Genomic DNA, 56,024 nt, shown 5'->3' on the forward strand with positions numbered 1-56,024 from the left:
GCAGACCCCGGAAGAGGCCATGGCCCAGGAAATGGCCGATTACGCAAAACGTGTTGCTCTTGATTCTTGAGACCGCTCTGTGTCACCCACATAGGAACTCCCGTTGTTGTGATGCCCAACGCCAATTAGGCGCCGTCAGTACCTTTGCAATCGCTTTTGATCTTGCTTTTCAATTCATCAATTTTTGAGTTCAAATCAGCCATGTGCCGCCGATCCTTAGCAGGATCATATTTGAACTCAGCCCCGATTACAGAAGTATCTGCACCTGAAGAAATCAAGTAATTTGCCAATTCGGTGTAACCAAATTCTAATGCCACATTTAATGGTGTGAAACCGCCCTCACCTTTTTGGTCTATATTGATCCCGCTACCAACCAACAATTTGGCTGCATTAAGATCACCCCAAACACATACACAATGGAGAGCATTATCTCCAAAAGCGTTGGTATCATTAATCGTCGTGAAATTCACCCCACTGAAATCAGGAGCGCTTTTCACACCTTGGAGTAGATCTTTCAGATTTGCGTACATATTTAGCCTAACGCCAATTAGGCGGAAATGAAATTCCGCATAACACTGCGGCACTTCCGCCTAAGTTCCGCGCGGAGTCGGACAAAACACTGATAACGTGCATTTTTCCTAAATCCCCCCGGATTTATGCGGATTCAAAGGCGGGCAGCCGGTAGCGTTCCCTGTGACGGCAGTATGTCCATAACCCGTCGTGACGTGCAGGCGCAAAGTGTGAACTGCGTCACAGATTGAAGCCGTCGCGCGCAGCACCGGCCGGGGCGTGCTTGCCTACCCTGGTTTACTCGTCGTCGAAGCTGCCACCGCTGGCGGCGGCGGTGGCGAAGCGGCGTTGCGGGATGGGGGCGACGTAGCGTTTGTATTGCAGGCGCACGGCTTCGGCGCCGAGCCATTCCTGCAGGGCGAGGACGGTGTCGTCGTCGAGGCGCAGTTTCCAGTCGCTGCCGAATTCGAGTTCGCAGGCAGCACGCTTGCCGCGATAGTGGACGGTGACGGGGGTCTGGCCGCCGCGCAGCAGTTGTACGCGCTTGCGCAGGGCGAGCACGTCAGTGGGGCCGCCGCGCCAGTCGAGCGTGAGCTGAGCGGTGTAGTCGCGCAGCACGTCGTCGAGCGAGATGAATTCCGGCGAGTACATGCGCGGTTCGGCTTCGCGGTTTTCGCGCGCTTGCGACAGGCCGATTTCGGCGATGGCGAAGACGATCTTTTCCGGTTTGACGAAGCTGGCGTAGGCCGACCATTTGTCGGCGTCGATCCAGGTGGACAACTGCGACGAGCGGTCCTCCAGGGTCAGCTTGTAGCTGGCGCCACCGCGGCCGTCGCCCTTGAAGAAACGGATGTCGCGGACCCAGGCGGCGAACATGACCTTGGTTCGCGGCTGCCAGATCGGCTTGCCCTTGGAATCAACGGGCTGCGGCACGGCGTATTGCTGGATCAGCTCGTGCATGCGACCGCTGCAGATTTGCCCGGTGATGTCGCCGTAGGCTTCGATCGGGTGGCCGGACAGGTAGAAGCCGAGCGTGGCGTACTCACGCGCCAGCAGCTCGCGCTGCGTCCAGTCGGTTTCGATGTCGGCTTCGACGGCCGGTTCGTCGTGCTTGCTGCCGCTGTCACCGCCGCCGAGACCGAACAGGTCGTTCTGGCCGGAATCGGCGCTGGCCGCCGCCGCTTCGGCCAACTGTAGCGCCTTGGGCAAGGTCTTCATCAGCGACGGGCGGTTGAGGCCGAAGCCGTCCATCGCGCCGGAGCAGATCAGCGCTTCGAGTACGCGCTTGTTGGCTTTCTTGGTGTCGATGCGTTTGCAGAAATCGAACAAATCCTTGAACGGGCCGTTCTGCTCGCGCTCGACGATGATGCCCTCGATGGCTGCTTCGCCCGCGCCCTTGATCGCACCCATGCCGTAGCGGATGGCGTTCGGCTTGGGCACGGTGAAACGGTACTGGCTGTGGTTGACGTCCGGCGGCAGCATCTCCAAGCCCATGCGCAGGCATTCTTCGCGCATGATGACGATGGCGTCGGTGTGCTGCATTTCACAGGACAGCACGGCGGCCATGAACTCGGCCGGGTAATGCGTCTTCAGCCACGCCGTGTGGTACGACACCAGCGCGTACGCGGCGGCGTGCGATTTGTTGAAGCCGTAGTTGGCGAACTTCTCCATCAGGTCGAAGACCTGGGTCGCGATGTCCGCGTCGATGCCGCGCTGCGTCGAGCCTTCGGTGAAGATCACGCGCTGCTTGGCCATTTCCGCGGCGATCTTCTTGCCCATCGCGCGGCGCAGCAGGTCGGCGCCGCCGAGCGTGTAGCCGGCCAGGCGCTGCGACATCTGCATGACCTGCTCCTGGTACACGAAGATGCCGTAGGTGGGATGCAGCACGCCTTCCATTTCCGGGTGCAGATAGACCACCGGCGCATCGCCGCGCTTGCGCGCGCAGTACTCGGGAATCAGGTCCATCGGGCCGGGGCGGTACAACGAGACGAGCGCGATGATGTCCTCGAAGGTATCCGGCCGCAGATCCTGAGAGGCACGCTGCATGCCCGGAGATTCCATCTGGAACACCGCGGTGGTCTTGCCGCTGGCGTACAGCTCATAGGTCTGCGCGTCGGTGATCGGCAGCTTGAGCATGTCGATCTGTCGGCCGGTGGTCTTGGCGACGTTGTCGACCGCTTCCTGGATCACGGTCAGCGTCTTCAGGCCGAGGAAGTCGAACTTCACGAGGCCGACGGACTCAAGATCCTTCATGTCGAACTGCGTGCGCATGCCGGCGCCGCCAGCTTCGCAGTACATCGGCGCGTAATCGGTCAGCGGCTGCGGCGCGATGACGACGCCGCCGGCATGCACGCCGACGCCGCGCGTGGTGCCTTCCAGCGCCAGGCCCATGTCGATGACGGCGCGCGTGTCTTCCTCGTTGTCGTAGCGCTGCTTGAGTTCGGGCACGGACTCGATGGCATCGGCCAACGTCGCGCCCGGGGTGCCGGGCACGAGCTTGGCGATCGAGTCGGCGAAGCCGTAGCCGTGGCCCATGACGCGCGCCACGTCGCGAATCACGCCGCGCGCGGCCATCGTCGCGTAGGTGATGATCTGGCTGACGCGGTCGCGACCGTATTTGTGCGTGACGTATTCGATCACGCGGTCGCGGTTGTCCATGCAGAAGTCGATGTCGAAGTCCGGCATCGACACGCGTTCCGGGTTGAGGAAGCGCTCGAACAGCAGGTTGTACGGCAGCGGATCAAGGTCGGTGATCTTGATCGCGTAGGCGACGAGGCTGCCGGCGCCCGAACCGCGGCCGGGCCCGACCGGACAGCCGTTGTTCTTGGCCCACTCGATGAAGTCCGACACCACCAGGAAGTAGCCGGCGAAACCCATCTTCTCGATGATGCCGAGCTCGTAGTCGAGCCGCTTCCAGTAATCCTCTTCCGGCGCCGCCAGCTCGATCATCTTGAAGCGCTCGCGCAAGCCTTCGGCGGAGCGCTCGCGCAGCCAGGAGTTGGTGTCGTAGCCGTCCGGCACCGGGAAGTTCGGCAAGTGATACGGCGGCGCGAACTTCAGCGTCAGCGTGCAACGGCGCGCAATCTCGACGGAGTTGGCCAGCGCCTCGGGAATGTCGGCGAACAGCTCGGCCATTTCCTCCGGCGACTTGAGGTATTGCTCGTCGGTGTAGTCGCGCGGCCGCTTGGCGTCGGACAGCACCCGGCCCTGCGCGATGCAGACGCGCGCCTCGTGGGTTTCGAAATCCTCGCGCGCCAGAAAGCGCACGTCGTTGGTGGCGACCAGCGGAATCTGCTCGTGGCGCGACAAGGCGGCCGCGGCGTCGACCCATTCGTCGTCGCCCGGACGTTCACAGCGCGAGATTTCCAGATACAGACGGCCGTCGAACCAGCGGCGCAGTTCGGTCAGCGCGTCGCGCGCGGCCGTCACGTTCTCCGACTGCGCGGCACGGAATACGGCGCCGTCGCGGCCCGTGAGCGCGATCAGGCCGCCCGACCACTCGGTCAGCCAGTCACGCGACACCAGCGGCTGACCGCGCGCCTGGCCCTGCGTGTAGGCGGCCGAGATCAGCTTGGCCAGGTTGCGATAGCCGCTGTCATCCTGCACCAGCAGCGTCAAACGCTCCGGCGCGTCGCCCGGCTCGCGCGCGTCGAGCCAGACGTCGGCGCCGATGATCGGCTTGACGCCCGCACCTTCCGCGGACTTGTAGAACTTCACCATCGCGAACAGGTTGTTGCGATCGGTGATCGCCACCGCCGGCATCTTCAGCTCGACGCTGCGCGACACCAGCGTGGCGCCGACGCCGCCGCCCTTGCGCTTGGGCGGCTCGACGCGCACCACACCGTCGGTCAGCGAAAACTCGGTATGCAGCCGCAGGTGAACGAAGTCGCTCATGCGCGCGCTCCGTTCGCCATCTGCGGCGCGGGCCGATTCGCCGCGGCGAGCAGATCGTGCTGCCGACATGGTGCGAAGCTCATGCGGTGCAGCGCGCAAACGCCGTGCTGCTTGAGCGCCGCCAGATGGTCGGGCGTGCCGTAGCCCTTGTGCTTGGCGAAACCGTAGCCCGGATAGTCGGCATCGAGGCGCGTCATCTCGCGATCGCGCGCCACCTTGGCGAGGATGGACGCGGCCATGATCGGCGCGTGGATCGCGTCACCGTCGACCACCGCCTCGGCGCTGTACGACCAGACCGGCAGGCGGTTGCCGTCGACCAGGCAATGCCGCGGCGCCGGGTCCAGTGCCTCGACCGCGCGGCGCATCGCCAGCATCGACGCATGCAGGATGTTGAGGCGGTCGATCTCGTCGATCTCGGCACGCGCGATGGCGAATGCGACGGCGCGCTGCTGGATCTCGTCGAACAGCGACTCGCGCGCGCTGGCTTTCAGTTTCTTCGAATCGTCGAGACCGCGGATGCCGTGCTGGGCGTCGAGAATGACGGCCGCCGCATAGACCGGCCCGGCAAGGCACCCACGGCCCGCCTCATCAATTCCGGCGACAAGCGGGGTACGGTAGGAAGCGATCGAGACACGGCGCGGCATGTGATCATTCTAGGCACTGGCGCGCGCGGCGCCAGACTTGACGAAACAGCCGGATGGAGGACGGCTTTCGGGTGACGACCGCCGAGAGCGGAGCCGCGCCTCGATATACCGCCTGCGGCGGCGCTCGGCGTGAACGGGTTGCGCGAACTGGGTGGCGTGTATCGATCACCTCATGTGGGCGCGGCGCGAACCGCGACGCGGGGGCACGCCCGGCAACGGTGTCGCGACTTGCGCCGCTTCGGCAGGGGACGGCCTGAAGCCGGACAGGCTGCGACTGTCCGCGCGTCGATGCGCCGCCTGTGGCGGCGCTCGGCATGACGGTCTCCGCGATTTCGGCGACGCACATCGATCGCCGTTTGCAGAAGCGGCGCCCCGAGGCGGCTGGCGGTTCCCCTGAACCGTTCATGCCGAGTGCCGCGCGCAGCGCGGTGTATCGAGGCACGCGCCGACGTCTACGCGCCCAGCAGCGCCGCAATCGCCTCCGCACCCTGTCGCGCGGCATCGCAGCGCAGGCGATCACGGACGCGGTCGAACTGTTCGATCTGCCGGATGCGCGCGGGGCCACCGGCCAGCAACGCGTCGACGGCGTCGGACAGCGCTTCGGGCGTGGCCTGCTTCTGCAGGATTTCCGGCACCACCGGCTCATCGGCGAGCAGGTTCGGCAGGCTGACGTACTTCGTCTTCAGCAAGCCGGCCGACAGCAGCAGCCACGCGGTGATCGGCGAACCGCGGTAGGAGACGACCATCGGCCGACCCAGCAGCATGCATTCGAGTGTCGCCGTCCCGGACGCGATCAGCACCGCGTCGGCGGCGCGCATGACGTCACGCGAGCGGCCGTCGACCAGCGTCCAGTCCAGGCCAGGGGCGTGCGTGGCGATCGCCGCTTCCATGCCGGCACGCAGCGAGGCCTTGGCAATCGGCGTGACGAAGCGCAGCCCCGGCCGACGCGCGGCCAGCAAGGCGGCGGCGCGTGCGAACGGCTCGGCCAGATATTTGAGCTCGGAGCCGCGGCTGCCCGGCAGTACGGCAACCGTCAGGCCGTCGGCCGGCAGCCCCAGCGCCGCGCGGCCCATCGCCGGCGTCGTCTCCGCGTCGAGCTGATCGGCGAGCGGATGACCGATGTAGACCGCCTTGCCGTGCACACCGTGCTGCTCGTAGAACGCCGGCTCGAACGGAAACAGGCAGAGAATGCGGTCGACCGCCTTGTCGATGGTCTGGGTGCGGCCGGCGCGCCACGCCCAAACCGTCGGGCTGACGACGTGCACGGTGCGGATGCCCTGCCCACGCAAGCGCCGCTCAAGACCGAGGTTGAAGTCCGGCGCGTCGAGACCGATGACGACATCGGGCCGGTCGGCGGAGAAGCGCCGCAGCAGCTCGCGACGCAGGCGCAGGACGCGCGGCAACGCCGGCAGCACTTCGGCCAGCCCCATCACCGACAGCGTGTCGATCGACGCGATCGACGTGCAGCCGGCCGCTTCCATTTGCGGGCCGGTGACGCCGTAGAACTGCGCGTTCGGTAGACGCGCGCGCAGTGCCTCGACGAGCGCGCCGCCAAGCAGGTCGCCGGAGATTTCACCGGCGACCAGGGCGATTTTCAGCATAGCGGTCCGGGTGCGCGGATCAGGACTTGGCACCCTGCTCCTGCTTCCACTTCTTGATCGCTTCGAGCGTGTTGCTGACGTGGTTGCTCGGGTCCATGGCGCTGTATTCGTAGATGATCTTGCCGTTGGGCGCGATCACGTACGAGATGCGGCTGGCGTAATTGACCAGCGGCAGCTTGGCGTCATAGCTGTTCATGATCTTCTGGTCGGGGTCCGATGCGACCGGAAACTTGCCGCCGCACTCGCTCTCCGAGAACTTGTGCAGGGTATCGATATTGTCGGCCGACACGCCGATCACCGACGCGCCCAGCGCCTTGTACTCGTCCATCGCCTTGGCGAACTGATGGGCTTCGATCGTGCAGCCCTTGGTGAAGGCCTTGGGATAGAAATAGACCACCACCGGGCCCTGCTTCAGTGCTGCCGCCAGCGAGAACGCGTAGTCCTTGCCGGCCAGTGCTGCCGGTGCCGAAAAGTCAGGCGCCGTGGCGCCGACCTTCAGCGCCGCCCACGCCGGAATCGCCACCGCCAGCGCCAGAACCGCGGCCACACTCTTGATCATGCGCATCGTCTGTCTCCGAGAATCTGAAAACCCTAGCGCTGCAGTGCGCGCTTCGAGCCGTTGATGAACTCCAGCATGTACGCGACATGCGGCGAACCGGATGCCATCGTCGCCAGCTCCTGCTTGACCGTGTCCATGGTCTTGCCGGACAGGAACACCAGCTTGTAGGCATCCTTGACGGCGCTGACGTCCTCGGCGGTGAAGCCGCGGCGACGCAGGCCCTCGGCGTTGATGCCACGCGCCTCGGCCGGATGGCCCTGGACCATGATGAACGGCGCGACGTCACGGGTGATGACGCTGCCGCCGCCGGTGAACACGTAGTTGCCGATCTGGCAGTACTGGTGGATCAGCGTGTAGCCGCCGCAGCCGACGAAGTCGCCCATCAGCACGTGTCCGGCCAGCGAGGTGTTGTTGGCGAGGATGTTGTGGCTGCCGACGATGCAGTCGTGGCCGACGTGCACGCTGGCCATGATCCAGTTGCGGTCGCCGACCTTGGTCAGCCCCGCCTGTTCCTTCATCGTGCCGCGCTGGATCGTCACGTATTCGCGAATCGTGTTGCCGTCGCCGATCTCGACACGCGTCGGATCGTCGAGCTTGGCCGACATGTCTTGCGAAATCTCGCCGAGCGACGCGAACTGGAAGATCTTGTTGTCGCGGCCGATCGTCATCGGCCCGCGCAGCACCACGTGCGGGCCGATCCAGGTGCCGGCACCGACCGTGACGCCGGGGCCGATGATGCTGTACGGACCGACTTCGACGGTCTCGTGCAGCTCGGCGCCCGGATCGACGATCGCCGTCGGATGGATCCGCGATGTCACTGCGCGCCCTCGTCGGTTTCGTAGGTCGCCTTGCGCAGCACGCAGATCAGGTCCGCTTCGCTGGCCAGCTCACCATCGACCGTGGCGCGCGTCTTGAACTTCCAGATATCGCGCTTGTGCTTTTCCAGCTCGACGTCGAACTTGAGCTGATCGCCGGGCACCACCGGGCGCTTGAAGCGGCAGTTGTCGATGCCGGCGAAGTACAGCACCAGACCGTCCTTGGCACGCAGGCCGGACTTGTGAATCGCCAGCAGGCCGCAGGTCTGGGCCAGCGCTTCGATCTGCAGCACGCCGGGCATGGTCGGCAGGCCGGGAAAATGCCCCGGGAAGAACGGCTCGTTGATCGTCACGTTCTTGATCGCCGTCAGCGTCATCTTTTCCTCGTCGATCGCGATCACGCGGTCGACCAGCAGGAACGGATAGCGGTGCGGCAGGAGTTTGAGGATTTCGCCGATATCAAACGTTTTTGTCATCTTCTTGTGTTCCGACGGGAATGCGGGTGTGCCGTTCCAGTGCCTGCAGCCGTGCCTCCATGCGGCCCAGGCGCCGGACGCGCGCCACGGTCTTGCGCCATTCGCGCGCATCATCGAGCGGCAGGCCGGAGCCGTAAACACCGCGCGTCGTGATCGAGCCCGTCACCATCGCGCGTCCCAGCACGATGACATCGTCGGCGATCTCGATGTGGCCGTTGATGCCGACCGCGCCGCCAATCATACAGCGGCGGCCGATACGCGTACTGCCGGCAATGCCGGTGCACGCGGCAATCGCCGTGTGCTCGCCGATCCGGCAGTTGTGGGCAATCTGGATCAGGTTGTCGAGACGCACACCGTTCTCGATCACGGTGTCGTCGATCGCGCCGCGATCGATGCAGGTGTTGGCGCCAATTTCGACATCGTCACCGACCACCAGCGAACCGAGCTGCGGCACTTCTTCCCAACCCTGCGGCCCGCGGGCATTGCCGAAGCCGCGCGAGCCGAGCACGGCGCCGGCCTGGACCTGGCAGCGCGCTCCGAGGGTTACGCGTGGACCGACCCAGACGCGCGCGACCAGGCGCGTCCCGGCGCCAATCACCGCGTCGCGCGACACCGTGCAGCCGGCGCCGATATACGCCCCCTCGCCGATCTGGGCGCCCGCCTCGACGACCGCGGTGGCGCCGACAAAACTGCCGGTACCGAGCGTCGCCGTGGCGTCGACCACCGCCGACGGGTGCACGCCGGCCTCGAAGTCGCGGTCCGGATCGAACAGCGCGGCAATCCGCGCATACGCCAGATACGGATCGGCCGCGATCAGGCCGGCGCCCTTCAGCGCCGGCGCGTCGCGCGGCGAGACGATGACGATCGACGCGGCGGTGCTCGCCAGCTCGTCACGAAACTTCGGATTCGAAAGAAAGCCGAGGTGACCCGGCTTGCCGGGCTTGAGACCGCAAACGCCATGCACGGCGGTGGCGGGATCGCCGCTGGACTGCAAGCCGAAGCGCTGTGCCAGCTCGTCGAGGGTATACGTAGACATCGAAACATCCGGACAGGACAGGCTCAAGCTTAGAACCTATCCGCAAAGAGGGCACGCCCGCCGCACATTCACAGCCGGGGCGCGATCTTCGTGGCCGCCCAACGACAACGGCCTGCGCGAGGCAGGCCGTTGCGAACATCTCAAGGAGCGGCCGCCAGCGATCGGGTCGCCGGCGTACGACCCGCTTACTTCTTGGCGGAGCCCGCCTTCAGGCGCTTCAGCACTTCGTCGGTGACGTCGTACTGCGGCTTGGCGTAGACCGGGTTCTCGAGAATCATGTCGAGGCCCTGATCCTTGGCAACCGCGTCGATCACGTCCTTGATCGACTGCATGGTCTTGCTGAACTGCTCCTGGCGCGACTTGTTGAAGTCGCTCTGCAGCTGCTGACCCTTGGACTGCAGGTCGATGCGGCGCGTGGTCAGGTCCTTCTCGCGCTTGGCGCGGTCGTCGGCCGACAGCATGTCGGCTTCCTTCTGATAGGCAGCGATGTCGTCCTGCAGCTTCTTGCCTTCGGCTTCGAGGTCGTTCTGGCGGCGCTCGAACTGGGCCTTCAGCTGGTCCTGCATCGCCTTGAACTGCGGCGCCTGCTCGGCCAGGTCCGCGGAGCGGATCACGCCGATCTTCAGTTCGGCAGCCATGGCGGGCATGGCGACGATGGCAAGGAGGACGCCGGTGGCGGCAATGAACTTACGAATCATGGTGGGTTATCTCTCGTGACTGGCTTACAACAGTAAAAATTTAGAAACCGGTGCCGAAGCTGATCTGGAAGCGATCCTGGTTGTCACCCGGCTTCGGATTGAGGGGAACCGCGTAGCTGAGGTCCAGCAGGCCCAGGAACGGCGTGAACCAGGAGAACGCCACGCCCGCCGACTGACGCAGCTCGCTGACGTTGAAGTCGCTCGGCTTGGCGAACACATTACCAATATCCCAGAACGCTTCCAGGCGCGTCGACTTGCCGTCGCTCGGCACCGGCAACGGAATGATCAGGTTGGTCTGTGCCGTGGTCCGCAGGCGGCCGCCGTACGGGTTGTTGAAGTACGACGTCGGATGGTCACGCGGGCCGAGGTAGCCGTCCTTGTAGCCGCGCACCGTTTGCGGGCCGCCGGCGAAGTAGTTCTCCCACGGCGGCGTGTCCTTGCCGCCGTAGCCGTCGACGTAGCCGACCGTGCCGTTGATCTCGGCGGTGAACTTCCAGATCAGCGGCACGTACTGCTGCGCGCGATAGGCAATGTTGTAGTACTCGAGATCGCCGCCCGGCAGCGCGACGTCGGCGGTCAGCGAGTGCAACGCACCCCGCGTGGCGAAGAACGTGCGGTTACGCGAGTCGTAGCTGATACCGGTGCGCAGCTGGTAGCTGAAGAACTGCGTGCCGTTGTTGATGACGTACGCGAGGATTTCATCCGAGCTGCTGTTCGGGAACGTGTCGACCGCAGTGTCCTCGAAGCCGAGACCGGCGCGCAGGGCGACGTATTCGGACAGCGGGATACCGTAGGTCAGGCTCGCGCCCAGCGTGTTGGTATTGAAGCCCGACGAGTAGCGGATGACGCCGTCGGACTTGCGGTAGTACATCGAGATCGTCTGCGCAACACCGTCTTCGGTGAAGTACGGGTTGGTCCACGACAGGCTGATCGCGTGCGAGTAGACGTTGTTCTGCGCCGACAGATCGATGCGATTGCCGGTGCCGAGGAAGTTGGTGTGCGTCACCTGACCGGTGATCAAAAAGCCCGACGAACCGGCATAGCCGACGCCGAACTGCACCGAACCCGGCGCACGTTCCTTGATCTTGTAGTCGACGTCGACGAGGTCGTCGGAGCCCGGCACCGGATTGGTGTTGACCTCCGCCGACTCAACGAACGGCAGACGCGACAGACGCACACGCGAACGCTCGATCGCCGACTTCGAATACGGCGCCGCTTCGAGCTGGCGCATTTCACGACGCAGGGTCTCGTCGTTGGTGCCGGCATTGCCGGTGAACGTGATGTGGCGGATGTAGGCGCGCTTGCCTGGGTCGACGACGTACTTGAGCGTGACTTCCTTCTTGTCCTCGTCGACGTCCGGCACCGGCGAAACCTTGGCGAAGGCATAGCCGATGTCCGACAGCGCCGCTTCGATGCGGTCCGACGTGTCGGTGGCTTCCTTGCGCGAGAAGGTGTCGCCGGCCTTGGTCGACGTCAGCGCCTTGAGGAAGCGTTCGTTGAGGATGGTGTTGCCCGAATACTCGGTGCCCTTGACCTTGTAGACGTCGCCTTCGGTGACGTTGATCGTGATGTAGATCGATTTCTTGTCCGGCGTCAGTGCGACCTGCACCGAGTCGACGCTGAACTTCAGGTAGCCGCGGTCCTGGTAGTAGGACTGCAGCTTTTCCAGATCGCCCGACAGCGACTGCTTGGAATAGCGGTCCGACTTCTGGAACGGCATCCAGTTCGTCGACTTCAGATCGAACTGCTTGAGCAGTTCTTCGGTCGGGAATACATGGTTGCCGATGATGTTGATGTCGGTGATCTTGGTGACCTTGCCTTCCGTCACCTTGATGTTGATCGACACGCGGTTGTTCGGCTCTTCGGTGACCTTGGAGTCGATACCGACGTCGTAGTAACCGTTGGCGTAGTACTGGCGGCGCAGTTCCTGTTCGACCTGGTCGAGCAAGTCGCGGCGGAACAGTTCACCGTCGGCCAGGCCCAGATCCTTCAGCGACTTCTTCAGCTCGTCGCCACCGATCTTGTCATTGCCCTCGATCTTGAACTTGGTGATCGCCGGGCGCTCCTTGAGCTTGACGATCAGCGCATTGCCGTCGCGCTCCAACTGCACGTCCTGGAACAGGCCCGACCCGTACAGCGAGCGGATCGCCTGCTGCGAGGTCGCCGTGTTCAGCGTGTCGCCGCTGGAGATCGGCAGATAAGTCAGCACCGTACCGATTTCGAGGCGCTGCAGGCCCTCGGCACGGATTTCGGAAATCTTGAAAGGCTCGAACGCATGCGCCCGTGCCGTCAGCGCCAACGCGGCCAGTGCCGTAGCAATGGCCGTCTTGGAAGTCTTGAGTCTTTTCACCGGCTCTATTTCTTTAAGATCAGTTCAGCAGGCGTACGATATCGTTGTAAAACGCGAGTCCCATCAGCAGCGCGAGCAACGTGATACCAACCCGCTGCCCCGCTTCTTGCGCACGCTCGGAAAGGGGCGAACCTTTCAGAGCTTCCACGCCGTAGTAAAGCAGGTGCCCCCCGTCCAGCACAGGCACCGGCAGCAGATTGAGCACGCCGAGACTGACACTGACCACTGCCATGAAGCTCAAGAACGCGACCACGCCGATCTGTGCCGAGTAACCGGCGACTTCCGCGATCTGTAACGGCCCGCTCACATTCTTGACCGACACTTCGCCGGTCACCATGCGACCCAGCATACGCAAGGTCAGCGACGACATCCGCCAGGTTTCCTTGACAGCACGTGGGATCGCCGCGAGTGGACCGGACCTGCTGACGGCGCGCAAATCCTGCCACAAGTCCCCCGGGTTCGCCACGCTGGCACCGAAGCGACCCATGGTTTTTCCGCTGTCATCGACCTGTCCGATGATCACCGTACGCTCCAGCTCTGATCCGTCGCGACGCAGGCGGACCTTGGCAACATCGCCCGGATGCGCACGGACCCACAGCGCCCATTGCTGCCACGAATCAATGGGCGTGCCGTTGTACGACAGCAGCACGTCGCCGGGCTTGAAGCCGGCGGATTGCGCGGGCTGGCCGTCAAGAATCTGGTCGAGCTTGGCCGGAATGCGCGGCTCGAACGGCTGCAGGCCGAGATCGTCGAACAGATATTCGGGATCGATGCGAACGTGATCCATCGGCAGGCTGACGGTGCGCAAGCCGCCGTCCGGCGACTTCACGGTCAGCGACATCGAACCCCTGTCGAGCGCATGCTCGATCAGCTCGGTGCGCAGGTCCACCCAGGTCGGCACCGCTTCGCCGCCGACCGACAGCACCTCGTCACCGGATTTCAGATGCGCCTCGGCGGCCACCGAGCCAGCGGCTGGCGCGGCAATGACAGGCTTGAGGCCGGTAATGCCGACCACGAACACCAGCCAGTAGATGGCGACGGCCAGTGCGAAGTTGAAGATCGGACCGGCCGCGACGATCGCCATGCGTTTTGCAACCGACGCCTGCGTAAAGGCGTACGGCAACTCCGCCGGCGGCACGATGCCTTCGCGCTCGTCGAGCATTTTGACGTAGCCGCCCAGCGGCACCATCGCGACGACCCACTCGACCCCGTCTTTGGCGCGGTAGGTCCAGATCGGCTTGCCGAAGCCGATCGAGAAGCGCAACACCTTGACGCCGCAGCGCCGCGCTACCCAGTAGTGGCCGAACTCGTGAAACGACACGAGCACGCCGATCGTGACGATGAACCCGCCCAGCGACCACACGAAATCAAGCACCGACCGCCTCCTGCGCCCGGGCCCGCGCCCAGGCGTCGACCGCCAGAACCGAATCCAGATTGTCTGCCGCGCCCGCCGTTCGCTGCGCTGACGCCGCGAGCGTTGTCTCAATCACTTGTGCAATCCCCGGATATGAAAGCCGACCCGCCAGAAACGCTTCGACAGCGACTTCATTGGCTGCGTTCAATACGTTTGGCAGATCACCGCCACCACGCAAGGCCTGGCGCGCCAGACCGAGGCATGGAAAACGGCCCAAGTCTGCGGTTTCAAAGCGAAAACGTCCAATGGACGCGAGGTCCAGACCGTCCACGCCCGACTCCCAGCGTTCCGGCCAGGCCAGGGCGTGGGCAATGGGCACGCGCATGTCCGGCTGGCCGAGTTGAGCCAGCATCGAGCCATCGACGTATTCGACCAGCGAGTGGATCGCGCTTTCCGGGTGAATCACGACGTCGAGCTGGGCATCCGGCAGGTCGTAGAGCACCGAGGCTTCGATCAGCTCCAGGCCCTTGTTCATCATCGTCGCCGAATCGACCGAGATCTTCGCCCCCATCACCCAGTTCGGATGCTTGACCGCCTGCTGCGGCGTGACGCCGGCCAGCTGATCGAGTGGCGTTTCACGGAACGGACCGCCGGACGCGGTCAGCACCAGACGCTTGACGTACTGCGGCGCCTGACCGCAGCGGCTGGCCGGCGGCAGGCACTGAAAGATGGCGTTGTGCTCGGAATCGATGGGGATCAGCGTCGCCGCCGACGCCTCGGCCGCCTGCATCAGCAGATGGCCGGCCATCACCAACGGTTCCTTGTTGGCGATCAGCACGCGTTTGCCAGCGCGCACCGCGGCCAGCGTCGGCAGCAGGCCGACCGCGCCGACGATCGCCGACATCACCTGATCGGCGTCCGGGTGCGCCGCCAGCTCGGCGATCACCCGGGCACCTTCGAGCACCTCGACGCCGCTGCCGGCCAGGCGCTCGCGCAGCAACCGAGCGGCGGTCGCATCGGCCATCGCCGCATAACGCGGGCGAAATTCCAGGCACAGCTCGGCCAGGCCGTCGACATCACGGTGCGCGGTCAGCGCCAGCGCCTGCAGGCGCTGCGGATGGCGGCGCACGATATCGAGGGTGTTGCGACCGATCGTGCCGGTCGCGCCGAGCACCGTGAGCCGCTGTACGGGAGCCTGCATCAGAGCCGGGACACCGCTAGACGAGGCCGCAAAGCCGCAGCCCGAGCAGCATGGTCGGCGCCGCGGCGACGATGCTGTCGACACGGTCGAGGATGCCACCGTGACCCGGCAGGATGTGGCCGCTGTCCTTGAGGCCGACGGCACGCTTGAGCATGGATTCGGTCAGGTCGCCGATGATCGAGGCCACGGCGACGATCAGCGACAGCACCACCATCAGCGCGATCGCGCCGGGGCTGTGCAGGCCGAACGCAAAGCTGCCGGCCACCCCGCCCCACAGCGCGCACAGCACCAGACCGCCGATCGCCCCCTCGACGGTCTTGCCCGGCGAGATGTTCGGCGCCAGCTTGTGCTTGCCGAAGCGGCGCCCGGCGAAATACGCGCCGGTATCGGCGGCGAACACCAGGAAAAACACGAACAACAGCTTGATCGGTCCGTTCGGCAGCGCATGCAGCGCGGCGATCGACAACAGCGTGCTGGCGATCATCAGCTGCCCGGCGACGACCATCAGCGGCGTCGACACCGCGCCATTGGCCGGGAATCCACGGAAGCGCAGCGGCACGATCAGCCAGATCAGCACGACGGGAATCAGCGCCGTGGTCAGCCCCGGTCCGTTGATCGGGCTGAACCAGACCAGCGCCAGCACCGCGGCGGTCAGCAGCAGATACCCGGCGCGTTGCAGCGGCGCGGTCAGGCGCATGAACGCCGTCCATTCCCAGGCCATCACCAGGCCGACCGCGCTCAGGGCCAGATACAACCACGGCGTCGGCGCGAACCAGACCAGTGCCAGCAGCAGCGGCAGCAGGACCAGCGCGGTGAGGACTCTCTGCATCAGCATGGGCGGATCATCCTGCGTCAGGCGCCGGGGCCGGGACATTGCCGTAGCGACGCTCGCGCCCGGCATACCAGGCCAGCGCATCGCGCAGCAGCTGGATATCCGCGTCCGGCCACAGCAAGTCGGTGAAGTACAGCTCGGTGTACGCAAGCTGCCAGAGCATGAAATTGCTGATGCGGTACTCGCCGCCGGTGCGGATCAGCAGGTCGGGATGCGGCCACTCGTGGGTGACCAACTCACGCTCGATCGCCTCGGCATTCAGGGCCTCGCCGCGCGCCGCCAGTTTCTGTGCAGCCTGTGCGATGTCCCACTGGCCGCCATACCCAACCGCGACGACCAAGGTCAGCGTGGTGTTGGCATCGGTCAGCCGTTGTGCCTCGTCGATGCGGGCACGCAGCGCATCGGACAGGCCGTCGTGCTCGCCGATCACGCGCAGGCGCACGCCGTTCTTGTGCAGATCCGGCAGCTCGCGCTCCAGCGTCGACATCAGCAGTTCCATCAACAGCCGCACTTCCAGCGGCGGCCGCTTCCAGTTCTCCTGCGAGAACGCGAACAGCGTCAGCACTTCGATGCCCAGATCGCGTGACGCCTTGACGATGCGCCGCACCGCCTTGACGCCTTCGATATGGCCGGCCGGCCGCAGCTTGCCGCGCGACTGCGCCCAGCGGCCGTTGCCATCCATGATGATGGCGACGTGTCGAGGTAGCGGCGATTGGCCCATGGTCGGCGGATTACGGCTCATGGCATGGCGCCACGCAAGGCGTGCGCCCGCCTCACATCGACATCAGTTCTTTTTCCTTGGTCGTCGCCATCTCGTCGACCTTGGCGACGAACTGGTCGGTCAGCTTCTGAATGTCGGTCTCGCCGCGCTTTTCATCGTCGGTCGAGATGTCCTTGTTCTTGACCAGCTCCTTGATCGCCTGATTGGCATCGCGGCGCACGTTGCGGATCGCCACCTTGGCCCCTTCGGCCTCGCTCTTGACGACCTTGGCCAGCTCCTTGCGGCGCTGCTCGGTGAGCGGCGGCACATTGATGCGGATGGTCTGGCCGGCGGTGTTCGGCGTCAGGCCCAGATCGGAAGTCATGATCGCCTTCTCGATGGTCGCGATCATGCTCTTGTCCCAGGCCTGGATCTGGATCGTGCGGGCATCCTCGACGGTGACCTGCGCGGCCTGCGACAGCGGCACTTCCGAGCCGTAGTAATCGACCCGAACATGGTCCAGCAGCGCCGCGTTGGCGCGACCGGTGCGCAGCTTCATCAGCTCGTTCTTCAACGCATCGACGCACTTCTGCATGCGTTTGCTCGTGTCGTTCTTGATCTCGTTCAGCATCTGCGGACTCCGGTACAGCTTTATCTCAAATTGGGGGTGCGGCGGCGCTCAGCGATTGACACGTGTGCCGATCGCCGTGTCGCCGGTGACGATCTTCAGCAGCGCGCCGGGCACCGTCATGTCATAGACGCACATCTTCATGCCGTGATCGCGGCACAGCACCATCGCGGTCTGGTCCATGACGCCGAGCCGCTTGGCCAGCGCCTCGTCGTAGGTGACTTCCTCGTAGCGCTTGGCGGTGGGATCCTTCTTCGGATCAGCGGTGTAGATGCCGTCGACCTTGGTCGCCTTCAGCATCAGGTCGGCCTCGACCTCGACGGCGCGCAGCGCCGCGGCCGAATCGGTGGTGAAGAACGGGTTGCCGGTACCGGCGGCGAACACCAGCACGCGGCCCTTTTCCAGGTGGCGCATGGCCTTGCGGCGGATGAAGTCCTCGCAGACTTCGTTGATGCGGATCGCCGACTGCACGCGCGCCTGCATGCCACCGACGCGTTCGATCGCGTCCTGCAGCGCCAGCGCGTTGATGACGGTCGCCAGCATGCCCATCTGATCGCCGGTGACACGGTCCATGCCGGCACGGGCCAGCCCCTCGCCGCGGAAGATGTTGCCGCCGCCGACCACCAGCGCGACCTGCACGCCGATATCGACGACCGCCTTGATCTCCTGCGCCAGAAACGCCGTGACTTCCGGCGAGATACCGAAATCCTGATCACCCATCAGGGCCTCGCCAGACAGCTTGAGGAGGATTCTCTGGTAGGCGGCGGGAGCAGTCATGGTCTTGTTTTGGTTGACGTCAGGGCGGCGCAACGTTGCGCGTCCGAATGGTACTTAAAAAGAAGCCCCGTTTCCGGGGCTTCTTCACATTCAAACGCTTGGCGTCGATCTTACGCGATTTTCAGCTCTTGATACCGGCCTGCGCCATGACTTCAGCCGCGAAGTCGGTTTCCTGCTTCTCGATGCCCTCGCCGACCGCGAAGCGCACGAAACGCGCAACCTTGGCGTTCTTGGACTTGAGCAGCTTTTCGACCGTCTCGTCCGGGCTCTTGACGAACGGCTGGCCGAGCAGCGTGACTTCGTTGACGAACTTGGCCGCACGGCCGTCGATCATCTTGGTGATGATCTCCGCCGGCTTCGGCTTGAAGCCGCCGCCGAGGCGCTTCTTGATCATCGCGTAGTCGTCGTCCCAGCCCTTCTTCTCTTCGTCCGACAGGCCTTCGTAGGTGCCGTTCTGCTTCTCGGCGTCCATTTCCTGGATGGCGGCAGCGAACTTCTCGGCTTCAGCCTTGGCGTCGGCCTGCTCCTGGGCAACGGTCGCCTCGATGATGCGGCGCTCGGTGGCCAGCACGTCAGCCGAAATTTCGCTGGCGTCGAGGAAGCGCGGGTTCATCGCGGCAATGTGCATGGCCAGGTCACGCGCCAGCTCGACGTCGCCCGACTCCATCGCGACGATCACGCCGATCTTGTCACCCGGGTGCAGGTAGCTGACCAGCGGGCCGCCGGCCGACTCGACGATCGCAAAGCGACGGATCGTCATGTTCTCGCCGAGCTTGGCGATCAGGCCGCGGCGGTGATCGTCGAGCGTGCGCTCGCCGGCCTGCAGGCGCACCAGCGCCTCGGTGTCGCCCGGCTTTTCGGCATGCGCCGCCTGGGCGGCCATGAGGGCCAGCGTGCGGAACTCGTCACCCTTGGCGACGAAGTCGGTCTCGCTGTTCAGTTCGACGATGGCGATGGCGCTGTCGTTGCCGGCAACGGCCAGCACGCCTTCGGCCGCGGTACGGCTGGCCTTCTTGTCGGCCTTGGCGGCGCCGTCCATGCGCAGCTTCTCGGCAGCCTTGTCGAGATCGCCGCCGGTGGCTTCGAGCGCCTTCTTGCAATCGCCCATGCCGGCGCCGGTGCGTTCGCGCAGTTCCTTGACGAGGGCGGCAGTAATCGGAGTGCTCATGGGAATTCCTGAATGCTTGATCTGATGGGGCCGTGGCGGCCCGCGAATAACGGGGTCCTGCCGACGAGCAGAAGTCGTCGAGGCAGGTTACGGAAGCAAGACGACGGCGGCGTGACCGCCGTCGTCTTGACGTTTCCGGTGCTTACTCGCCGCGGCGGCCAGCGCCGCGACCGGCGCGGTCACCGCCCGGCTTGCGCGGCGGGCGCGGCTTGCGCGGCGCTTCGCGCTCTTCGGCGGCGGCCACCGATTCCTCGGTGACGCGGAACGGCACCGGGTTGGCGCCACGCGCTTCGATGATGGCGTCGGCCACGCACTGGGCGTAGACCTTGATCGCACGGGTCGCGTCGTCGTTGCCCGGGATGACGCAGTCGATCATGCTCGGGTCATTGTTCGAGTCGACCACGGCAACGACCGGGATGCCCAGCTTGCGCGCTTCGAGCACGGCGTTCTTTTCGTAGCCGGTGTCGATGACGAACAGGCAGTCCGGCAGGCTCGGCATTTCCTTGATGCCGCCCAGCGACTTGCGCAGCTTCTCGATCTCGCGCGTGAAGGTCAGCTGTTCCTTCTTGTTGAGGCGCGCGATCGAACCATCTTCGACCTGCTTCTCCATCTCGACGAGGCGCTTGATCGACGTCTTGACGGTCTTGAAGTTGGTCAGCGTGCCGCCCAGCCAGCGCTGGTTGACATACGGCATGCCGCAGCGCTTGGCCTCTTCCTCGACGGTCTCACGCGCGGCGCGCTTGGTGCCGACGAACAGGATGCGGCCACCGTTGGCGGCCAGCTTGCCGGCGAAGGAGCAGGCGTCCTTCAGCAGCGGCAGCGTCTGCTCGAGGTTGATGATATGAATGCGGTTGCGGCTACCGAAAATGAACTGGTCCATTTTCGGGTTCCAGTAGCGCGTGCGGTGACCGAAATGGGCACCCGCCTCGAGCAGCTGGCGCATGGTAATGTCAGACATGGTGACTCCTACAGGTTATGGCAAATCGCGCCGGAGTCCGACCCGATACGGGTGGGCACCTGGAAGTGGCGCGAGTGGATTTCCGCAGGCGAGGACGAAAAAGACGCTGTCCGATTGCCTTTGGAGGGCGCGCTTTATACCATAGCGCCCCTTTGAAAACAACGAGTTTTGCTGCACTGCGAGCAGCGAAACCCGAGCACCAGGCACGCATGGCCGTTTCGATCAAAACCCCAGAAGAGCAGCAAAAGATGCGCGAGGCCGGCGAAGCCGCCGCGTCGGTCCTGATGATGCTCGAGCCGTATGTAAAGCCGGGCGTCACCACCGACGAGCTGAACCGCATCTGCCACGAATACATCGTCGGCACGCTGGACTGCATCCCGGCGCCGCTGCACTACGGCGGCGGCGGCGGCCGGCCGCCCTTCCCGAAGTCGATCTGCACCTCGGTCAACCACGTGGTCTGCCACGGCATTCCCGGTCCCAAGGTCCTGAAGAAGGGCGATGTACTCAATGTCGACGTCACCGTCATCAAGGACGGCTGGCACGGCGACACCAACCGCATGTATTACGTCGGCGAGCCGAGCATCCTCGCCCGCCGGCTGTCCGAAACCGCGCACGAGTCAATGATCGAGGGCATCCAGCAGGTCCGCCCGGGCGCTCGCCTCGGCGACATCGGCGCCGCCATCCAGAAGTACGCGGAGGCGCGCGGCTTCTCGGTGGTTCGCGAATACTGCGGTCACGGCATCGGCCGCGGCTTCCACGAAGACCCGCAGGTCCTGCATTACGGCCGGGCTGGCACGGGTCTTGAACTCGTGGAGGGCATGACGTTCACGATCGAGCCGATGATCAATGGTGGCCGCGCCGATGTGAAGCTGCTGCCGGACCAGTGGACGGTGGTCACCAAGGATCATTCGCTCTCGGCCCAATGGGAGCACACGGTGCTGGTGACGAAAGACGGTTATGAGGTGCTGACACTGCGCGACGGTCAGATCTGATGGGCGCCGAAATCGATCTGGCCGACGAACAAGCCGCCGGCATCTTCAGTGCCGCGCGCATCCGCTCGCGCCTGACGCAGGGCGGCCATTCGATCGCCGCGTTCCGCGACACCCTGGCCTGGGGTCGCGAGCGCCTGCACAGTCTGTTCTACGAGGGCCTGCCGGCCGACTCGCTGGTCCATGCCCGTTCCCACCTCGTCGACGAGGTGCTGCGCGCGTCCTGGCACAAGTTCCTGCCGGACGCCGCGTCCGGCATCGCGCTGGTCGCGGTTGGCGGTTACGGCCGCGCCGAACTGCTGCCGCATTCCGACATCGACATCCTGCTGCTGCACCAGGACGGCGCACTGGAGGAATACCGCAGCGCGCTGGAGCAGATGACCGCCTTCGGCTGGGACATCGGCCTGGAAGTCGGCCAGAGCGTGCGCACCGTCGCCGAATGCGTCGCCGAGGCGGAAAAGGACATCACCGTCATCACCAACCTGCTCGAAGCGCGCCTGCTGACCGGCGACGCGGCCCTGTTCGAGCAGATGCAGGCGGCGCTGACGCCGGACAAGCTGTGGCCGGTCAAGGACTTCTTCGAAGCGAAGAAGGCCGAGCAGCAGGCCCGCCACCGCAAGTACGACGACACCGGCTACAAGCTGGAGCCGAACGTCAAGGAATCGCCGGGCGGCCTGCGCGACATCCACACCATCGGCTGGGTGACGAAGCGCTACTTCGGTGCGCAGACCCTCGGCGAGCTGCGTGAGCGCGGCTTTCTGACCCAGCAGGAATGCAACGAGCTGTTCGCCGGCCAGGATTTCCTGTGGCGCGTGCGCTTCGCGCTGCACATGCTGACCGGTCGCCACGAAGACCGCCTGCTGTTCGATCACCAGATCCGCGTCGCCGAGCTGTTCGGCTACGAGGACGACGACAAGAACCGCGCGGTCGAGCAGTTCATGCAGCTGTACTACCGCACGATCAAGTCGCTGTCGTGCCTCAACGACATGCTGTTGCAGCTGTTCGAGGAAGCCATCATCCACCCGCTGCCGGGTGGCGAACCGATCGCGCTGAACCCGCGCTTCCAGGTCCGCAGCGGCTATCTCGAAGCACGTACCGACGACATCTTCCAGCGCTATCCGTGGGCGCTGATCGAGGTCTTCCTGCTGCTGCAGCAACACCCGAAGATCGAGGGCATCCGCGCGCAGACGCTGCGCCTGATCCTGCGCGACGGCCGCCTGATCAACGACCAGGTGCGGCAGTCCGTGCAGGCGCGTTCGCTGTTCATCGAGATGTTCCGCGAAGGCCGCGGCCTGACGCGCAACCTGCGGCGCATGAACCGCTACAACGTACTCGGCCATTACCTGCCGGCGTTCGGCCGCATCGTCGGCCTGATGCAGTACGACCTGTTCCACACACTGACGGTCGACGAGCACATCCTGTACGTGGTGCGCAATGCGCGGCGCATGGCGATGCAGCGCTTCCGCCAGGAACTGCCGTTCTGCAGCCAGGTCATGGACCGTCTCGCCAAGCCGGAGCTGCTGTATCTGGCGGCGTTCTGGCACGACATGGCCAAGGGCCAGGGCGGCGATCATTCCGCACTCGGCGCCGACGAGGCCGAGCGCTTCTGCCTCGACCACGGCCTGTCGCACAGCGATGCGGCGCTGGTGCGCTGGCTGGTCCAGAACCATCTGCTGATGTCGCTGACCGCGCAGAAGCAGGATCTGGGCGACCCCAACGTGATCGCCGAGTTCGCGCGCCTGGTCGCCACGCGCCAGCGCCTCGACTATCTGTATCTGCTGACCTGTGCCGATATCCGTGGCACCAATCCGGCACTGTGGAACGCCTGGCGCGACTCGCTGCTCAAGGAGCTGTACAACCTGTCGGTGCGCACCTTCGAGCGCGGCATCGACAATCCCCTGCACGCCGAGGAGCGCAGCGCGGAAATCCGCACCAAGGCGCTGGCGCTGCTCGAATCGCAGGGCATCGGTCGCGAGCGCGCCGAAACCGAGTGGAAGCGCTTCGACGATGATTACTTCGTACGGCAGACGCCGGAGGAACTGACCTGGCACCTGCCGGCCATTCTCTCGGCGCAGGAGCAGGATCTGCCGCTGGTACTGGTCGCCTCGATCGGCGGTCGCGGCACCAGCGTGTTCATCTACACGCGCGACCGCGATCACCTGTTCGGCCTGTCGACCGGCGTGCTCGCGCGTCTGGGCCTGAACATTCTCGACGCCCGCCTGCATACGACCGACGACGGTTTCGTGCTCGATTCCTACGTGGTCATGGAAGGCGACAACACGCCGATCACGCAGCCGATCCGCTTCGACGAAATTCGCGATGCATTACGCAAGGTGCTGTCCGATCCTGAAGTCTCGACGATCGACGTCAACCGACGCGTGCCGCAGCGCCTCAAGCATTTCAACACGCCGACCAACGTCCACTTCAGCCAGGACGATACGCGTGGCCGCACCATTCTCGAACTGGTGACTGCCGACCAACCGGGCCTGTTGTCGATCATCGGTCGCGTGTTCCAGAAACGCGGCATCCTGCTCAATGCGGCCAAGATCGGCACGATCGGCGAGCGCGCCGAAGACGTGTTCTACGTCACCGACCGCATGCACCGGCCGATCGTCGACGAGCATGCGCTCGACGATCTGCGCGAGGTGCTGATCCGCACGCTGGACCGCGATCCGGCGTAACCCCCAACGATGGTCGCGGCTCGCGCCGCTCCTACGAGCAAGCATGTAGGAGCGGCGCAAGCCGCGACCGCTCTTTCGACAATCCCGCACAACAAGAGTCCACGACATGACCACGCTCCAACAGCAGATCGAATCCGCCTGGGAAACGCGCGCACAGTTCGACAAGAACGACGCCGGCGCGCGCAGCGCGATCGAAAGCGCGATCTCCCTGCTCGACCGCGGCGAAGCCCGCGTCGCCGAACCGACCGCCAACGGCTGGCAGGTCAACGAATGGCTGAAGAAGGCCGTGCTGCTGTACTTCCGCCTGCATGACAACGCGCCGATCGAAATGGGCGGCCTGCTCGGCTACGACAAGGTGCCGCTGAAGTTCGCCAACTGGAGCGCCAAGGAATTCGTCGAACAGGGCGCGCGCGTCGTGCCGCCGGCGGCGGTGCGCAAGGGCTCGTTCATCGCGCCGAACGCGATCCTGATGCCGTCGTACGTCAACATCGGCGCCTACGTCGGCAGCGGCACCATGGTCGACACCTGGGCCACCGTCGGCTCCTGCGCGCAGATCGGCGCCAACTGCCATCTGTCGGGTGGCGTCGGCATCGGCGGCGTGCTCGAACCGCTGCAGGCAACGCCGACCATCATCGAGGACGACTGCTTCATCGGCGCGCGCTCGGAAATCGTCGAGGGCGTGATCATCGAAAAGGGCGCGGTGATCTCGATGGGCGTGTTCATCGGCCAGTCCACGCCGATCTACGATCGCGACGCCGACACCGTCAGCTACGGCCGCGTGCCGGCCGGCGCGGTCGTCGTCGCCGGCAGCCTGCCCAAGGCCGGCGGCAAGTACAGCCTCAACTGCGCCGTGATCGTCAAGCGCGTCGACGAGAACACGCGCAAGAAGGTCGGCATCAACGCCCTGCTGCGCGATCTGTAATCGCGCACGGCGGCAACGCGCAAAAAGCTTTAGAACCGCAGATTGCACAGATTCGAAGAAACAACCGAACGACGGTTTCTTCTGATGCAATCGGTGCGAAACCACGGTCTGCGCCTGGCAGAGAAGGTCGCGGCTGGCACCGCTCCTACAACGTTCGACCTGTAGGAGTGGCGCAAGCCGCGACCCGCCGGAAGGCGCCGTGTCAGATGACGCCACCACAACGCCCGACGAGCGAGCGCGACGCGGGATTCCTTCTGCGAAATCTGCGGTTAAGTGCCGTTCGCTGTTCGCCGCCGCTCAGCCCTTGCCCGCCTCGCCGCGATGCGAGACCGGCGCGCCGGGCCGTACGCGATCGGGCTCCAGCTCGCCGATGCGTAGATGCTGGGTCGCCAGCTGGATCTCGCGCAGAAAACACATCAGGCCGCAGATCAACGACGTGATCGACGCGACGAACAGTACGCCGATTGGAATCGACAGATTCCAGCGCGCGAACGTGCCGACGAACAACACGACGATGACGCTGGCGATCAGCAAGGCGCAGCCGATGCAAAAGCCGATCGCGTAGCTGGTCAGATTGGCCCGCCGCGCCTGGTTGCGCAGCGCGATGCGCAAGCCCGGCAGGCGCTCGTCTGGCGCCGTGACGTACTGCCCTTCAAGACGGCGCGCGTGATCGATGATGCGGCCGAGCCGGCTGGTCAGCACGCCGAGCATCGCGCTGACGCCGCCAAGCAGGAACACCGGCGCAACCGCGACCTGGATGGTGTGGGCGATTTCGGCGACCTGGGTATCGGGCATGTCGGCCCCTGGCGGGAGAATGGGTGGCCATTATCGGTCAGAAGCCCCAGGCGCTAGAATTCGCGTCCCCTCACGGATGTTGTTGCCATGGCCGACGATGCCGCACCGCGCCCGGTGCTTGACCTCACCTGTGCGCTGATCGCACGCAAGTCGCTGACACCCGACGATGCCGGCTGCTGCGCGCTGATCGGCGAGCGGCTCGCCGCGCTCGGCTTTACGCTCGAATGGATAGACGCCGGCGGCGTCACCAACCTCTGGGCAACGCTCGGCAGCGGTGCGCCGCTGACGATCCTTGCCGGACACACCGACGTCGTGCCGCCCGGACCGCACCAGGAATGGCAGAGCGATCCGTTCGACCCGCAGATTCGCGACGGTGTGCTCTACGGTCGCGGTGCCGCCGACATGAAGTCGGGCCTGGCGGCGATGGTCGTCGCCGCCGAGCGGCGGCTGGCGCGCGGTCCGACCCAGGGCACCCTCGCCTTCCTCATCACCAGCGACGAGGAAGGCACGGCACGGCACGGCACGCGCCACGTCGTCGAGGTACTGAAATCGCGCGGCCTGACGCCGGACTACGCCGTGGTCGGCGAGGCCACTGCGGCGCGCCAACTCGGCGACCGCATCACCATCGGCCGCCGCGGCTCACTGGGTTGCAATCTGCGCGTACTCGGCAAGCAAGGCCACGTCGCCTACCCCGACAAGGCCGACAACCCCATCCATCGCCTGGCGCCGGCGCTGGCCGAGCTGACCACGACGGTCTGGGATCGCGGCAACGCGCACTTCCCACCGACCTCGTTCCAGGTCTCGAACCTCCACGCCGGCACCGGCGCCAGCAACGTCATTCCCGGCGCCGTCGACGTGGTTTTCAATTTCCGCTTCTGCACCGAGTCGAATGCCGAAGACCTCAAGGCGCGGGTCAGCGAGGTGCTGGACCGCCACGGCCTGCGCTACGAGGCCGACTGGTGGCTTTCGGGCGAGCCGTTCCTGACCCGCGAAGGTGCGCTGATCGAAGCGGCGCGCGCCGCGGTCGGCGACGTCACCGGCCTTGATCCGCTGCTGTTCACCGGCGGCGGCACGTCCGATGCGCGCTTCATCGCGCCGTGGGGCGCCGAGGTGGTCGAAATCGGCCCGATCAACGACAGCATTCACAAGATCGACGAGCACGTGCTGGTCACCGATCTCGATCGCCTGTCGCGCATCTACGAAGGCATCCTCGACCGTCTCGCGTGAGTGCCGATCCGCACGCCGGCGCTGACCGCTTCGCGCCGCCGGCCTGGCTGCGGCCGGCGCAGCTGCAGTCCATCCTCGCGACCAAGAGCCCGCGCCGTCGCCGATGGCTGAAGCGCGACGGGCGCATGGAAGCCTGCGCCGAACACCTGCTGCTCGACGGCGGCGACGGCGTACGTCTCGGCGGCTGGCTGTCGCGCCAGCCCGAAGGCGCATCGACACGCGGCTTCGCGGTGCTGATTCACGGCTGGGAAGGCAGCCACGAATCGAGCTATCTGTACTCGATGGCCTGCCAGACCTACGCCGCCGGCTATGACGTGCTGCGCCTCAATCTGCGCGACCACGGCGGCAGCCATCACCTGAATCCGGAATTCTTCCATTCGGCGCGCATCGACGAGGTGCTCGGCGCGATCGCCAGTGCGCAGGCGATGCTCAAGCCGATGCCGCTGCTGGTGGTTGGCTTCTCGCTCGGCGGCAACTTCGCGCTGCGCGTCGGCCTGCATGGTCCGGCTGCCGGCGTTCACCCGCGGCTGGCGGTCGGCATCTCGCCGGCCATCAATCCGCGCGCGACGATGCAGGCCATCGACGACGGCCCGTCACTGTTTCGCTGGTACTTCACCGGCAAGTGGCGGCGCACCGTGCAGGCGAAGAAGGCGGCCTGGCCGGACATCGACACCACCGCCCTGCTCGACGGCAAAAGCCTGATGGAGATCACGCGCGTGTTCGCCGAACGGCATACCGAGTACGGCGCGATCGATCCCTACTTCGCCGCCTACACGCTGGGCGCCGAACAGTTCTATGCGTCACCGACGCCGCTGGCGATCATCACCGCTGCCGACGATCCGGTCATTCCGGTCGACGACTTCCAGGCCCTGCGGCCGCAGGGCGCGCTGCGCGCGTTCGATCTGACGCGCTACGGCGGCCACTGCGGCTTCATCGAAGACCTGCGCTACAGCAGCTGGGCCGAGCGTCGCGTGCTGGCGCTGCTCGCCGACGCCAGCCGCTGAGACCTCGACTTCAGAAGTCCGTGCACGGATCGGGGCTGGCATTGACCAGTGTCGCGTCGGCACCGCTGACGGTCTGCGATGCGATCTGCTGCAATTGCACCGCGATGGTCGGGCTGATGCCCAGCGACGCCGCGGCGCTCTCGCCGGAGCCCAGCGTCGTCGCCTCGACGCCGGTGATGCGCTGGAACAGAACCAGCGCCGACAGATACGCGCCGTAGATGCTCGGGTGGTAGCGATCGGCACTGCTGATCTGCGGATCGTTGCTGGCATTGATGCCGTACCACAGCGACGGCAGACCGGTGCTGCCAGTGTACGGATTCGGCTCGGCAATGCCCTGCGCCCAGGCCCGCATCCATGCATCGCCGACCGGCGCGACACCGGCGACGTCGCCGTCGCGCGCCGCCGCGCGATAGTAGGCATCGTGGTAGGCATCGCCGAGCTGCTGCAACGCATCGGCATAGTTCGTCGCGAAATCCGACGACGACGTGCTGCCGGCCAGCGTCTGCGCGGTATCGGCACGCGGCCAGGTTTCGTAGAGCCACACGTTCGCCGACGGCGCGACGTTGTGCAATGAGGTCTCGATCGACTGCACCGAGCTGCAGAACACCGCTGCATCGTGGTTCGAGTCGCCGGCCAGCGCCGACGGTAACGGCCGCGTGCTCTGCTCCTGCAGCACGATCGCGTCCCACTTGGCGTCGTACATGACGCTCGATGCCGCCGAGATATGCGTCTTCAGCGTCGCCGACGAAATCGCCTCGATATGCACGTCGTAGTCCAGGCCGGACTCGACGGCGAACTCGGCGAAGATGCCGGGAATGCCACCAAACGGGCCGCTTTCGTTGTCCTCGGCACGGCTGCCGGTGGCGTCAGCGTTGTCGTCGATCACCAGCGGCGAGCCGCCGCTGATGGCCGAAGTACCGCCGTTGTTGTAGAGCCGCACGGGTTGGTAGCGGCCATGCGTGAAGCTGTTGCCGACAAACAGGATGTGCCGCTGCGCCGCATCGTCGCCGGACGACGAACCGCCGCCACTTCCGGCATCGCCTGACGACGAACCACCGCCGCCACCCGAGCATGCGCTGCAGACCAGCGCGGCAAGCGCCGCGCCCCGGACAAAGTTTCTCCTCATGGTGCCCCTGTTCGCGGCGATGGAATCGACCTGGATTCTCGGCCGCCGTGGGCGAGCTGCCCATAACTCGATAGAGCTAGAGGCGCCGCCAGCCGCCGCGCTACAGCGGCATCAACACATAGCCTTGCTGCTCGAGCAAGGTCACCGTGGTCAGCGCCGACAGCGCTTGCGTCACGCCCGGCGCCAGCCAGCCCGGCTCGAAACCGAAGCCATGCACGGCCTGGCCGCAGACCGCAACGTCGACGCCCGCCGCGTGCAGCGCCGCGATCAACGGCACGTTCGGGTTATCGACACCGAACTTCTCGTGGTAGTGCGCATTGTCGAGCACGATCGGCGTCGCCGGCCCGGAAATCACCGCGACGAAGTGCAGGTGCCCGAGCGGCACGCCCGACGCCACATACAGATTGACGGTGCGCGCGACACGATCGAGCGCGCGATTGATGTCGGCCGGCGACTTTGCCGCCTGATCGAGCGTGAACACCACGCGGTACTGCGCCTTCGGGCTCGGCACATAGGCGGCACCGGGAATCTCATGGAAGGCGCCATAGCCGGAAATGGCGGGCGCCGCGAATGCCGTGCCCGCCGCCCAAAAGCCCGCCACCGCCAGCAGGCTGCGCCATTTCGCTCCCATCATGTTCGTCTCCGTACAAAAGCAAAACCCGATCATGCGGCGCCGCACGCAAAACCGGCAAACCCCATCGGCCGCCGGACGCCCCCGTTTATGCCGGCGTTTTCGGTAGAATTGCGCGCTTCAGGAGAGATGGCAGAGTGGTCGATTGCGGCGGTCTTGAAAACCGCTGACGGGCAACCGTCCGGGGGTTCGAATCCCTCTCTCTCCGCCACATTACGGAAAAGCCCCTTCAGTGGGGCTTTTCCGTAAGTGCTCGATGGAAAATCGGCCCCTGGGCTGAAAACCCTACGTTTCTCCGCCCCCACCGCTTTCAGGCAAGGCCAGGTGACATCACCACGCCCCCTGCGATTGCATCACGGGTGCTTGCTTCGCCCATATAGTACTGATAATTTACTATAAAATTTCAATACTAAATAAGCCATGCCGCTCGCCAGCCCCTGGTACAACGCTGTATCCATCCCGGCGCTGCTCCGGCATGCCCGCTCCACATATGGGCGCGCGATGCGCGAGGCGCTCGACGGCGCAGGGTACGGTGACATCCCCAAGAACGGCCTCTACGTCATTGGTGGTCTCGCGACCGAAGCACGCGAGGCGCCACTCGCCCGCATCATTGCCGATCTCGGATTATCGAAGCAGGCCAGCGGACAGCTGGTCGATACCCTGGTCGAGCGCGGATATCTGGAACGCCGTGTCGATCTTGAAGACCGTCGCCGTCTCATCGTCACGCTGACCGAACGCGGTCGTGACGCTGCGCTGGTACAGACCTCGGCTCGCTTGCACGTCGACCGTCAGCTTGAAGCGCGCGTCGGACAACGCGGGGTCGTGACGCTACGCAAGGTATTGGCCGCGCTGATCGGACTCGGCAAGGACACACACCAGCCCGACACAGGGCCAACCCCGACGCCGCGCATGAAGACGGCCATCCCGATTCTTTTCGTCCGGGACGTCACGCGGGCCGCAGCGTTCTTCGCCGACGAACTCGGCTTCGAGACCCGCTTTCTGCATGGCGACCCGCCCTTCTACGGCGCCGTATCGCGCGATGGTGCCTGTCTGCATCTTCGCTTCGTCGGACAGCCCAACTTCCCCGAACTGGCCGCGCGCGAACCATCATTGATCCTCGTCACCATCGAGGTTTCGGATGTGCGCGGCCTGCATGCCGAATATGCAGCGCGCGGCGTGAACATCGCTCGCGACCTGCTGGAGCACGCCTGGGGCGGCACGGACTTTCACGTCCGAGACCCGGACGGCAACGAAATTTCCTTCGTACAGTATCGTCGGGTGGAAACGCCGCGGGGAACTCGCGCGTAAGCCTGAAAACCGTCGAACTCAAAGCGTTCGTTCCGGCAACGGACTTCGCCCGGCCCAAGCAGTTCTACATGGATGCAGCGCGGCAGCGCTCGAGTCCTGCGCGACCTCCGACGGGTGTGCACTTTCAGAAAAAGCCCCTGCAATGGGGCTTTTTTGTTCGCAGTCACTACGGCTCAGAACAGCCACTGCGGCTCAGAAGCGCATTTCCGGCACCTCGTCCGGAACGCGCAGCGCACCTGCCGTCTTCGCCACGATCTCCTCGACACTGACACCCGGCGCGCGCGCCTTGAGCACGAAGGCCCCATCCTCGATTTCGAGATAGGCCAGATCGGTCAGTACGCGGCGGATACAGCCGGCGCCGGTCAACGGCAGCGAACAACGGCTGAGCAATTTCGACTCGCCACCTTTCGATGCGTGGGTCATGACCGCGATGATGTTGTCGGCGCCGGCGACGAGGTCCATCGCGCCACCCATGCCTTTGACCAGCTTACCGGGAATCATCCACGAGGCGATGTTGCCCTCGACATCGACTTCGAACGCGCCGAGCACCGTCAGATCGACGTGGCCGCCGCGGATCATCGCGAAGGACTCGGCGGACGAAAAAATCGATGCGCCGGCGCGCGCCGTCACCGTCTGCTTGCCGGCATTGATCATGTCGGCGTCGATATCCTGCTCCAGCGGGAACGCCCCCATGCCGAGCAGACCGTTCTCCGACTGCAGCATGACGTCGATGCCCGGCGGCACATAGTTGGCCACCAGCGTCGGGATGCCGATGCCGAGGTTGACGTAATCACCGTCCTTCAGTTCGTTGGCCACCCACTGCGCCATTTGCTCGCGGCTCAAAGCCATTGCTTGTCTCCTGTCGTGTCTGTCGTCGTTGTTGCGCTGAGCCCAGCGCTAGGCCGCGGTGCGCACAGTGCGCTTCTCGATCCGCTTTTCGAAAGACCCGACGATCAAGCGGTCAACGTAAATGCCCGGGGTGTGAATCTGCGACGGCTCAAGTTCGCCCGGCTCGACGATCTTCTCGACTTCGACCACGGTGATGCGCCCGGCCGCCGCCACGCACGGATTGAAGTTCTGCGCGGTGTGTCGGTAGATGACGTTGCCATAACGATCCGCCTTCCAGCCTTTGACGATCGCGAAGTCGCCGGTGATGGCGTGTTCCAGAATGTGCGGCCGCCCGTTGAACTCGCGGACTTCCTTGCCCTCGCCCACCGGCGTGCCGTAGCCGGTCGCGGTGAAGAACGCCGGAATGCCGGCGCCGCCCGCGCGCATCTTCTCGGCCAGCGTGCCCTGCGGCGTCAGCTCGACTTCCAGTTCACCGGACATCAGCTGCCGTTCGAACTCCGCGTTCTCGCCGACGTAGGACGCGACCATCTTGCGAATCTGCCGATCCTTGAGCAGCACGCCGAGGCCGAAGTCGTCGACCCCGCAGTTGTTCGACACCACCGTCAGACCCTTCACGCCCATCACGCGAATCTGCTCGATCAGATTCTCCGGAATACCGCACAGACCGAAGCCGCCCGCGAGCACCGTCATGCCGTCGCTCAAGCCAGCCAGCGCGTCCGCATAGCTTTCCACGCGCTTGTCGAAACCTTTCACATCGCTCTCCTCGCAAGTCCTGCACGGCTTGCATCGTTTGCAAGCACATGAGTTTTACTTAGGTCTATCTATTTGATAATTTTATTTTTCAAATAAATTAATAACTATCACTTATATGAATCCCCGACAGCTGCGGGCTTTCACCGTCGTCGCGCAAAGCCTCAGCTTCGTCCGCGCAGGCGAAGCACTGCACATGTCGCAGCCGGCGCTGAGCCTGAGCATTCGCAGTCTCGAGGAGGCGCTGGGCGGCGCCTTGTTCACTCGCACCACACGTCAGGTTCGCCTCACACCGGAAGGCGCGGCGCTGCTGCCGATCGCCCAGCGCCTGCTCGCAGACTGGGACAATGCCAGCGAGCAGCTAAGGCAACGCTTCGCCCTGCAGCGGGGCCATGTCTCCGCCGCGGCCATGCCGTCCTTCGCAGGCAATGTGCTGCCGCAGCTGATGCTCGAATACCGTCGCCGCCACCCAGGCATCCAGTTCGCGATTCACGACGTCATTCACGAAGACGTGCTGGAAATGGTCGCGAGCGGGCGCGTGGAGATCGGCTTCGGCTTTCAGCCCGAGACCCAGCATCCCTTGCACTTCGACGCCTTGTTCCGCGATCGCTTCATTGCCGTCGTTTCCCGCAAATCGACGCTGGCGCGCTACAAGCGCGTGAACTGGAGCCAGCTCATGACCGGTGGATTCATCGCCTTGCAGCGGCCGTCCACCGTCCGCACCACGCTGGAGAAAGCGCTGCGCGGGCACGGCATCGAGTTCGACATCGCCTACGAATGCCACCAGCTCGCGACCGTTGGACAGATGGTCGCCGCCGGGCTCGGCGTCAGCGCCGTACCGGCGCTGTGCGCACGCCAGATGAGCGCGCTCGGCGCACAGTGCCTGCCGCTGACCGCGCCCATCATCGAGCGCTCGGTGGGCCTGATCCGCCGCGCCGACGCCGAACTCTCGACTGCTGCGCGCGCGCTTCGGGAAATTGCGATCGCCCACTTCGGCAAACGTCGAAGCTGATCGGCAGAAGTGCGGGCGAGCGTCGACACCCGCCTTCAAGCTTCTGTTTTAAATAAACAATATATTCACCCCTGCATCGCCTGAGGGCGACGAAACGGCAGCCCCAGACTGCCGCCGATCACGATTCGGTTGACAATATTTGTGATCACATATCTACTTTGCCCATAACGCAAGCTACATCGGAGGAGAATCGATGAGCCGTCTGTCAGGCCCGAATTTCAAGCCTGTTTCGCGCGAAAGCCTCGCCGATCAGGTCTACCGGCAATTGCGCGAGGCGCTCATGAGCGGCCGCTTCGAGCCGGGTCACAAGTTCACGATTCGTGGGCTCGCCGAAACCCTGGGCGCCAGCTCGATGCCGATTCGCGACGCCCTCAATCGACTGGTCGCCGAAGGCGCGTTCACCGTCACCGAAAGCTCACGACTGCGGGTCCCGCTGATTACCAGCGAACGCCTCCGTGAGATTCGTGACGCACGTGTGGCACTCGAAGGGCTGCTCGTCGAACGCTGCATCGCCAAGATCACGTCGCGCGACCTGGCGCAGATATCGAAGCTCTACGAGCAGATGAGCGCCGCCGTCGCCGAAGCCAATGCCTCGCGCTACCTGTGGACGAACTTCGCGTTTCATCGGCGCATCTACGCCGTTGCGCAGTCCGATCTGATCATGGCGGCAGTCGAGAATTTCTGGCTGCACGTCGGCCCTTGCTTCGCTCTGGTCGCACCGCAGAACACTCACCTTCACCGCTCGATGGAAGCGCATGCCCGCATCCTCGATGCGTTGCATTCACGCGACGCTGCCGCCGCCAGGGCGGCAGTCGCCGACGACATCATGCAGGCCGCTGATTCGCTCCTGAAGCTACTGAGCGCACAGGCCTCGTCAACCCGCACTGGAGATTCCGCAAGATGAGCGTTCTGGAAAAGCTCAAGCCCTACCCCGGCCTTTGTGTCCTGATTTCCGGTGGCGCAGCCGGCATCGGCGAAGCGCTCGCCAGCGCCTTTTTGGAAGCCGGTGCGTCGGTCCACGTGTGCGACGTCAGCACCACCGCGGTGGAAGCATTCATGCAGCGACATCCGCAGGCGTGTGCGACGGTCGCCGACGTGTCCGACGTTGCCGCCGTCGAGTCGGTCTTCGAAAAGCAGCGCCAGCAGTTCGGCGGGCTCGACGTGCTGATCAACAACGCCGGCATCGCCGGTCCGACGGCGGGCATCGACGCCATCAGCGAGAGCGACTGGCAGAAGACCGTCGAGATCAACCTCAATGCACAGTATCGCTTCGCCCATCACGCGGTGCCGATGCTGAAGGACTCTGAGCATGCGCACCTGCTGCAGATGGCCTCGGTGGCCGGCCGCCTCGGCTATGCATGGCGTACGCCCTATGCCGCCACCAAGTGGGCGATCGTCGGCATGACGAAGTCGCTGGCCGCCGAACTCGGCGAAGCCGATATTCGCGTCAATGCGCTGCTGCCCGGCATCGTCGAAGGTCCGCGCATGGACGGCGTCATCGGCGCGCGTGCCGAACAGATGGGTCTGAGCTTCGAGGAAATGCGCAAGGAGTATCTGAAGAAGATCTCGCTACGCCGCATGGTCACCGCCGACGACGTGGCCGCCACCGCATTGTTCCTCTGCTCACCGGCCGCCTACAACATCACCGGCCAGGCGATCAGCGTCGACGGCAACGTCGAATACCTCTGAAGACACCAGACGTCGCACACCGCGCGTCTCGGCATCTCGTCACCTCCCCCGACTACAGAACAAGATTGAGCACGCCTTATGGCCAAGAACCGCCCTGTCATCATTACCTGCGCCGTGACCGGTGCCATCCACACGCCGTCGATGTCGCCGTATCTGCCGGTCACGCCGGATGAAATCGCGCAGGCCGCAATCGGCGCCGCCGAAGCCGGCGCCGCCATCGTCCATCTGCATGCGCGCGATCCGCAAAACGGCCAGCCGACGCAGGACCCCGAGCTGTTTCGCCAATTCCTGCCGACCATCAAGAACGCCAGCGATGTGGTGATCAATCTCACCACCGGCGGTGCGCCAAACATGGGCGTCGAGGAACGTCTGCAACCAGCGCTGCAGCTCAAGCCAGAGCTGGCGTCGCTGAACATGGGCTCGATGAATTTCGGGCTGTACGAGATGCTCAATCGTTTCCATGAATTCAAATACGACTGGGAACGGCCGTACCTCGAAGAAAGCGACGACCGCATCTTCCGCAACACCTTTCGCGACATCGCCTACATCCTCAATTCGTGCTCGACGAACGGCACGCGCTTCGAGATCGAGTGCTACGACATCGGGCACCTGTACAGCGCTGCGCATTTTCTTGATCGCGGGCTGCTGAAGGCACCGATCTTCATCCAGTCGGTATTCGGCCTGCGCGGCGGCATCGGCACACACCCCGAAGATCTGATGCAGATGCGTCGCACCGCGGACCGCCTGTTCGGCGATCAGTACCAGTGGTCCATCCTCGGCGCCGGCCGCAGCCAGATGCCGCTCGCGACCATGGGCGTGGCCATGGGCAGCAACGCTCGCGTCGGCCTTGAAGACTCGATCTGGGATGGTCCGGGCACGCTCGCAAAGTCGAATGCCGATCAGGTGCGCCGCATTCGCACCGTCATCGAAGCACTCGGCCTGACGGTTGCCACGCCGACGCAAGCCCGCGAGATGCTGGGACTCAAGGGAGCGGATGCCGTCGGCTTCTGATTTTTTGTGAACAGAACGCCCGAGTGCGAGGCGTTTCTGATGTCCTAAAACAGCGATTGATTGGATATGAATCCAAGAGGGAGGAGAAACTTGAATATCGAGATCGTCACCGACTTGAAAACCACGCTGGGCGAAGGCCCGGTGTGGGACGTCGAACAGCAGCGACTGTATTGGATCGACAGCCTGGACGGCAGGATATTTCGCGGCACGCAGGATGGCCACGAAATCCGTGCATGGGACGTCGGCAGCAAGATCGGCTCGATGGCGCTGTGCCGGAACGGCGAACAGGCCGTCGTGGCATTGCAATCGGGCTTGCATCTCCTCGATTTCAAGAGCGGTGATCTGCAGCTGATCGTGCATCCCGAATCGGACAAGCCGGCAAACCGGCTCAACGACGGCAAGGTCGACCGTCAGGGACGCTTCGTGGTCGGCTCGATGGACACGATGGAGGACGACGCCAGTGGTCGGCTCTACCGTCTCGATCCGGATCTGAAGCTGCACGTCCTCGACGACAACATCGTCTGCTCGAACGGTCCGTGCTGGAGCCCGGATGGTCGTACCTTCTATTTCTGCGACACCTGGTCCGGTGAGATCTGGGCGTACGACTACGACACCGAGACCGGCGCGGTCAGCAATCGTCGCACCTTCGCCAAGGTCGACACGTCGAGCGGCGGTGCCGCCGACGGCGCGACCGTCGATGCCGAAGGTTGTCTGTGGCAGGCGCTGGTCTATGGCGGCAAGCTGATCCGTTACGCACCGGACGGCCGTGTCGACCGCGTCATCGACATGCCGGTCAAGAAAGTCACGAGCGTCGCATTTGGTGGCCCGGACATGGATGTGTTGTTCGTCACATCGATGGCCAAGCCACCACTGCCACGCTTCCCGGGAGATGGACAGCTGCGCGGTGCGCTGTTCGCGATCAAGGGGCTGGGCATCCGCGGCATTGCCGAACAGCGCTTCGCCCACTGAGCCCCGCTTCCACGGCACTTTCAACGCCGGCTCCGCCGGCGACACGACCGATCTGGCCCTGAAAAATGAAAAAATTCCTCAAAGGCACCCACAAATATTCCTGGGTCTCGCTGCTTGTCTGCTGGATGATCTGGGTTCTCAACGCCTACGACCGCGAAATCATCCTGCGTCTCGGCCCCACCATTTCCAAACACTTCGAACTATCCGCCGACCAGTGGGGCACGCTGGTGACGTTCGTCATGCTGGCGCTGGCCGTCCTCGACATTCCCGGCTCGATCTGGAGTGATCGCTATGGCGCCGGCGCCAAGCGCGCCAAGTTCCAGGTCCCGCTGGTCCTCGGCTACACGGCCATCTCCTTCCTGTCCGGCTTCAAATTCCTGAGCGCCAAGCTCGTCGCGTTCGTCGCGCTGCGCATCGGCGTCAACCTCGGTGCGGGTTGGGGCGAGCCGGTCGGCGTCAGCAACACCGCCGAATGGTGGCCGGTCGAGCGCCGCGGCTTTGCGCTCGGCGTGCATCACACCGGCTATCCGGTCGGCGCCCTGCTCAGCGGCGTGATCGCCAGTTTCGTGTTGATGACCTTCGGCGAAGACAACTGGCGTTATGTGTTCTTTGTCGCCTTCATCGTCGCCGTGCCGCTGATGATCTTCTGGGCACGCTATTCGACCCAGGCCAAGGTCGACACGCTGTACAAGGACATCGCCGCCAAGGGCCTGACCCCGCCGAATGCCAACGAGGGGCACACCGCCAAGGGGCAGGGTCTGGCGATGTTCAAGAAGACGATCAAGAACCGCAATATCGCGATGACGGCGTCGAACACCCTGCTGACACAGGTCGTGTACATGGGCGTCAACATCGTGCTGCCCGCCTATCTGTACAACATCTCCGGCTTGTCGCTCGCGGCGTCGGCGGGCATGAGCGTGGTGTTCACGCTGACCGGCATCCTCGGCCAGCTGCTGTGGCCGACGCTGTCCGACTCCATCGGCCGGCGCACCACGCTGGTGATCTGCGGCATCTGGATGGCGGCAAGTGTCGGTGGCTTCTACTTCGCCAGCACGATGACGCTGATCATCATCATGCAGCTGCTGTTCGGCCTCGTCGCCAACGCGGTCTGGCCGATCTACTACGCCGCAGCATCCGACTCGGCGCCGCCGGCGGCAACGTCGACAGCCAACGGCATCATCACCACGGCGATGTTCATCGGCGGCGGCATTTCGCCGGTGCTGATGGGGTGGTTGATCTCGCTGGGCGGCGGCTGGAAGAGCCCGGAAGGCTACGTCTACACGTTCTTCACGATGGCCGGCTGCGCGCTGCTGGGTGTCGCGTGTCAGCTCTTCACGCGCCATAGTGCGCGCACCACGGTCTGAGCGCCGGAGCACCGTAGCCGCATGAAGACCATCGTGATCGCGCCGGATTCCTTCAAGGAAAGCCTGTCTGCGCGAGGCGTCGCAGAGGCCATCCGCGACGGTCTCGCGCAGGTCTGGCCGGACGCCGAGTACCGACTGCGGCCGATGGCCGATGGCGGCGAAGGGACGGTGGCGGTCGTGCTCGACGCCGGCATCGGCGCGCAGCCACGGACCGCGCGGGTCCACGGACCGCTCGGTGGCGATGTCGACGCACAATGGGCCTGGCTGCCCCAGGCCCGGCTCGCGATTCTGGACATGGCGGCAGCCAGCGGCTTGATGCTGGTCGACGCCGACCGTCGCGACGCCGGTCTGGCCTGCAGCCACGGCACCGGCGAGCTGATGCGCGCCGCCCTCGACGCCGGCGCGCAACGCATCATCATCGGCATCGGCGGATCGGCGACCAACGACGGCGGTGCCGGCCTGCTGCGGGCGCTCGGCGTGCAACTGCGCGACGCCGCCGCGCGGCCCTTGCCGCCCGGCGGGCGCGCACTGCAAGCGCTTGCCAGCATCGATCTGACACAACTCGATCCGCGCCTGGCGCACGTCCACGTCGAGGTCGCCGCGGACGTGCGCAACCCCTTGTGCGGACCGGATGGCGCGTCGCACATCTTTGGCCCGCAGAAAGGCGCGGATGCGGCGCAAGTGCAACAGCTCGACGCAGCGCTCTGGCACTTTGCGGACCTGTGCGCGCAGACGCTGGGCCGCGACGAGCGCGACAGCATCGGCGCCGGGGCGGCCGGCGGCGTCGGCTTTGCGCTCAAGGCCTTCTTCGGCGCGACGTTCAGACCCGGCGTCGATGTCGTCGCCGAACTGGTCGGCCTCGACGACGCCTTGCGCGACGCCGATCTGGTCATCACCGGCGAGGGACGTGTCGACCGCCAGACCTTGAACGGCAAGACGCCGTTCGGCGTCGCCCGACATGCCGCACGACATCACGCTCCGGTGTTGGTATTGGCTGGCTCACTCGGCGACGGCTACGAGGCACTTTACGAGCACGGCATCAGCGCCGCTTTCAGCCTGGTGCCACGGCCGATGCCCCTGTCCGACGCACTCAGCGGCGCCGCACCGCTGTTGCGCGAGCGCGCACGGGATATCGCAAGACTGTGGCAGGCCGCGGCGTCGGCCCCTTCATAGCGATATCCGGCGGGCCGTCAGCCCCCGCGACTCTGTCACCACCCGAAATCTCTGCATGCGCGATCCGTTCGCGCAGGGATCGTCTCAAGCTTTTTTCGCCCATTTTGAAAACGACTCATGCGTGCCACCAAGATCATCGCAACCCTCGGACCCGCTACCGATGACGACGACAAACTCCGCGCCCTGATTGCCGCGGGCGTCGACGTCGTCCGGCTCAACTTCTCGCACGGCGCCGCTGAGCAGCACCGACAGCGCGCCGAACGCGTGCGACGCATCGCCCACACTCTGGAGCGCGACGTCGCCATCCTCTGCGACCTGCAGGGTCCGAAAATTCGCATCGAAAGCTTCGTCGACGGACCGATCGAACTGGATGTCGGACAGCGCTTCGTCATCGATACGCAGCATCCGACCGACCTAGGCACGCGCGAGATCGTCGGCTGCAGCTATGCGCCGCTCCCGATCGATGTCGTGGCGGGCGACGTCCTGCTGCTCGACGACGGCGCCATCATCATCGAGGTCGAGGAGGTCCGCGGCACCGCGGTCATCACGCACGTCGTCTCCGGCGGCACGCTGTCGGCACGCAAGGGACTGAACAAGCTCGGCGGCGGCCTGTCGGCCGCGGCGCTGACCGACAAGGACCGCGAGGACCTGCGGCACGCGGTCGCGCTCGACGCCGACTTCATCGCCATCTCGTTTCCGCGAACGGCCGACGACATGCTGGAAGCACGCCAGCTGCTGACCGAAGCCGGCGGCACGGCGCAGCTGGTCGCCAAGATCGAGCGCGCCGAAGCCCTCGATGCGCTCGACAGCATCGTCTCCGCGAGCGATCTGGTCATGGTGGCGCGCGGCGACCTTGCCGTCGAAATCGGCGACGCCGCCCTGCCCGGCTGGCAGAAACGCATCATCGAAACCGCGCGCAGTCTCGACCGTGGCGTCATCACGGCGACGCAGATGATGGAATCGATGATTCATCAGCGCAGCCCGACGCGCGCCGAAGTGCTCGACGTGGCCAACGCCGTCATGGACGGCACCGATGCCGTGATGCTGTCGGCCGAAACGGCGGTCGGCAAAGACCCCGCCCATGTCGTCGACGTGATGTCGCGCATCTGCGCCGGCGCCGAACAAAGCCTGCCGGCCTCGTCGGCTCGACGCCGCGCACTGAACCGCTTCGATCGCACCGACACCACCATCGCGATGGCGACCGCATGGACGGCGACGCACATGGAAGCCGAGGCGATCGTCGCACTGACCGAATCGGGCGCCACCGCAGCGACCCTGTCGCGCGCCGGCACCGAGGTTCCGATCTATGCGCTGACGCCCTACGAGAGCACGCGCCGACGCATGAAACTGTGCCGTGGCGTCGTGGCGCTGGCCTTCACGCCACACGATCCCGGCAACCCCAATCTGGCGCCGCACCGCGAGGCGATCGAACTGCTGCAGTCGCGCGGCTACCTGCAGCCGGGCAATCGCGTGCTCGTCACGTCCGGACGCTTCGCCGGCGCCGGCGGCACCAACACGATGAAGATCGCCACCGTCGGCGAAGAGCGTTCCTGAGGCGCTGGCACGACTGCCCGCGCCGCATCGGCGAGTCGGCAGCTTGCGCACTCGCCCCCGATACCAACACACCGAGGAGAATCATGATGGTCAAATTTCACCGGCTGCTCTGCGCCGGCACCCTGTGCATCGGCATGACGGCCAGCCTGAGCGCGCTGGCGGCGGACGACAATTCACACTTGACAGGCGACTGGAACGGCACGCGTCGCGCGCTGAGCGATGCGGGCGTCGATCTTTCGCTCGGCTACCTCAGTGAGTCGGCGACCAACATCAGCGGCGGCGATCACAATGAGGGCGCGTACGCCGACGAGTTCGAACTGGGGCTCGGCCTGGATCTGGACAAGCTGCTGTCGTGGTCCGGCGCCAGCGTTCGCGTGCTGGTGACCGATCGCAATGGCAACAACCTCAACGACAAGGCCGATCTCGGCGCGTTGATGCAGTTCCAGGAAATCTACGGACGCGGCAGCGTCACGCGCTGGACGATGCTCTATCTCGAACAGAAGCTGCTCGACGACAAGCTCGACATCAAGCTCGGCCGCCTGCCGATGAACATCGACATCGCCAACTACGGCTGCGATTTCATCAACCTCAGCTTCTGCGGCGGCCTGCCCGGCTATCTGGTGTCGACCTGGTACAACTACCCGGTCAGCCAGTGGGGCGGCCGCATCCGCTACGACTTCGATTCCGGCTGGTACGCGATGGTCAGCGCAACGCAGGTCAATCCGCGCTACCTCGAAAACGGCCAATCGATGAACGTCGGCAGCCCGTCCGGCACCATCGGCGGCCTCTACGTCGCCGAGTTCGGCAGTTCGATGCGGCTCGGGGCGTCGAACCTTCCGGGCAGCTTCTTCGTCGGCCTGTGGCGCGACACGGCCGACAGCAGCGACCAGTTGCTCGACGTCAACGGCGAGCCGCAAGCCCTGACCGGCGAACCGGCCAAGCAGCACGATGGCAACAGCGGCCTGTACTTCAACATCCAGCAGCAGATCACTTCGGTTGACGGCTCACCGAAGCGCGGCATGTCACTGTTCGTGAACTTCGTGCAGGCTGACTCGGCCACGTCGTACGTCGATCAGCTGCTGTCGATCGGCATGCGCTATGCGGGTCCGTTCGCAGCGAGGCCGGACGATGCGCTCGGGTTCGTCGTTGGTCGCACGCGCGTCAGCAGCAGCGCGGCGGCCGCACAGCACATTGCTGGCGGCGAGGCGCCGGGCTCGGAATACCCATCGGAGCTGTATTACCGCGCCAAGGTGCTGCCATGGCTGAATCTGGAACCGAGCCTGCAGTACATCTACAAGCCGGGCGGCGTGTCGAGCAATGACAACCTGCTGATCGGCACGCTGCGCGTCGCTGTCGATTTCTGAGTCGACGCCGCCAGGCGATGATTCGACTCGAACGCTCATCCCCGCGCTGTGCGGGGATGAGCGTTCAGCGCACGACGGGGTCAGCGCACGAAGTTGTCGCGCAACAGCGAGACCACTTCCTCGACGCGGCCGTCGAACACCGCCTTGACACCGAACATCGCCGTCGATGCAACCTGCCCCGCCGTCACATGCGGCGGCATCACCAGTTCGACGCGATTGACCGCGACATCGAGCAGCGCCGGGCCATCGGCCTCAAGCCAGGCGCGCATCGCGCCTTCGAGTTCGTCGGCGCGGCTCACGCGCCAACCGCGCAGACCGCAGGCATCAGCAAGGCGCGCGAAGTCCGGGTTCTTGAGCTCGGTGAACGAATCGAGCAGCCCTTCGACGCGCTGCTCCATTTCGACGAAGCCGAGCGACCCGTTATTGAAGATCAGCAACTTCACCGGCAACTGTTCCTGCACCAGCGTCAACAGATCGCCCATCAACATCGTCATGCCGCCGTCGCCACACAAGGCGATGACCTGACGATCCGGATACGCCGCCGCCATGCCCATCGCCTGCGGGTAGGCATTGGCCATCGTGCCGTGCAGCAGGCTGGTCAGGAAGCGTCGTTTGCCGTTGGCACTGAGGTGACGCAGCAGCCAGACCATCGGTGAACCACCATCGGCGGTGAACATCGCGTCCGGCGCCGCCAGGCGATCGAGCATCTGCGCCACCGTCTGCGGATGAATCAAGGCCGCATCCTTGCTGACTGCAGAGGCCGCATAGCCTTCGCCGTCGCGCTTCCATTGCTCGAGCGCTGTCTGCAGATGCGACTCGTCCTGCTTGGGCTGCAAACGCGGCAGCAGCGCGCGAATCGTATCGCCGACATCGCCGACCAAGCCCATGCGAATCGGCGCACGACGGCCGAGGTGCGCCGGCTCACGGTCGATCTGAACGACGCGCTTGCCTTCCGGGTAGTACTGCGTCCACGCGAAATCGGTACCCAGGCAGAGCATGATCTCGGCGCGCTCGATCGCCTCGGCGCCGGCCTTGTTGCCGAGAATGCCGGTCATGCCGACGTTGAACGGATTATTCGGCTCGATGAATTCCTTAGCGCGACTGGTATGCACGACCGGCGCCTTCAGTGCGCCGGCCAACGCGACGACTGCCTCGCCCGCCGCTGCGGCGCCACTGCCGGCATAGATCGTGACGGTCTCGGCGGCATCGAGCAGTTGCGCCAACGCGTCCAACTCCGCGTCGGCGGGACGCAGCACCGAGGCCGGACGGTGCACTGCCCACGGCAGCGCGTCGTCGGTCTTCTCGGTGAACATATCGCCGTTGACGATGACCACGGCGACGCCGCCACGGGTGAGCGCCGCCTGTGCCGCCAGCGCAGTGATGCGCCGCGCCTGATCCGGATGCGAGATGTATTCGCAGAACACGCTGCACTGCTCGTAGATGCGGCGCTGGTCGACTTCCTGCGGGAAGTTCAGACCGACCTCGGTGCGCGCCACGTCGGATGCGATCAGCACCACCGGCGCGCCGTTGCGATGCGATTCGAAGATGCCGTTGACGAAGTGCAGACTGCCGGGACCACAGGTGCCGGCGCAGACGGCCAGTTCGCCGCGCATGTAGGCCTCGCCACCGGCGGCCAGCGCGCCGGCCTCTTCGTGGCGGACGTGCACCCAGCGCAGCTCGGATTGGCGTACGGCGTCGGTGAAATGATTGATCGTGTCGCCGACGATGCCCCAACAGCGACGGGCGCCCGCCTGAACCAGGGTATCGACGACGACTTCAGCAACGTTCTTGGACATGGGGATCTCGGTCGGGGCAGCAAAACGAGACGCCACGTCGCGAACGCCCGCCTGCGCCGACGGCCGATCCCGAGTATGACGTCTCAGGAAAGGCTCACAGCTCAACGCTTCAGCGCTGAACGCAACCGGAATGCGCGGCGATGCGTCGAGGATGTGGTCCGACGTTCGGGGATCGAGCGCGCGTCGAGCGCCGCAACGCCGCCGCGTTCCACCAATGTTGTGCCACTGACGTACAAGCCGCACGGCGGGGCACCAATACAAAAGCCCCGTGGAGCGGGGCTTTTGTATTTGAAGCGGTTGGTGCGGGAACAGGAACGGAAAAATCGGCTATCCGCATTGATTTCTATATAAATCTCAATCAGTGCTCCGCATAGTTACCGCAAAAATTACCCACGACGCGAAATTCCACGCCGACATTCATGCGACCTCAGACGCAAGCACGCTTGAGACGGCAAGCATTCTTCACCGATCTAGCCGATGAACGGTCAGATGGCACACGCCAGAGACGAGAGGTTTGCGCTGGCCATCAACTACAGTCTCGGGCGCGCTTCGCCGAGCCATCGACGCACCGAGGACATATCCGATGCAGAAAAAGCAGATCCCGCCGCCTGAAAAAATGCTCGCCGCTGGCCGAGCCCGCTGCCTGACGCTGCAGCTTCGCGAGTCGGCGGAGGCCAAGAAGGAACCCGTGCTTAAGCAGTCGAAGGACGACCCGGCGTCGACGGGAAAGTAGCGCTTGCGGTTCGTCGCCGTTCGCCGGCCCAAGGGCTTTGGCCCGGGCGATATGGCGGTTGATGTCGCGCTTCGATTCGCTAGTGAGCATGGAGGTTTCGGCGGCGAAGGCTTCCTTCTGTTGCGGACATTTCCGCTGCCCTCTTGAATCTCGCGTGACCTGGGCGGGACAACTTATCCCACCCAGCTTCGCCTTTACCGTCACGTCGACCACCTTCTCCGGATGCAGCGCCTCCCAGATTTCCTTGCGGCGGTGGATGGCGGCGGCAGTCAGCTCCGCATTCGATAGTGATGCTTCACCCAGTCCCGCACGGGATCCACGAGACCTTGACGCCGTGCGTCTGCTGCAGGCTCTCGACGATCTCCCGGTAGAGGAAGCCGTGCTTGCGGGCTTCGACGGCAACCTCGAACGGGTAGGCGCATGGGCGCCGGGTGTACTGTTTCTTGTAGCGGCCCGGGTCGGCCGCGGTGCGGCCCTTGGTCGACTTCGGGCGGTGCTCGACTGTGGCGTCGTCGACTTGTGAGCCGGCCTGCGTCAATTCGTCAACCATGACGGCCTCGCTCGGCTTCTTCCAGCTCGGCACGTAGGGCGGCTTCGCGGCTCACAAGCTGCTCATCCGACATCGCATCCAGTTCGCAAAGCAGCCGCAGACGATCCTCGTAACTGGCCTCCCCGCCGATGCTCAAAGTCTGGGCTGCTAGCCGGGGATGACAGTACGGCGCCGCCGCTTTCGCAGCGTCCATACGCTCCGCGGTCTCTCGCGAACCATCGCGCATGACCGTCAGCAGGAAATCAAGCGGCGTCAGGCCAGACGCAGTAATCTCAGCCTCGCGCTTCGCCGTTGCCCTGTTCGGCCGGCCCTTGCGAGAACCGCCGCCGGTCTTGATGCCTTTCGCCATGACACTCCCCTCGCTCTATGCGAGTCCGTGCGCACGCCGTTCAGCGGTGAACACGACCAGCATGTCGTCGGCGATCCGGGCGAGGCGCGCGGCGCGCTCTTCCAGAGGCGTGGCCTGCGCGATGCTGTCGGCTGCGAGCTGATCCAGTTCCGCCGACAGAGCTTCACGGCGAGCCGCCAGGGCGGCGATGGTGTCGTTCAGGGTCATGTTCATTCCCCCGCCTGCCCGCTGAGCGTGAGCGCCAGGGCGTCGCCGGCGAGCTTGCGCTGCGGTCCTTTCAGCGTGTTGAGTTTCGCGGCGAGGTCGAGCAAGTCCGTATGCGGCGCCGTGACGAGGTACTGAGACAGCTCCTGCGGCGTCCCGCTCTTGCCGGCCACCGTCGCGTAGCGGTTCACGATGTAACGCGGAAGCGCACTGGCGGCAATGAGTCGCTGTAGCTGCTCGACGTTGCGCACGGTGGCGCGCTGAGCGGCTTTCCGTGCCATCTGACCGAGCACTGCGCCGACCGGGCCGCCGGCGGTGTAGCCGGCCTTTGCGACGGCGCGGATAGGGGCATCGATCGATTGCATGGCACGTTCTCCTGTTGCCTTGGATGATCGCGGTTTGACGCGAGAAGTCTGCATAGCGGGGCGAGCAGCTCGCGCAGGGGTGTTAACTCGATGTAAACCAGATGTGCGCAGGGCCTCTGCAACCGGCCCGACGGTCTCGGCCGGCGTTCGGCCGTCCGACGGCGGTCTGCCTCATCCGGCTCCGCTTAAGTCTCAGCGGACTCGCGAGTCCTCGCGAATATTCGCGAGGACTCAGGAAATATTGCGGCATCGGGCCCTGTGCCAATTTTTTCGGCGTGCTCATGTGGTGCACCGCCGCTGAATCAATGCGAGCAGCGCGACGTCCTGAAATGCACGTCGCGCCGGCTGTTCGCTGGCGACACGTACGCCCGAGACGAGTAGCTTGAAGGCGCTGCATCGACCGCAGGCGCCGCATTGGTCCCAGCTCAGCCGAGCCCCTGGGGAACGCGCAGACTGGCTGCGAGTGTGCCCGCCGCATTTGCAGATCATGCGCTGCACTCCATGCCGCCGGCCGTTGCGAGCCATGCGACAAACACGCGCAACTGATCATCTGCGCTGATGCTAGGAAGCAATGCCGCCCAGAGCCAAAGCGCGGCGCTTTCGCGCTGCACCCCCTGGTAACTTACCTGTGTAGCCGTTTTGACTACCGTGGCAATCGGCCTTTTGTCTTCACGGTAGCCAAAATGGCTACCGTGCTTTTTTGTGGCTGCCAGCGGGCGTAGTCCTTCGTCGCGGTGGCACCGTCGCGTTCGGCCAGGGGCTCGTTGGTCAGCGCGTAGACCGTGGCCTGCTTTGTTTTGCGGTTGAACGCGCCGGCTTCAATCATGCGCACCCAACCGCGGTCGAGCAGCTCGTCGCGTGCGCTCTGTGCGCGGCGCTGCCCGACGTTGCCCATGCGTTCCTGCATCTGGCGCACGCTCAGGAAGACGCGGTTCTCGCCGCCGTTGTAAAGCGCGCGGAACTCGATCAACAGGGCACGGGCGTCAGTCGACAACGTGCGATAGGCCGGAAACTCGTGCTCCCAGCCGTAAATCCGCACGTGCGAATCGCCGATTTTCGGCCTGCGCCTCTTCTTCACGACCCGGCACCATTGCCGCTGTGCAGCAAGTAGAGGCCGACACGGTGTTTGCGGCCAGCGTCGGTATATGCCTCCGTCCAGACCAGTTCGATCGGCTCGCCGTGCTTGTGGCGCAGTTCGTGAACGCGCGCCGCCGGCATCAGGATGTCGAGGTCACGGCGCAGTTCGATCGTCGTCGCCGGCCCCTTGCGCAGACGATGTAACAGCCGCTGGCGCTGAGCTGCGCCGCTATTCGGATGATCGCGGGAGGTGTTCACTATGCGCCCCCCGACGAAACCTCGTTGGGCTCCGGCTTAGCAGTCTTGCGCTGGGCTGCGAGGCCCCGGATGTAAGCCAGGACTTCGCTTTCGAGGAAAAAGCGGTTGCGGCCGCGCGTAATCGGTTTCGGGAAGTTCGGATCGTTGGCGATCGCCGTGTAGACGCTGGTGCGGCTCTTGAAGCCGACCATCTCGCGGCATTCGTCGAAACTGATGAGGCGGAAGCGATGGAACTTGTCGCTCGCTTCGGCCGACCGTGGGGCGGGGGAAAGCATATTCACCGTCGATCTCCATGTTTAACCCCGCACGTCGGCGGGCATGGGTTCAACAGCTTAAGCAGATGCGGCCTTAAATCACCCTAATTATTTGCCCGGAAACTTGCCGCGTCGACCTCCAGCGGTTCGTCGGACGCAACTAAGGCGTCCATTTTCCTAGTGCTAGTGATCGCCAGCTCTACAGTTTTCTGGCTTTTACCTCTATTTTTGGCCACGCGAGAGATAGCCTGACCATGCTTCAAACCGCCGGCCTTCAACGATTCCACTTCGTCTGCAATATTTGCGTCGCGGTGGGGCGCTTTCTTGTTCTTCCGGACTTTGCGATTGACGTGCGGCGCAATGACGAAGGCTTCGCCCAGTGTTCCGATTTCATGCGATCGAAAGCGGCTCCACCCTGCCGTTACAACATCCGCCGCCCATGCTGGGCAAGCAGTCCCGCGCTCAATCGCATACATAGCGGCTTCGAAGGCGATGGCCGCGGGGTCTGTTTCCGATGACACGGAGTCCCAGGGCCAAGGCCACGGACACATCGTTTCGACAGGCCTCTGTGTAGCGCTCAGATCATCGTAAACAGCGCGCAGCGCATCAAGATAGGCCTCATGATCGGGGCTCGTCGACGGCTCGTCGATGCAACCCTCAGCCACGGCTACGCTGCCACGGCTGTCTGCATCAACGGCTTGATCTTCGCGATGGCGCTGCCCGCCGCATCCTCGGCGCACTGCATATCGTAGTTCGTTTGCAGGTTCAGCCAGCTCTGTGCGTCGGTCTTGAAGAAACGCGCCAGGCGCAGCGCAGTGTCGGCACTGATGCCGCGACGCTCGCGGACGATCTCGTTGACGCGGGCCGGCGTGACATCGATCGCGCGCGCCAGCGCGTTGCTCGAAAGACCGAGCGGAATCATATACTCCTCGCGCAGGATTTCGCCGGGGTGAATCGGCTTCAGTTTCTTCGCCATGTTCGTGCTCCGTCAGTGATAATCCACGATCTCAACGTCTTTCGGTCCCTGCGCGGTCCAGACAAAGCACACGCGGAACTGATCGTTGACGCGGATGCTGTGCTGCCCCTTGCGGTCGCCCTTGAGGGCCTGAAGAAGGTTACGCGGCGGCGAGCGCAGGAAGTCCAGCGTCATCGCTGCGTCTAGTTGCGCCAGCTTTCGCCGCGCCACCGCCTCGATGTTCACGAACCGCGCCACGCGCTTCCGCTCATGCAGGGCTTTGGTGTCGGCGCACTTGAAGGACAGGATCGCCATGTGCGTATCTTATATCGGAACGCGATATGGCGCAATGAAAATGTGAACCGCCCGGCCGTCGAGGGGTTTCCCCTGTCCGGCCGGGCGATGCCGCCGGTCACGCGTCGACCGCGGGCTCGGTGCCGCTGAGCACGATCGTTTAGCCGCCGCCTGCCGTCCGTGTCGCCTCGTAGCGCAGTGCGTCCATGACCAGCATGCGCACCCACTGCTCGCCGTCCTTGGCGGCATCGCTCATCGGCGCGGCGGCGTCGCCGGCTTCCTGCCGCGTGTCCTCCGCGTCGAGCAGGAAGGCGAGTACGTTCACGCAGGAGACGAGCGTGTCGGCGGTCTGGTCGCTGATGAGGGTGTTTTGCGGGACGCTAAAGGCTTGTTGCATCGATCGTTACTCCAATGGATGGGCGCAGCCGGTGACAAGTGGGCCGGTTCGCCTCGAAACCCGTGAATCGCACGGGCGGCGGTGAGAAATTCAGACTGCGCGCAGTGCTGTCACCTTGCGGTCGCCGCGCTTCAACGCATCGCAGTGATCGGCCCACGCCTGCATGAGCTTCTGACGCTTGGCCAGGTACTGCGATCGGTTGTAGGCGCGCTTGACCGCGTTCCGCTCCTGGTGGGCAAGCTGGCGTTCGATCACGTCCGACGGCCATCCGAGCTCATGCAGCAGCGTGGACGCGGTGGCGCGGAACCCATGCGCAGTCGCCTGATCCTTCGAGTACCCGAGCCCGCGCAGTGCGGCATTGATCGTGTTCTCGCTCATCGGCTTCAGGCGCGATCGTGACGACGGGAAGACGTACCGCGGCGCGTCAAGCCGGAGATCCGGCCCGCGGCCGGTCAGCGGGTACAGCTCGCGCAGGATGTCGATCACCTGGACCGGCAGCGGCACGACATGCTCACGCCGCATCTTCATCTTGGACGCTGGAATACGCCATTCGGCAGCCTCAAGGTTCAGCTCCGGCCATTCCATGCGGCGCAGCTCGCCGGGGCGAACGAACAGCAGTGGCGCGACCTTCAGCGCGCTGGCGACGACGAACGTCCCCGTGTAGCCGTCGAGGTCGTGCAGCAGCTTGGCGAACGCTGCGGGCTCCGTCACTGCCGCACGGTGGCTCACCTTCGCCGTAGCCAGGGCGCCACGCAGATCGGCGGATGGATCGCGCTCAGCCCTGCCGGTGGCGATCGCGTACCGGAACACTCGGCCGCAAAGCTGCTTGAGGCGGTGGGCGGTCTCGATGCGGCCACGGCCTTCGACGCGACGCAGCACGGCCAGCAGCGCCGGTGCCGTGATGTCGGAAACCGGGCTTTCCCCGATCCACGGAAAGGCCAACCGCTCCAGCAGCACCCGCGATTTGTCGAGCGTGACGAGGGACAGGTGCTGTTGCTTGCTCAGCCACTCGCGCGCCACGGCCTCAAAGTTGTTCGACAGAGCGGCAACCGCGGCCTGCTTGGTGCCCTGACGGTGCACGGACGGATCGACGCCCTGCGCGATCAGCCGGCGACATTCGTCGCGGCGCTGACGCGCATCGGCCAGGCCGGTATGGGGGTGCACGCCGAGCGACAGCAGTTTGGACTTGCCGTCGTGGCGGTAGCGGAAGCGCCACCATTTCGAGCCGTTCGGGTTTACGAGCAGGAACAGGCCGTCGCCGTCATTGAGCTTCAGGGGCTTGGTGCCCGGCTTGATCTTGTCGACCTTGGCGGGGGACAGCAGGTTCGTCGGCATGTGGGTAACTCCGGGGACGGAATGCGGGCCGACACCCAAGTTACCCACGAAGTTACCCACGTCAAGCAATGGTCAGGGGCGGTCAACCATGGACGGAGAAAAGCACAAAACCAACAAAAAACCGCGCATTAGCGCGGTTATCTGTACGTCCCTGGGCCTCGATGGACCCTTGAATGGTGCCGGGAACAGGAATCGAACCTGCGACCTACTGATTACGAATCAGTCGCTCTACCGACTGAGCTATCCCGGCCCAAGGGGCGCGAATTATAGGGCGCTCGATCGGCAGGGACAATGCCGAACTCGTGAATATCCGCCATTTTGCCGCCGAAACTGCGCTGGCACGCGGAAAAATCCCGGCCAGGCGCCATCGCCGTAGCGGCGCGGACGATGAAGAGTGCGTCATTTATGCGCGAGCGCGGCGCTCGCGGCATGGATCTTGTTGCCGATGCGCCGCGTTCGCGCAGGGAACGGGCGCAAATCCACCCGCATCCGCGGTCACCTTTCCCCCGACACCGACTCGATTCCGATGAAACTGCATCCGCTGCACCCCGCGCTGCCGATCGCGGCGCTAGCGTTGTTCGCCGCCATGGTCGCCGTCCCCAGCCGTGCCGCCACCGATGACACCACGGCCATCGTTCATGCACAGATTTTCGATGCCGCCGGCACCGCACCGTATCGCGGCACACTACTGATCCGCGACGGTCGCATAGCCGCGCTCGGCCCCGACGTGAAAGTCCCCCTGCACGCCACAGTGATCGACGCCAAGGGCGAGACCCTGATGCCCGGCATCTTCGACCTGCACACGCACTGGACGCCGAGCAGCACGCCGGCCTACACGCCGCAGATCGCCCTCGCCTACCTGGCGACCGGCGTCACCACGGTCGACGACTTCAACGCCGCGCCGGAGTCCTATGCCCCGCGCCGGCAGTGGCTGTCGACGCTGTACGCGCCGCACGTCAACTTCGCCGCGCGCATCAGCACGCCGCTCGGCCATGGCGCCGACTGGGCCGACCAGAACACCACGCGCTGGGTCAACACGCCGGCCTCGGCGCGGCGCGCCGTCGATGCGGTCGCGGCCTATCATCCGGACCTGATCAAAGCCTTCACCGACGGTTGGCGTTACGGCGCCGCGCCCGACAACACCAGCATGGACGAGGAAACCCTCGCGGCGCTGGTCGACGAGGCGCATAAGTTCGGCCTCAAGGTGGCGACGCACACGGTCACCATCGATCGTGGCCGCATCGCCGCCGAGGCCGGCGTCGACATCATCGCGCACAGCCTGCAGGATCGGCCGATCGACGCCGAGACACTGGCACTGATCAAGAAGGCCGGCACGTACTACATCCCGACGCTGGCGGTCTATGAGCCGATCAAACCGGACCGGCCGCTGCCATATCCGATCGATGATCCACGCATGCAGGCACGCCTGCATCGATTCGACGACGCGCTGCACAATCTCAAGGCCGTCTACGACGCCGGCATCCCGGTCGCAGTCGGCACCGACGCCGGCATGTTTGCGCACCGTGGCGCCACCGAACACGAACTGGAGCTGATGGTGCGCGCCGGCCTGACGCCCGAACAGGCACTGATCGCGGCAACGCGCACCAGCGCATCGGCACTCAAGCTGCAGGATGATCGCGGCACACTGGAAGTCGGCAAACGCGCCGACCTGATCCTCGTCGACGGCACACCGTGGACCGACATCACAGCGATGCGCAAGGTGCAGCGCACCTTCGTCGACGGCGTGCTGGTCTACGGACCGGGCGCAAAGATTCCGCCGACCAACCGCATCGATCACATGCCGGCGATCAAGGTGCCGGCGCTGGTCGACGACTTCGAACGTGACGACGGCCGCACCGCCCTCGATACGCTGCGCGTCGATGAAGCCGATGGCGGTCAAGACCGCACGATCCAGACGACGACCACGATCACCCACGGCGACGGCAAGGCCCTGCTGGTGGCCGCACAACTGTCGAGCGAGCCGGACGCTTTCGCCAGCGCGATCCTGCCGCTGAGCCGCGGCCAGATCGCACCGGCCGATCTGCGCCAGTACCACGGTGTGCGCCTGCAGATTCGTGGGGAGGTCGGCCGCGGCGCCGTCGCATTGCGCACGGCCGGGTCGCTGCGCTGGCAACACGACATCAGCGTCGGCGCGCATTGGGCGTCGGTGGACGTGCCGTTTAATGAACTGGCGGCCCTCAAGCCTGCGCACGTCGGCCTGGCGGCGGCCGACACAAGCTGGGCAGGCGACGACCTGACCGGCATCGCAGTCGTCGGCTACGGCGCCCCGGGCCAGAAGATCTGGCTCGAAATCGACGACGTTCGCTTCTACTGACCCAAAACGCCCGCGGACGCCGGATGCCCCCGCGGCGTCCGAGGGCGCGGCAAGAATCCCGCAAGAGCGCCATCCAAGGGGCTTTCGTCGCACACAGCGCATCGCGGGATACGCCACCGGGCTCTGGCGCGGCTGCGCATCTGGCCAAAGCGTCAGAAGCGCTTTGAAGCGAGCGTCAGCGAGGCCGCAGGCCGCGGCCCAGGGACGGGCCGCGCCATCCCTCTCTCGCTGTTCACCCTGCAAAAACAAAAAAGCCCCATTCAAGGGGCTTGTTCCGCGGGTAGCATGTCGCGGGGCACGCCGCCGGACCCGGGCGCTGCCGCGCCTTCGAATCCCTCTCTCGCTGTTCACCCTGCAAAAACAAAAAAGCCCCATTCAAGGGGCTTTTTTGTTTTTGTGGCGGAGAGAGAGGGATTCGAACCCTCGATACGGCGTTCACCGTATACACGCTTTCCAGGCGTGCTCCTTCAACCACTCGGACATCTCTCCGTAATCGGTCCCGCGGTGCGCGCGGGGCGGCGATTATAGCGGCGATTGCGACTTAAGGCTGCTTCTTGTCGTCGGGAGTCGCGGCTTTGTCGCTGTCGGGGGCGCCTTTCTGCTTCTTTTTGATCGTGTAGATCACTTCTTCTTCTTCCGAACCGCCGGTCATATGCGGCGGCTGGTCGAGGCAGGCCCACTCGGTGCCACCCTTGGGGTTCTTGACCTTCTGGCCAAACGGCACCTGGTCCGCCGGCGCTGGCGGGATGTTCAGCGCCGTCGGCGATTGTGGCACCGTGAGACCCGGGATCTGGCCCGGCGTCGGCAGCGTCTTGGCGTCCTGATAGGCCTGGTCGCCTTCGCAACGGCGCGTGGCGCTGCAAGCCGACAACAGTGCGCTACCAACCAGCAGACCGCAGAGCAGCACACGCATCAGATCGCTCCTGCCGCGCGCAGCGCGTTGCGGACCGTGTCCTGGTGCGAGGGGTCCATGGTGACGAGCGGCAAGCGCAGGCCGGCCGGAATTTTGTTCATTTCGTTGAGCGCCCACTTGACGGGGATAGGATTGGGTTCCACGAACAGATGCTTGTGGAGGGGCTGAAGTTCCGTATCGAGACGCTCGGCCTTCTTGCGATCGCCGGCGGCGGCGGCCACGCACATCTCGTGCATCTTGCGCGGCGCGACATTGGCCGTGACCGAGATGTCGCCGTGAAAGCCCATCAGGATCGATTCGCAGGCGGTGGCGTCGTCGCCGCTGTACAGGGCGAAGTCGCGCGGCAGATCGAGCGCCAGCAGATCCTTGACGCGATCGAAGTCGCCCTTGGCTTCCTTCAAACCGACGATGTTCTTCAGCTGCGCCAGGCGCTCGACGGTCGCCGGCAGCATGTCGCAGCCGGTGCGGCCCGGCACGTTGTAGAGGATGACCGGGATGTCGACCGCCTCGGCGATCGCCTTGTAATGGCGATACAGGCCTTCCTGCGGCGGCTTGTTGTAATACGGGGTGACGAGCAGCGCCGCATCGGCGCCGGCATCCTTGCCCGCCTGCGTCAGCTCGATGGCTTCCGACGTCGAGTTGGCGCCGGTACCGGCGATGACCGGGATCCGCTTCTTCGACAGCTTGACGACGCGGCGGATGACCTCGATGTGCTCGTCGACGTCCAGCGTCGCCGATTCGCCGGTCGTGCCGACCGCGACGATCGCGTCCGTACCTTCGGAAATATGCCACTCGACCAGGGCCGACAGGCTGTCCCAGTCCACCGCGCCATCGGGGAACATGGGAGTGACGATGGCAACGATGCTGCCCTTGATCATGCGCTTTGAGGAAAACCGGGGAGAACGGGGGCGCAAGTATAGCGAGTGCGCCTGCGTCGGGCGAAACCGCCCGAGCGCGCGGCTGACGCCGCCCGTCGACGGGCACTACAATACCGGGCTTAACCGCACCGCTGCGCCCATGTCCGCCAACGATAATCTGCTCACCGTCTCCGTCATCGGCAAGCCCAAGGGCAATGTCGCGCTCGAGCTGTTCAAGGCGATCCGCGAGCGCGGCGGTGAGGTCGAGGACTGCCGGATCGCGCAGATCGGCGACCGCCTGACCGCGAATCTTCTGGTGTCGGGCAACTGGAGCACGCTCGGCCGGCTGGAAACCGCCCTGCCCGGCATCGCCGAGAAGCTGGAACTGCAGGTGCGCTTCGAACGCTGCGAGGTGCGGCCGGTCAACCCCGACTTCCGCCCATACGCGGCGGAGGTGATCGCGCCGCAGGATCCGAACCTGCTCGTCAACATCCTCGAATTCTTCCAGCATCAGGACGTCGAGGTCGTCGAGATCTCGACACAGAAGTATCAGTCCACGTACACCGGCGCCGACATGGCGAACGTGCAGATGGTGCTGCACGTGCCGGTCAACCAGCATCCGCAGGCGCTGCGCGAGTCGTTCATGGATTTGTGCGACGACCTCAACGCCGACGGCATGCTCGATCCGATCAAGACCTGAGGCGCGACGCGCACTCCAGGAGCACGCGATGAA

The 56,024-nt window shown here is 64.8% G+C and carries 57 protein-coding genes and 3 tRNA genes (1 of these 60 running past the window's edge); 20 read left to right on the forward strand and 40 right to left on the reverse strand.

Features of this window, described 5'->3' with window-relative positions; genetic code table 11:
- Positions 1-125 precede the first annotated feature (125 nt).
- From G7Y82_RS12775 to rpsB, 18 genes are all read right to left on the reverse strand, one after another.
- On the reverse strand, positions 126-530 hold the full coding sequence (locus G7Y82_RS12775; RefSeq protein WP_168148524.1) for an ankyrin repeat domain-containing protein: 405 nt from the start codon (positions 528-530) through the stop codon (positions 126-128).
- A gap of 277 nt (positions 531-807) precedes the next feature.
- On the reverse strand, positions 808-4,404 hold the full coding sequence (dnaE, locus tag G7Y82_RS12780) for a DNA polymerase III subunit alpha (protein ID WP_168148525.1): 3,597 nt from the start codon (positions 4,402-4,404) through the stop codon (positions 808-810).
- Positions 4,401-5,048, reverse strand: coding sequence for a ribonuclease HII (rnhB, locus tag G7Y82_RS12785; protein ID WP_168148526.1), 648 nt, complete (start codon positions 5,046-5,048; stop codon positions 4,401-4,403). Before rnhB ends, dnaE begins: the two co-directional genes overlap by 4 nt.
- Positions 5,049-5,500: 452 nt before the next feature.
- Positions 5,501-6,649, reverse strand: a complete 1,149-nt coding sequence (lpxB, locus tag G7Y82_RS12790) for a lipid-A-disaccharide synthase (RefSeq protein WP_168148527.1) — start codon at positions 6,647-6,649, stop codon at positions 5,501-5,503.
- 19 nt (positions 6,650-6,668) lie between these two features.
- Positions 6,669-7,214, reverse strand: coding sequence for a peroxiredoxin (locus G7Y82_RS12795; RefSeq protein ID WP_168148528.1), 546 nt, complete (start codon positions 7,212-7,214; stop codon positions 6,669-6,671).
- A 26-nt stretch (positions 7,215-7,240) separates the two neighbouring features.
- On the reverse strand, positions 7,241-8,026 hold the full coding sequence (gene lpxA / locus G7Y82_RS12800; RefSeq protein WP_168148529.1) for an acyl-ACP--UDP-N-acetylglucosamine O-acyltransferase: 786 nt from the start codon (positions 8,024-8,026) through the stop codon (positions 7,241-7,243).
- Positions 8,023-8,499, reverse strand: a complete 477-nt coding sequence (gene fabZ, locus G7Y82_RS12805) for a 3-hydroxyacyl-ACP dehydratase FabZ (protein WP_168148530.1) — start codon at positions 8,497-8,499, stop codon at positions 8,023-8,025. Before fabZ ends, lpxA begins: the two co-directional genes overlap by 4 nt.
- Complete coding sequence (gene lpxD / locus G7Y82_RS12810; protein WP_168148531.1) at positions 8,483-9,535, reverse strand: UDP-3-O-(3-hydroxymyristoyl)glucosamine N-acyltransferase; 1,053 nt, start codon at positions 9,533-9,535, stop codon at positions 8,483-8,485. Before lpxD ends, fabZ begins: the two co-directional genes overlap by 17 nt.
- A 185-nt stretch (positions 9,536-9,720) precedes the next feature.
- Complete coding sequence (locus G7Y82_RS12815) at positions 9,721-10,233, reverse strand: OmpH/Skp family outer membrane protein (protein ID WP_168148532.1); 513 nt, start codon at positions 10,231-10,233, stop codon at positions 9,721-9,723.
- Between the two features lie 40 nt (positions 10,234-10,273).
- The gene (bamA, locus tag G7Y82_RS12820) at positions 10,274-12,583 is read right to left on the reverse strand and encodes an outer membrane protein assembly factor BamA (RefSeq protein WP_366515661.1); all 2,310 of its coding nucleotides are present in this window, start codon (positions 12,581-12,583) and stop codon (positions 10,274-10,276) included.
- A 19-nt stretch (positions 12,584-12,602) separates the two neighbouring features.
- Positions 12,603-13,958, reverse strand: coding sequence for an RIP metalloprotease RseP (rseP, locus tag G7Y82_RS12825; RefSeq protein WP_168148533.1), 1,356 nt, complete (start codon positions 13,956-13,958; stop codon positions 12,603-12,605).
- Positions 13,951-15,138 carry a 1-deoxy-D-xylulose-5-phosphate reductoisomerase gene (locus tag G7Y82_RS12830; protein WP_168148534.1) on the reverse strand — a complete coding sequence of 396 codons (1,188 nt, stop codon included), beginning with the start codon at positions 15,136-15,138 and terminating at the stop codon, positions 13,951-13,953. Before G7Y82_RS12830 ends, rseP begins: the two co-directional genes overlap by 8 nt.
- Before the next feature lie 16 nt (positions 15,139-15,154).
- Positions 15,155-15,973: a phosphatidate cytidylyltransferase gene (locus G7Y82_RS12835; RefSeq protein WP_168148535.1), complete on the reverse strand. Its 819-nt coding sequence runs from the start codon at positions 15,971-15,973 to the stop codon at positions 15,155-15,157.
- Positions 15,974-15,980: 7 nt separating this feature from the next.
- The gene (gene uppS / locus G7Y82_RS12840; RefSeq protein ID WP_240954279.1) at positions 15,981-16,712 is read right to left on the reverse strand and encodes a polyprenyl diphosphate synthase; all 732 of its coding nucleotides are present in this window, start codon (positions 16,710-16,712) and stop codon (positions 15,981-15,983) included.
- Between the two features lie 31 nt (positions 16,713-16,743).
- A complete protein-coding gene (gene frr, locus G7Y82_RS12845) occupies positions 16,744-17,301 on the reverse strand; it encodes a ribosome recycling factor (protein ID WP_168148536.1) in 558 nt (185 codons plus the stop codon).
- A gap of 48 nt (positions 17,302-17,349) precedes the next feature.
- Positions 17,350-18,075 carry a UMP kinase gene (gene pyrH / locus G7Y82_RS12850; protein ID WP_168148537.1) on the reverse strand — a complete coding sequence of 242 codons (726 nt, stop codon included), beginning with the start codon at positions 18,073-18,075 and terminating at the stop codon, positions 17,350-17,352.
- Positions 18,076-18,196: 121 nt separating this feature from the next.
- Positions 18,197-19,243 (reverse strand): translation elongation factor Ts, encoded by a 1,047-nt coding sequence (gene tsf / locus G7Y82_RS12855; RefSeq protein WP_168148538.1) that lies wholly within the window; start codon positions 19,241-19,243, stop codon positions 18,197-18,199.
- 142 nt (positions 19,244-19,385) lie between these two features.
- Positions 19,386-20,201: a 30S ribosomal protein S2 gene (gene rpsB, locus G7Y82_RS12860; protein ID WP_168148539.1), complete on the reverse strand. Its 816-nt coding sequence runs from the start codon at positions 20,199-20,201 to the stop codon at positions 19,386-19,388.
- A 209-nt stretch (positions 20,202-20,410) separates the two neighbouring features.
- Between rpsB and map the strand changes: the two genes are divergently transcribed.
- The 3 genes from map to dapD all read left to right on the forward strand — a co-directional run bounded on the left by map (position 20,411) and on the right by dapD (position 24,793).
- Complete coding sequence (gene map, locus G7Y82_RS12865; protein WP_168148540.1) at positions 20,411-21,193, forward strand: type I methionyl aminopeptidase; 783 nt, start codon at positions 20,411-20,413, stop codon at positions 21,191-21,193.
- Positions 21,193-23,871: a [protein-PII] uridylyltransferase gene (glnD, locus tag G7Y82_RS12870; RefSeq protein ID WP_168148541.1), complete on the forward strand. Its 2,679-nt coding sequence runs from the start codon at positions 21,193-21,195 to the stop codon at positions 23,869-23,871. The genes map and glnD overlap by 1 nt, the downstream gene beginning before the upstream one ends.
- A 106-nt stretch (positions 23,872-23,977) precedes the next feature.
- Positions 23,978-24,793 carry a 2,3,4,5-tetrahydropyridine-2,6-dicarboxylate N-succinyltransferase gene (gene dapD, locus G7Y82_RS12875; protein WP_168148542.1) on the forward strand — a complete coding sequence of 272 codons (816 nt, stop codon included), beginning with the start codon at positions 23,978-23,980 and terminating at the stop codon, positions 24,791-24,793.
- A 297-nt stretch (positions 24,794-25,090) separates the two neighbouring features.
- Here the strand turns inward: dapD and G7Y82_RS12880 are convergent, their stop codons facing one another.
- Positions 25,091-25,588: a DUF2721 domain-containing protein gene (locus G7Y82_RS12880; protein ID WP_168148543.1), complete on the reverse strand. Its 498-nt coding sequence runs from the start codon at positions 25,586-25,588 to the stop codon at positions 25,091-25,093.
- Between the two features lie 87 nt (positions 25,589-25,675).
- On the opposite strand from G7Y82_RS12880, the gene dapE reads away from it, so the two are divergent.
- Both dapE and G7Y82_RS12890 read left to right on the forward strand, forming a co-directional pair.
- Positions 25,676-26,815, forward strand: a complete 1,140-nt coding sequence (gene dapE, locus G7Y82_RS12885) for a succinyl-diaminopimelate desuccinylase (protein ID WP_168148544.1) — start codon at positions 25,676-25,678, stop codon at positions 26,813-26,815.
- Entirely contained in the window at positions 26,812-27,819 is a 1,008-nt protein-coding gene (locus G7Y82_RS12890) for a YheT family hydrolase (RefSeq protein WP_168148545.1), read from the forward strand. Before dapE ends, G7Y82_RS12890 begins: the two co-directional genes overlap by 4 nt.
- 10 nt (positions 27,820-27,829) lie before the next feature.
- Here the strand turns inward: G7Y82_RS12890 and G7Y82_RS12895 are convergent, their stop codons facing one another.
- Complete coding sequence (locus G7Y82_RS12895) at positions 27,830-28,945, reverse strand: hypothetical protein (protein WP_168148546.1); 1,116 nt, start codon at positions 28,943-28,945, stop codon at positions 27,830-27,832.
- Between the two features lie 100 nt (positions 28,946-29,045).
- Positions 29,046-29,579 carry a DsrE family protein gene (locus G7Y82_RS12900; RefSeq protein WP_168148547.1) on the reverse strand — a complete coding sequence of 178 codons (534 nt, stop codon included), beginning with the start codon at positions 29,577-29,579 and terminating at the stop codon, positions 29,046-29,048.
- A gap of 120 nt (positions 29,580-29,699) precedes the next feature.
- Here G7Y82_RS12900 and G7Y82_RS12905 point away from each other — a divergent pair.
- Positions 29,700-29,787 (forward strand) — tRNA-Ser (locus tag G7Y82_RS12905).
- A 209-nt stretch (positions 29,788-29,996) separates the two neighbouring features.
- Positions 29,997-30,884 carry a glyoxalase superfamily protein gene (locus G7Y82_RS12910; protein ID WP_168148548.1) on the forward strand — a complete coding sequence of 296 codons (888 nt, stop codon included), beginning with the start codon at positions 29,997-29,999 and terminating at the stop codon, positions 30,882-30,884.
- Between the two features lie 192 nt (positions 30,885-31,076).
- Here the strand turns inward: G7Y82_RS12910 and G7Y82_RS12915 are convergent, their stop codons facing one another.
- Together G7Y82_RS12915 and G7Y82_RS12920 are read right to left on the reverse strand one after the other, a co-directional pair.
- Positions 31,077-31,733, reverse strand: a complete 657-nt coding sequence (locus G7Y82_RS12915; RefSeq protein ID WP_168148549.1) for a 3-oxoacid CoA-transferase subunit B — start codon at positions 31,731-31,733, stop codon at positions 31,077-31,079.
- Between the two features lie 48 nt (positions 31,734-31,781).
- Positions 31,782-32,486, reverse strand: coding sequence for a CoA transferase subunit A (locus tag G7Y82_RS12920; protein WP_168148550.1), 705 nt, complete (start codon positions 32,484-32,486; stop codon positions 31,782-31,784).
- A gap of 115 nt (positions 32,487-32,601) precedes the next feature.
- Between G7Y82_RS12920 and G7Y82_RS12925 the strand changes: the two genes are divergently transcribed.
- From G7Y82_RS12925 to G7Y82_RS12965, 9 genes are all read left to right on the forward strand, one after another.
- Positions 32,602-33,495, forward strand: coding sequence for a LysR family transcriptional regulator (locus tag G7Y82_RS12925; RefSeq protein ID WP_168148551.1), 894 nt, complete (start codon positions 32,602-32,604; stop codon positions 33,493-33,495).
- A 193-nt stretch (positions 33,496-33,688) separates the two neighbouring features.
- A complete protein-coding gene (locus G7Y82_RS12930; RefSeq protein ID WP_168148552.1) occupies positions 33,689-34,399 on the forward strand; it encodes a GntR family transcriptional regulator in 711 nt (236 codons plus the stop codon).
- The gene (locus G7Y82_RS12935; protein WP_168148553.1) at positions 34,396-35,184 is read left to right on the forward strand and encodes an SDR family oxidoreductase; all 789 of its coding nucleotides are present in this window, start codon (positions 34,396-34,398) and stop codon (positions 35,182-35,184) included. The genes G7Y82_RS12930 and G7Y82_RS12935 overlap by 4 nt, the downstream gene beginning before the upstream one ends.
- Positions 35,185-35,262: 78 nt before the next feature.
- Positions 35,263-36,195 carry a 3,5-dioxohexanoate:acetyl-CoA acetone transferase gene (kce, locus tag G7Y82_RS12940; RefSeq protein ID WP_168148554.1) on the forward strand — a complete coding sequence of 311 codons (933 nt, stop codon included), beginning with the start codon at positions 35,263-35,265 and terminating at the stop codon, positions 36,193-36,195.
- Positions 36,196-36,285: 90 nt separating this feature from the next.
- Positions 36,286-37,164, forward strand: coding sequence for an SMP-30/gluconolactonase/LRE family protein (locus tag G7Y82_RS12945; protein ID WP_168148555.1), 879 nt, complete (start codon positions 36,286-36,288; stop codon positions 37,162-37,164).
- A gap of 65 nt (positions 37,165-37,229) precedes the next feature.
- Positions 37,230-38,528, forward strand: coding sequence for an MFS transporter (locus G7Y82_RS12950; protein ID WP_168148556.1), 1,299 nt, complete (start codon positions 37,230-37,232; stop codon positions 38,526-38,528).
- Between the two features lie 21 nt (positions 38,529-38,549).
- A complete protein-coding gene (locus tag G7Y82_RS12955; protein ID WP_168148557.1) occupies positions 38,550-39,701 on the forward strand; it encodes a glycerate kinase in 1,152 nt (383 codons plus the stop codon).
- A gap of 117 nt (positions 39,702-39,818) precedes the next feature.
- Positions 39,819-41,255, forward strand: coding sequence for a pyruvate kinase (pyk, locus tag G7Y82_RS12960; protein WP_168148558.1), 1,437 nt, complete (start codon positions 39,819-39,821; stop codon positions 41,253-41,255).
- 83 nt (positions 41,256-41,338) lie between these two features.
- Positions 41,339-42,619, forward strand: a complete 1,281-nt coding sequence (locus tag G7Y82_RS12965; protein WP_168148559.1) for a carbohydrate porin — start codon at positions 41,339-41,341, stop codon at positions 42,617-42,619.
- An 80-nt stretch (positions 42,620-42,699) separates the two neighbouring features.
- Here the strand turns inward: G7Y82_RS12965 and G7Y82_RS12970 are convergent, their stop codons facing one another.
- On the reverse strand, positions 42,700-44,415 hold the full coding sequence (locus G7Y82_RS12970) for a thiamine pyrophosphate-dependent enzyme (RefSeq protein WP_168148560.1): 1,716 nt from the start codon (positions 44,413-44,415) through the stop codon (positions 42,700-42,702).
- Positions 44,416-44,998: 583 nt separating this feature from the next.
- Here G7Y82_RS12970 and G7Y82_RS12975 point away from each other — a divergent pair.
- Positions 44,999-45,148 (forward strand): hypothetical protein, encoded by a 150-nt coding sequence (locus G7Y82_RS12975; protein WP_168148561.1) that lies wholly within the window; start codon positions 44,999-45,001, stop codon positions 45,146-45,148.
- A 295-nt stretch (positions 45,149-45,443) separates the two neighbouring features.
- Here the strand turns inward: G7Y82_RS12975 and G7Y82_RS12980 are convergent, their stop codons facing one another.
- From G7Y82_RS12980 to G7Y82_RS13040, 13 genes are all read right to left on the reverse strand, one after another.
- On the reverse strand, positions 45,444-45,698 hold the full coding sequence (locus G7Y82_RS12980) for a hypothetical protein (protein ID WP_168148562.1): 255 nt from the start codon (positions 45,696-45,698) through the stop codon (positions 45,444-45,446).
- Positions 45,691-46,047, reverse strand: coding sequence for a hypothetical protein (locus G7Y82_RS12985; RefSeq protein WP_168148563.1), 357 nt, complete (start codon positions 46,045-46,047; stop codon positions 45,691-45,693). The genes G7Y82_RS12980 and G7Y82_RS12985 overlap by 8 nt, the downstream gene beginning before the upstream one ends.
- Positions 46,048-46,062: 15 nt before the next feature.
- The gene (locus tag G7Y82_RS12990) at positions 46,063-46,260 is read right to left on the reverse strand and encodes a hypothetical protein (protein WP_168148564.1); all 198 of its coding nucleotides are present in this window, start codon (positions 46,258-46,260) and stop codon (positions 46,063-46,065) included.
- Positions 46,257-46,616, reverse strand: coding sequence for a hypothetical protein (locus G7Y82_RS12995; RefSeq protein ID WP_168148565.1), 360 nt, complete (start codon positions 46,614-46,616; stop codon positions 46,257-46,259). The genes G7Y82_RS12990 and G7Y82_RS12995 overlap by 4 nt, the downstream gene beginning before the upstream one ends.
- Before the next feature lie 643 nt (positions 46,617-47,259).
- On the reverse strand, positions 47,260-47,694 hold the full coding sequence (locus G7Y82_RS13000; RefSeq protein ID WP_168148566.1) for a helix-turn-helix domain-containing protein: 435 nt from the start codon (positions 47,692-47,694) through the stop codon (positions 47,260-47,262).
- Positions 47,691-47,951, reverse strand: coding sequence for a helix-turn-helix domain-containing protein (locus G7Y82_RS21450; protein ID WP_206370678.1), 261 nt, complete (start codon positions 47,949-47,951; stop codon positions 47,691-47,693). The genes G7Y82_RS13000 and G7Y82_RS21450 overlap by 4 nt, the downstream gene beginning before the upstream one ends.
- Positions 47,951-48,232, reverse strand: a complete 282-nt coding sequence (locus G7Y82_RS13010) for a hypothetical protein (RefSeq protein ID WP_168148567.1) — start codon at positions 48,230-48,232, stop codon at positions 47,951-47,953. The genes G7Y82_RS21450 and G7Y82_RS13010 overlap by 1 nt, the downstream gene beginning before the upstream one ends.
- 77 nt (positions 48,233-48,309) lie before the next feature.
- The gene (locus G7Y82_RS13015; protein WP_168148568.1) at positions 48,310-48,681 is read right to left on the reverse strand and encodes a hypothetical protein; all 372 of its coding nucleotides are present in this window, start codon (positions 48,679-48,681) and stop codon (positions 48,310-48,312) included.
- Between the two features lie 191 nt (positions 48,682-48,872).
- The gene (locus G7Y82_RS13020; protein WP_168148569.1) at positions 48,873-49,181 is read right to left on the reverse strand and encodes a HigA family addiction module antitoxin; all 309 of its coding nucleotides are present in this window, start codon (positions 49,179-49,181) and stop codon (positions 48,873-48,875) included.
- A 12-nt stretch (positions 49,182-49,193) separates the two neighbouring features.
- The gene (locus tag G7Y82_RS13025; protein WP_168148570.1) at positions 49,194-49,475 is read right to left on the reverse strand and encodes a type II toxin-antitoxin system RelE/ParE family toxin; all 282 of its coding nucleotides are present in this window, start codon (positions 49,473-49,475) and stop codon (positions 49,194-49,196) included.
- Between the two features lie 139 nt (positions 49,476-49,614).
- Positions 49,615-49,851, reverse strand: a complete 237-nt coding sequence (locus G7Y82_RS13030; protein ID WP_168148571.1) for a hypothetical protein — start codon at positions 49,849-49,851, stop codon at positions 49,615-49,617.
- A gap of 90 nt (positions 49,852-49,941) precedes the next feature.
- Entirely contained in the window at positions 49,942-51,186 is a 1,245-nt protein-coding gene (locus G7Y82_RS13035; RefSeq protein ID WP_168148572.1) for a tyrosine-type recombinase/integrase, read from the reverse strand.
- Positions 51,187-51,360: 174 nt separating this feature from the next.
- Positions 51,361-51,436: transfer RNA gene (locus G7Y82_RS13040), tRNA-Thr, on the reverse strand.
- 276 nt (positions 51,437-51,712) lie between these two features.
- On the opposite strand from G7Y82_RS13040, the gene G7Y82_RS13045 reads away from it, so the two are divergent.
- Positions 51,713-53,521, forward strand: coding sequence for an amidohydrolase family protein (locus tag G7Y82_RS13045; protein ID WP_168148573.1), 1,809 nt, complete (start codon positions 51,713-51,715; stop codon positions 53,519-53,521).
- 397 nt (positions 53,522-53,918) lie between these two features.
- On the opposite strand, the gene G7Y82_RS13050 is transcribed toward G7Y82_RS13045, so the two are convergent.
- From G7Y82_RS13050 to dapA, 3 genes are all read right to left on the reverse strand, one after another.
- Positions 53,919-54,010, reverse strand: a tRNA-Ser gene (locus tag G7Y82_RS13050).
- Positions 54,011-54,062: 52 nt separating this feature from the next.
- On the reverse strand, positions 54,063-54,434 hold the full coding sequence (locus G7Y82_RS13055; protein WP_168148574.1) for a hypothetical protein: 372 nt from the start codon (positions 54,432-54,434) through the stop codon (positions 54,063-54,065).
- Positions 54,434-55,312, reverse strand: a complete 879-nt coding sequence (gene dapA, locus G7Y82_RS13060) for a 4-hydroxy-tetrahydrodipicolinate synthase (RefSeq protein WP_168148575.1) — start codon at positions 55,310-55,312, stop codon at positions 54,434-54,436. Before dapA ends, G7Y82_RS13055 begins: the two co-directional genes overlap by 1 nt.
- Between dapA and G7Y82_RS13065 the strand changes: the two genes are divergently transcribed.
- Together G7Y82_RS13065 and G7Y82_RS13070 are read left to right on the forward strand one after the other, a co-directional pair.
- On the forward strand, positions 55,296-55,991 hold the full coding sequence (locus G7Y82_RS13065) for a glycine cleavage system transcriptional repressor (RefSeq protein WP_240954280.1): 696 nt from the start codon (positions 55,296-55,298) through the stop codon (positions 55,989-55,991). The genes dapA and G7Y82_RS13065 overlap by 17 nt on opposite strands.
- 28 nt (positions 55,992-56,019) lie before the next feature.
- Positions 56,020-56,024, forward strand: partial view of a peroxiredoxin gene (locus G7Y82_RS13070; protein ID WP_168148576.1) — the start only. The gene runs 454 nt beyond the window's last position; 5 of the gene's 459 nt are visible here — the first part of the coding sequence; it begins with the start codon at positions 56,020-56,022; its stop codon lies beyond the right edge, outside the window.

The organism is Solimonas marina, from assembly GCF_012241385.1.
In the GTDB taxonomy this organism is placed as follows: Bacteria; Pseudomonadota; Gammaproteobacteria; order Nevskiales; family Nevskiaceae; genus Solimonas; species Solimonas marina.

Coding starts and splice junctions, on each gene's coding strand:
- G7Y82_RS12775 (WP_168148524.1), bottom strand. CDS start 530: ATGTACGCAAATCTGAAAGATCTACTCCAAGGTGTGAAAAGCGCTCCT.
- dnaE (WP_168148525.1), bottom strand. CDS start 4,404: ATGAGCGACTTCGTTCACCTGCGGCTGCATACCGAGTTTTCGCTGACC.
- rnhB (WP_168148526.1), bottom strand. CDS start 5,048: ATGCCGCGCCGTGTCTCGATCGCTTCCTACCGTACCCCGCTTGTCGCC.
- lpxB (WP_168148527.1), bottom strand. CDS start 6,649: ATGCTGAAAATCGCCCTGGTCGCCGGTGAAATCTCCGGCGACCTGCTT.
- G7Y82_RS12795 (WP_168148528.1), bottom strand. CDS start 7,214: ATGCGCATGATCAAGAGTGTGGCCGCGGTTCTGGCGCTGGCGGTGGCG.
- fabZ (WP_168148530.1), bottom strand. CDS start 8,499: ATGACAAAAACGTTTGATATCGGCGAAATCCTCAAACTCCTGCCGCAC.
- lpxD (WP_168148531.1), bottom strand. CDS start 9,535: ATGTCTACGTATACCCTCGACGAGCTGGCACAGCGCTTCGGCTTGCAG.
- G7Y82_RS12815 (WP_168148532.1), bottom strand. CDS start 10,233: ATGATTCGTAAGTTCATTGCCGCCACCGGCGTCCTCCTTGCCATCGTC.
- G7Y82_RS12830 (WP_168148534.1), bottom strand. CDS start 15,138: ATGCAGGCTCCCGTACAGCGGCTCACGGTGCTCGGCGCGACCGGCACG.
- G7Y82_RS12835 (WP_168148535.1), bottom strand. CDS start 15,973: ATGCTGATGCAGAGAGTCCTCACCGCGCTGGTCCTGCTGCCGCTGCTG.
- uppS (WP_240954279.1), bottom strand. CDS start 16,712: ATGAGCCGTAATCCGCCGACCATGGGCCAATCGCCGCTACCTCGACAC.
- frr (WP_168148536.1), bottom strand. CDS start 17,301: ATGCTGAACGAGATCAAGAACGACACGAGCAAACGCATGCAGAAGTGC.
- pyrH (WP_168148537.1), bottom strand. CDS start 18,075: ATGACTGCTCCCGCCGCCTACCAGAGAATCCTCCTCAAGCTGTCTGGC.
- tsf (WP_168148538.1), bottom strand. CDS start 19,243: ATGAGCACTCCGATTACTGCCGCCCTCGTCAAGGAACTGCGCGAACGC.
- rpsB (WP_168148539.1), bottom strand. CDS start 20,201: ATGTCTGACATTACCATGCGCCAGCTGCTCGAGGCGGGTGCCCATTTC.
- map (WP_168148540.1), top strand. CDS start 20,411: ATGGCCGTTTCGATCAAAACCCCAGAAGAGCAGCAAAAGATGCGCGAG.
- glnD (WP_168148541.1), top strand. CDS start 21,193: ATGGGCGCCGAAATCGATCTGGCCGACGAACAAGCCGCCGGCATCTTC.
- dapD (WP_168148542.1), top strand. CDS start 23,978: ATGACCACGCTCCAACAGCAGATCGAATCCGCCTGGGAAACGCGCGCA.
- G7Y82_RS12880 (WP_168148543.1), bottom strand. CDS start 25,588: ATGCCCGATACCCAGGTCGCCGAAATCGCCCACACCATCCAGGTCGCG.
- dapE (WP_168148544.1), top strand. CDS start 25,676: ATGGCCGACGATGCCGCACCGCGCCCGGTGCTTGACCTCACCTGTGCG.
- G7Y82_RS12895 (WP_168148546.1), bottom strand. CDS start 28,945: ATGAGGAGAAACTTTGTCCGGGGCGCGGCGCTTGCCGCGCTGGTCTGC.
- G7Y82_RS12900 (WP_168148547.1), bottom strand. CDS start 29,579: ATGATGGGAGCGAAATGGCGCAGCCTGCTGGCGGTGGCGGGCTTTTGG.
- G7Y82_RS12910 (WP_168148548.1), top strand. CDS start 29,997: ATGCCGCTCGCCAGCCCCTGGTACAACGCTGTATCCATCCCGGCGCTG.
- G7Y82_RS12915 (WP_168148549.1), bottom strand. CDS start 31,733: ATGGCTTTGAGCCGCGAGCAAATGGCGCAGTGGGTGGCCAACGAACTG.
- G7Y82_RS12925 (WP_168148551.1), top strand. CDS start 32,602: ATGAATCCCCGACAGCTGCGGGCTTTCACCGTCGTCGCGCAAAGCCTC.
- G7Y82_RS12930 (WP_168148552.1), top strand. CDS start 33,689: ATGAGCCGTCTGTCAGGCCCGAATTTCAAGCCTGTTTCGCGCGAAAGC.
- G7Y82_RS12935 (WP_168148553.1), top strand. CDS start 34,396: ATGAGCGTTCTGGAAAAGCTCAAGCCCTACCCCGGCCTTTGTGTCCTG.
- kce (WP_168148554.1), top strand. CDS start 35,263: ATGGCCAAGAACCGCCCTGTCATCATTACCTGCGCCGTGACCGGTGCC.
- G7Y82_RS12950 (WP_168148556.1), top strand. CDS start 37,230: ATGAAAAAATTCCTCAAAGGCACCCACAAATATTCCTGGGTCTCGCTG.
- G7Y82_RS12955 (WP_168148557.1), top strand. CDS start 38,550: ATGAAGACCATCGTGATCGCGCCGGATTCCTTCAAGGAAAGCCTGTCT.
- pyk (WP_168148558.1), top strand. CDS start 39,819: ATGCGTGCCACCAAGATCATCGCAACCCTCGGACCCGCTACCGATGAC.
- G7Y82_RS12965 (WP_168148559.1), top strand. CDS start 41,339: ATGATGGTCAAATTTCACCGGCTGCTCTGCGCCGGCACCCTGTGCATC.
- G7Y82_RS12970 (WP_168148560.1), bottom strand. CDS start 44,415: ATGTCCAAGAACGTTGCTGAAGTCGTCGTCGATACCCTGGTTCAGGCG.
- G7Y82_RS12975 (WP_168148561.1), top strand. CDS start 44,999: ATGCAGAAAAAGCAGATCCCGCCGCCTGAAAAAATGCTCGCCGCTGGC.
- G7Y82_RS12980 (WP_168148562.1), bottom strand. CDS start 45,698: ATGGTTGACGAATTGACGCAGGCCGGCTCACAAGTCGACGACGCCACA.
- G7Y82_RS12985 (WP_168148563.1), bottom strand. CDS start 46,047: ATGGCGAAAGGCATCAAGACCGGCGGCGGTTCTCGCAAGGGCCGGCCG.
- G7Y82_RS12990 (WP_168148564.1), bottom strand. CDS start 46,260: ATGAACATGACCCTGAACGACACCATCGCCGCCCTGGCGGCTCGCCGT.
- G7Y82_RS12995 (WP_168148565.1), bottom strand. CDS start 46,616: ATGCAATCGATCGATGCCCCTATCCGCGCCGTCGCAAAGGCCGGCTAC.
- G7Y82_RS13015 (WP_168148568.1), bottom strand. CDS start 48,681: ATGTATGCGATTGAGCGCGGGACTGCTTGCCCAGCATGGGCGGCGGAT.
- G7Y82_RS13020 (WP_168148569.1), bottom strand. CDS start 49,181: ATGGCGAAGAAACTGAAGCCGATTCACCCCGGCGAAATCCTGCGCGAG.
- G7Y82_RS13025 (WP_168148570.1), bottom strand. CDS start 49,475: ATGGCGATCCTGTCCTTCAAGTGCGCCGACACCAAAGCCCTGCATGAG.
- G7Y82_RS13030 (WP_168148571.1), bottom strand. CDS start 49,851: ATGCAACAAGCCTTTAGCGTCCCGCAAAACACCCTCATCAGCGACCAG.
- G7Y82_RS13035 (WP_168148572.1), bottom strand. CDS start 51,186: ATGCCGACGAACCTGCTGTCCCCCGCCAAGGTCGACAAGATCAAGCCG.
- G7Y82_RS13045 (WP_168148573.1), top strand. CDS start 51,713: ATGAAACTGCATCCGCTGCACCCCGCGCTGCCGATCGCGGCGCTAGCG.
- G7Y82_RS13055 (WP_168148574.1), bottom strand. CDS start 54,434: ATGCGTGTGCTGCTCTGCGGTCTGCTGGTTGGTAGCGCACTGTTGTCG.
- G7Y82_RS13065 (WP_240954280.1), top strand. CDS start 55,296: ATGCTGCCCTTGATCATGCGCTTTGAGGAAAACCGGGGAGAACGGGGG.
- dapA (WP_168148575.1), bottom strand. CDS start 55,312: ATGATCAAGGGCAGCATCGTTGCCATCGTCACTCCCATGTTCCCCGAT.